The sequence below is a fragment of the Deltaproteobacteria bacterium genome (assembly GCA_016933965.1).
Lineage (GTDB): Bacteria > Desulfobacterota > Syntrophia > Syntrophales > UBA2210 > JAFGTS01.
The window spans coordinates 1-57,671 of the sequence record JAFGTS010000003.1 but is presented as its reverse complement, the minus strand read 5'-3'; the positions used below and the strand labels follow the sequence as shown (position 1 = coordinate 57,671).

The following is a 57,671-nucleotide window of genomic DNA, read 5'->3' as shown; positions in this document are numbered from 1 at the left end:
AACCATAAGATTGCTTCGTCATTTCATTCCCCCAGAACCCTCTCCCCCTCGGCCCTTTTCAGTAACTGCACCTACTCGAGAGAGGACCTTCAATAAAATCCCCCCAACCCCACTTTGTCGCTTTGTCACTTTGTCGCTTTGTCACTTTGTCGCTTTGTCGCTTTGTCGCCCTTAAAACACCTTCCCCGCTCCTCCCTGTGTCAGCTCCTCGCCCAGGGCGAGCCGTACCAGGTTGCTGATCATGTATGGTTCGAGGCCGTTCGCGTGGCAGGGGTTCCGCATCGCCATGGCGCACATGGGACAGAGGAATATCATCGCCTCGGCGCCCGCTTCCCTGGCGTCGTCGATGTTCTTCATCCGCCATTCCCTGATCTCGTCCTTGCTGACGTCGGCCATGGCCCCCTGGGCACCGCCGCAGCAAAGCGCGCCCACGCGGTCGTATTTCCGTTCCACCCGGGTGACCCCGATCAGTTCGAACAGCTCATCCAGTATCGCGTCCTTTTCAAAGGTATACCGCGACGCGCAGGGCTGCTGGTAGGCGATCTTCATGTTCAGGGGCTTTACCTCGCCGGCGTGCTCCTTCACGTAATCGCGCAGGTACTCGAACAGGTGGGTCACCTTGAAGGGAACGTTGATGCCGAGTTCCTTCACCTTGTTGGCCAGGACCACGTAACAGTCGTCGTGGTAGCAGATAATCTCCTTCGCGCCGGTGGCAGCCAGGTTATTGACGAACTTTTGCGCGTTGTCGCTGAGCATGCCCGGTTTCCCCACATGAACCCACCCGACGTAGCAGAAATAATCACCTCCCTGAATGAGCGTCAGCCCGTCGAAAAGCTTTCCCTCGATGACCCCGGGCAGGAAACCCCCTACGGAACAGAGATTGATCGCCGGTTTTTCCGGGTCTCCCTCGATGACCTGCGAGGGAAGCTGATCAGCCATGCTCATCATGGCCAGGGACTGTTCCTTCACATTGAACGTCCCTGTTTCTTCCTGCCGCTGATTGATGAGGTCAAAGGGATTGGCGCCCTCGGGACAGTACATGTTGCAGGCGACACAGGTGATGCATTCCGCCGTGACCGGTGTCGGTTCGCCATCTATCAGCTTCTTGAACTCCGCCTTCGCCTTTTCCTCCGGATAGGCCAGGTACTCGCACTTCATGAGACATTCGCCGCAGAGCGTGCACTTCTCTTCGTAGAACATGGTTCGACCTCCTTTTTCTGATCTGGCTTCACCGGGTTTCATAGCACAGCCCGCCGGCGAAAGAAAACCATTCTCTCGCGGATAGAACATTTTTCCCGGGAGGCGGCAGCAAAGGAAGGATAATTCCCGATTATTTCCCGCCGGTTACAATATTATGTACATAAGAGCCATCCTTATGGTATAGATTGTTCGCTGTCTCCTGATGACGGTTCCGCGTCACCAAAAACGGCCGGTTCGGAACCGTCGGATAGGGGCGAACATACCATATTTCCTCATAGATACCTTTCCCGGGGAGGAGAATCATGAGTCTTTTCGGACCCAACGAACTGATTGAAGACGTTATCAACAAAAACCTTTGTATCGGATGCGGGGCCTGCATCGAGCTGTGTCCCTACTTCAGGTCCTACAAGGGAAGGACTGCCATGCTCTTTCCCTGCACGAAGGAGGAAGGACGCTGCTATGCCTTCTGTCCCAAGATCGAGGTTGATCTGGACAGGCTCTCGGAATTTTTCTTTCAGGCTCCCTACAGCGGTGCTCCTCTGGGACGGTACCGGTCCATCCATACGGCCAAGGCCGGCCCGAAGGCCGATGCCGGCGATTTTCAGGCGGGCGGGACCGTCTCGGCGCTCATCGGCTTCGCTCTTCGCAAGGGGTACTTCGATGCCGCCGTTCTGACCGACAAGGAAGGCATACTGCCGGTGCCGCGCATTATCACGGACCCCGCCGATGTGTCCCGGTGTTCCACCTCGAAATACACGTCGGCACCCACGCTTTCGGCCCTCAACCAGGCCGTCCGGCAGGGATACAAGCACATCGGCGTGGTGGGAACCCCCTGCCAGGTCCTGGCCGTCGCCCAGATGCGCATGAACCCGACGGCGGAACCCGATTTCAGCGACCCCATCGCGCTGACACTGGGGCTCTTCTGTACCTGGTCGGTTTATTACCGCGCCTTCGAGCCCTTCATCGCCGCGCGGGTGGACATATCGCGGGTAATCAAGGTCGATATCCCGCCGCCGCCGGCAGAGGTCATGGAGATCTACACGGCGGAAGAAAAGATCGAGATCGGCCTCGACGAGATCCGTGAGCTCGTCCCCGACACCTGCTCCTACTGCATCGACATGACCTCGGAGTTCGCCGACATATCAGTGGGCGTCCTCGAGGGGCGGACCGACATGAACACCCTCATCGTGCGGACCGAGCGGGGGCAGAAGATCGTCGACGAGGCCGTCGCTGAGGGGTTCCTCGTTCTCGAGGATATGCCCGGAGAAAACCTCGAACATCTTCAATGGGCCGCGGGAAACAAGAAAAAACGGGCCTTCGCAAAGGCCCGGGAAGAGGGCATGATAAACGGCGCAGAGGGCACCCGCTCCTATCTGCGGGTGGACCCGGCGACCGTGTCGGACTGCATCGCCTGAGGGAAGGGGGCAATCATGTCGGAGCTGTTTGACGGAAAGGAAGGAACGCAACACCTGCTCATGGGAAACGAGGCCATCGCCCGAGGTGCTCTCGAAGCGGGCGTCAGGGTCGCCGCCGGCTATCCCGGCACGCCCTCGTCAGAGATCATCGAGTCCCTCGCCCGGGTCGCCGATAAAGCCAACATGTACGTGGAATGGTCCGTGAACGAGAAAGTGGCCATGGAGGTCGCCGCGGCGGGGTCATTCGCCGAGCTCAGGTCCCTCACCGCGATGAAGCAGAACGGGGTCAACGTGGCATCGGACTTCCTCCTGCACCTTGCCGGCTCCGGCACCCGGGGCGGCATGGTGCTGGTCCCCTGCGAGGACCCGGGGGCCCTGTCGAGCATCAACGAAGGCGAATCGCGCTACTTCGCCCGGATGATGGAGCTTCCCCTTCTTGAGCCCGGCGACTTTCAGGAAGTAAAGGACATGGTCAAGTGGGCCTTCGAGCTCTCCGAGGAACTGCGGATGCTCGTCGTCCTGCGCAGCGTCACCCGGCTCTCCCATGCCAGCGGCATGGTCACCTACGGCCCGCTGCCGCCCCGCGAGGCCACGGCCCGGTTCAGGCACGAAGGGTTCGTTCTCGACCCCCAGGAAGGCGTGCTTATCAGCGCCCCTGTCGGATACAAGCATGAGCTGCAACAGGGAAAGATCCGCAAGGCCCGGGAGATGTTCGAGAACAGTCCCTTCAATACCTACACGGGCCCCGAGAAACCGGAGGTCCTGATCATCACGAGCAGCGCCTGTACCCTCTACAGCAAGGAAGCCGTCCACCTGCTCGGCCTGAAGGACCGGGTCGGCATCCTCAAGCTGGGGACCACCTGGCCGCTGCCGGTGAACCTGCTGACCCGCTATCTCTCCCTGACGGATACCATCTTCATCGTCGAGGAAGTGATCCCCTTCATGGAGGAGAACATCAAGGTCATCGCCGCCGAGCGGGCCGCGGAGATCGGCATCAAGAAATTCTACGGAAAGAACGACGGCACGCTGCCCATGGTGGGCGAGCTCAACCCGGACTTCGTCATCGGCGCCCTGTGCAAGATCCTCAATATCGAATACAAGGCACGCCCCGACGAGTACACACAGGCGGCCCAGAACATCCCCTTTACAGGAGAGGCGCCCCACCGGGAGCTGACCTTCTGCCCCGGCTGCCCCCACCGCGCGTCCTTCTGGAGCATTCACAACGCCCTGGAACTGGACGGCCGGAAGGGGTTCGTCTGCGGCGACATCGGCTGTTACGCCATGGCCATGCTCCCCACGGGGTTTTCCGTGGTGAAGACCGTCCACGCCATGGGATCGGGAAGCGGCATCGCCAGCGGTTTCGGGAAACTGGGCCAGTTCCACTTCGACCAGCCCATCGTGGCGGTCTGCGGCGATTCAACCTTCTTTCACACTGCCATCCCGGCCTTGATCAACGCGCGGCATCACAAGGCGGACTTCACCCTGGTGATCCTCGACAACAGCGGCACGGCAATGACCGGATTTCAGCCGCACCCGGGCCTTGACGTCAACGCCCTGGGCGATACGGTTCCCAGTATCGACATCGCCGATGTCTGCCGCTCCATGGGCGCCCGGGTGGAGGTCCGGGACCCCTTCGACCTTGAGGAAACCCGGAAGGTCCTGAACGAGCTCATGGAGGACGAAGAAGGTCTCAAGGTCCTCATCCTCCGCCAGATATGCACGCTCAGCCCGGAAAAGAAGGCAGGCAAGAAGTACGAGATGAGCATCAACGAAGAGATCTGCATAGGCGAGAACTGCGGATGCAACCGGCTGTGCACCCGCATATTCCGCTGTCCCGGCCTGGTCTGGGACACCGAGCGGCAGGTCACGAAGCTCGATGAGGTCATCTGCATCGGCTGCGGAGTCTGCGCCGATATCTGCCCCGCCGGCGCCATACAGAGAAAGGAGGCCGGGATATCATGACAGGAAACGCGCTGCCGAAAGACCCTTATAATGTCATCATCACCGGCGTGGGTGGACAGGGCAACGTCCTGGCCTCGCGGATACTGGCAAACATGCTGGTCCGCAAGGGATACGCCGTCACCATCGGCGAGACCTTCGGGGCATCCCAGCGGGGCGGCTCCGTTATGAGCCACCTGCGGGTTTCCCGGCAGGGCAGCTGGAGCCCCCAGATCCCCAAGGGGAAGGCCGATGTCGTCGTCGCCCTGGAGCCGACGGAGGCGGTCCGGGTCCTGGCCGATTATGGAAATCCCGATATCATGATCGTGAGCAATACCCGGCCGGTCCATTCCGTGGGCGTCATCGCCGGGGACCTGGAATATCCCCCCCTTGAGCAGACGAAGAAAAAGGCCGAGGAACTGTCGGCACGCGCCTGGTTCATCGACGCCACCGACGAGGCGCTCAAGCTGGGGCATCCGATCCTGGGAAACGTGATCATGCTCGGCGCCCTGGCGGGCATGAGCCCCCTGCCCCTCGACATGGAGGACTTCAAGGCGGTCATGCTCACCAGCCTGTCCGCCGACAAGCTCGACATCAACGTACGGGCCTTCACCCTGGGCAGGGAACTGGTATCACACTGAGAGGGGCCGGGGCCGCTACTCCGGCTGTTTCATGTACTGCACGGTCCCGTCGGGAATGACGCAGGCCCGGGCCGTTCCGGGATGATCCGCTTCGAGAATATCAAGGGCCTCCTGCCAGGTCTTGACGACGACGGCATCGTCGGCATAACAGGCCAGGTCCAGCATGGTCCGGTCCGGCTGTGGATTGAGGACGATCAGTTTTTTCATCAGCAGGGAGACAAACCCCGGAGCCCGGGGAGCGTAATGCCGCCCGCCGTATCCCGTACCCCATGAACGCATGACATAGTGAGGGACCTGTCCTTCCGGACAATCACAGATCAGAACACCCGTCCCGGTCGTGTCCGGCTTCAGGACCGCCAGCGTGAAGACGAGGGCGATCGCCGATTCACTGACCCTGCCGTAGGCGTTGCACACGGCGATGTCGTACCCCGTGGCGTGGGGGATGCCGTAATGTTCCTTTGCCACCTCCGCCCCCGCCGCGTGGGTGGCCCGGAAGGGTCCGGCGTAGAGGTGGGTGATCTCGCCGCGCCGGTTGATGAGGCCGTCCACCTTGAAGTGGAGCCCCGCCAGGTCTCCCGCCGCGTCACATTCGGCGCGCATGATATTGTTGTCGAACTTGCCGAGGCCGGTCCTCGCGGCGTCACGGAACATCTGGTTGTGAAACTGATTGATCGTTTCGATGCCGGCGACACCGGGCAGGATGATCTTGGCCCCGCCGCTGAAGCCCACGTGCACATGGGCCGTGACGCTCCCGATACCGATCCGCAGATCGCAGTTCACAAATTCCCGGTTGAACCAGAGCTCCACACCAGTGGGCGTCCGGCCCACGGAGACGGTGTTCTGAAAGGCGTCGTGATTATAGATGGCGTAGTTCTCGACGATGGCATCGCCCAGTTTCTTCCGGGCGCTTATCATGTCGTACGTGCCGTGGGCGCCCAGTGCCCAGATGAACCGGATCTGCTCGTGCTTCAGCCCCGCCCGGTGGAGGATGTCGACGACGGCGGGGGCGATGTCCTTCATGGGCGTCGGCCGTGTCATATCATCAAAGACGATGACGGCCTCCTTCTTCCCCCGGGCCAGCTCTTCCAGGGAGGGACCTTCGATGGGTTCCTCGATCCTCCTTCGGATCTCCTCAGCGCTCAGGCCCGGCGCGTCAAGGCCGGGTGAGGTGAGGGTATCCACTTCCCACCGGTCCGGAAAGGACAGGACCTTTTCCTCGTTCTCGTACCAGAGGCGGGACGGAACCGACACGGTCTTCATTGAATGACCCCCTGACTTTTTTCAGCCGATGACGATAACGATCAGACGCCGCGGCCCGTGCATACCCCTGAAGGGCGTGGCCTGGATGTCGGCGGTCATGCTGGGGCCGGTGATGAAGGAAAACTGGCTCGGCATCTTCCCCGAGTCGCCATACACCCGTTCAACGGCCTCCTCGTAAACACGGACGAAACGGTCCACAGGAACCAGGGCGATATGGAGGATCGGCGCCAGTGACACGAGGCGGGGCTGGTCTTTATCATGAACGAGGCCCAGGGTTCCCGTTTCGGCGATGGCGAAATCGGCGCCGGTGATCCCCGCCTGGGCTTCGGTGAACACGTAATCCTTGAAGGCGTCGCGGTCCGCGAAATCCGCGGCCACCCGCACCTCGACACCCGCTTCCTTCCCCCAGGAAACAAGCTCCAGGGGGCGCAGCACGTCATCGGTGGCGGCTATCACCTTCGTGAGGTTCTCTTCGCGGGCGACAGCGGTCAGCTGTTCCCGTGCCGCGGCACCGCCGGCCACCCGGTGCATCACTCCCGTCTGCATCCAGAGCTGTTCCGAAAAGCGGGCGAGCATCTGATCCCGGTCGAGGGACAGCTCGCGGAGCGGCGGCAGTTCGATCCGTTTTTCAACAGACTTTCTCCGGGCCTGTTTCAATTTTCCCAGGATGATGTCCCGTGATTCCATCGGCATGCTCGACCCCTCATCCGTCCGTTGTTCCCGTCGTGCCGGAGGACTGCTTTCTCAGTTCCTTCCAGCGCTGGTGGAAGGTCCTGGCCGGCATGGCCGGCAGGTCCCGGTTCCTGAACCACCCGTCAAACTGCCCCCACAGCTCCGAGATGACCCCGCCGCGGGCGCTTCGGTTCAGGAAGGGACGGCCGAGCCGCGATGCCAGCCGCCAGAGCGGCGGGTGGGCCATCAGGAACGTGGCGACCGCGTACATGGCCTGCTCCCACCTGCCCGGCCTGACGCCCTTGAACGCCGGGTCTCCCTCAACGTCCTTCGACCGGTAATAGAGAAAGAGCGAAGGATGATCGACGCCGCCCGGGCAGACCGCCCGGCAGGCGCCGCAGAAGGTGCAGGCATTGTACAGATCCCGGGTCCGGTCCAGACCCAGAAGCAGCGGGTTCAAGACCTGACCCATGGGGCCTGAGTAGGCCCAGCCATAGGGATACCCTCCGATGGACGTGTAGACGGGGCAGTTGTTCAGACAGGCGCCGCAGCGGATGCAGCGAAGCGCTTCGCGCGCCTTTTCGTCAAAATAGAAGTTCGAGCGGCCGTTGTCCACGATGACAATGTAGAGTTCCTCGGGACCGTCGATCTCATCCTTCTTCTTCGGACCCGTATCGATGGAAACATAGGCCGACATGTTCTGGCCCGTGCAGTTCCGGCAGAGGACCCGCATGATGTGCATGGCGTCGAGCATCGTGGGCACCACCTTTTCCAGGCTCATGATGGATACCTGTATTTCCGGCGATGACTTCGTCAGGCGGATATTCCCCTCGTTCTCGACATTCATGACCGAGCCCGTTTCGGCAACGGCTATATTGACACCGGCGATGCCCATCTTCAGGTGGTGGAACTTGTCCCGCAGGAACAGCCGCGCCGCGTACCCCAGTTCGACGGGGTCCGTCGTGGGTTCCTGCATGCCCGCCTTTTCCATGAAAAGGTCACAGATCTCTTCGAGAGAGATGTTCACGGCCGGGCCCACAATATGAAAGGGCGGCCGGTTGAGCTGCTGGGCGATGAACTCGCCCAGGTCGGTCTCATAGGGTTCGATCCCCTGTTCGCTAAGGACGTCGTTGATGCCGAGCTCCTCGCTCACCATTGATTTTCCCTTCGTCACGTAGGTGACCCCCCGGTCCCGCGCCAGTTTCAGGATAAAGTCGTTGGCCTCCCCGGCGGTCCGGGCCCAGATGACCTTCGCACCGTGGGCGGTGGCATTACGCTCGAACTCCTCGAGCAGCTCGGGAAGACGGGCCACCACCTCGGCCCGTATGGCCGCGGCGTACTGCTGGGCACCCTCGGGATCGGGAAAACTGGAAAGGGCCGCCTGCCTGAGCGCCGCGAAGAGGGGAGGAAGGAAGGAGAGAAAGGTGCGGGAACTGACGTCGGCGATCTCCTTCTTGACCACCTTTTTGAAATGATGGGTCTTGATCTCCATGGCTCAGCCCGCTCCCCCCGCGAGAAATTCGGCTATGTGCATCGCCCGTTTCCCCGGATGGTTCCTGCTCAGGTAGCCGTTGATGTTCAGGAGGCACCCCGGTTCGCAGAGCACCAGGAGGTCGGCGCCGCTGTTCAGGTAGTTCTGCACCTTGTCCTTCACCAGTTCCTCTGAAATATCGGGATAGGCATTGGCAAACTCGCCGCCGAAACCGCAGCAGCGGTCGGCGTTATTGAGCGGCACGAACTCGGCACCCTGAACGGAACCGATAAGCTTTTTCGGCTGCTCCGACACCCCCAGGCCGCGGAGAACATGGCAGGATTCGTGATAGGTCACTTTCCCGGAAAAGCGCGCGCCCACCGCATCGACCCCGAGAACGTCCACCATGTACTGGGAGAGCTCGTACACCCGGGGGGACAGGGCCTCGGCCCTCCGCAGCCAGCCGGGTTCGTCGCGAAACAGGTCCGGATAGTAATACCTGACCGTGTAGATACAGGAACCGGAGGGACTGACGATGGCCTCATCGTTCTCGAAGGTCTCGATGAAATGCTTCGCCGCCCGCTTTGCTTCCCGGGTAAAGCCCGCGCGGATGGCGGGCTGGCCGCAACAGGTCTGTTCCTCGTGATAGATGGTCCTGACACCGAGGCGTCTCAGCAGACGATGGGTGCACACGCCGATGTCCGGCATGAAGAGATCGACCGTACAGGGAATGAAAAGAGACACTGCAGCCACAGAGAACCTCCTTGGCGGCAAAAGCCCGACGTGGGTTGTTGTCGGAAACGGAGAGAGTGTAGCAAAGGGCGCCGGGAAGTGCAAGTATTTATGGCATGTTGGAAGTCCTCCGGCAGAGATGGAACATCTTGACAGGCACCGGGACCGGGCGTATAGTTTTTTCACTATTCCGGACACACGGCGATATTCTCCGTTCCCGATCGACACTGTTCATAAAATCCCCCTGACCCCCTTTTTCAAAGGGGGAACACATCTGCCAACGGGCCTCGTCCTCCTTTCGTTCTTCCCCTCTTTTTCGTTTTTCCCCTTCCTTTTGTTTTACCCCTCCCTTTCGTAAAGGGAGGCCGGGAGGGATTTAACCTTATTTCCTCCTCCCTTTCGTAAAGGGAGGCGGGGAGGGATTTAACCTTATTTTCTCCTCCCTTTGTCAAAGGGAGGTTGGGCGGGATTTATATACGCAAGAGGGAAGCAAAAACAGACATTCAGGTTCCCTGCATTTTGCGCTGTGTCGCCGGGCTGCTTTCTGAAAATCGCCTGATAAATCAGGCAACTACAAGCAGCGAATGATGACTTCGGAAGAAATGTAGTTCGCCGATTTATCGGCGTTTTCTCCTCCCTTTGGCAAAGGGAGGCCGGGAGGGATTTTAAAGGAGGGAAATATCATGAACCCAACTTCCACAAAAAAGTTTTTCGTGGTTACCCTGATCATGATCCTCGCCATGGCATTCTCCACCGCAGCCGTCGCATCAGAGCGCCGGAACTTCAATACAGAGCAGCGGGCCACTATCTCAGCTGCTATCGATCTGATCGCCAATGTCGGTTTTATCGCGCATGCCGACAATCTCCGACAAATGCTCGACAGCGATATCACCCGTGCCGACGGTTCCACCTCGGGGCTGAAGCAGATACACATGGACACGGACCCGTCGTACACCCCCAAGGGCACCACCACGGCCTACCAGGGCTCCGGGGGCAATGTGACAGGCGCTATCCGGCTCAACGACGACCTCGTCAAAAGCGGCAGCCAGATGGAACTGGCCGCCACGCTCGTCCATGAAAAGACCCATGTCATGCGCCTGGAAAAGGAGAACAACCTGAAGGCCTGGAACATGGGAGCCATCATCGACACCGTCAACGATTACATACGGAGCAACGGGGGCGACAAGGACGCGGCTCGCCAGAGACTGGTGGACGACCTCCAGAACGAAGAGAACAAGGACCCCCAGGATGAGAAAAAGATAGAGCACCTCAATGCGGCCCTGGACCTCCTGGGCGGCGGCCCATACACGAACTGGATCGAGATCGAGGCCTACTACACGGAACTCAAGTTCATCCTCACGGCGGTCCGAAAAGGCTTTGCCGAATACGATGACGTTAAAGCCCTGATAGACGAGGTCATCAGCAACTGCGAAAAGCATGAAGGCGGCATGACAACCGGCATCCGCAGTCACTTCACCGCCATCGACGGTGACAAGACCACCTCCGATGTCGATAAGGTCGACCAGAAGATACAGGTCCTCGACAGCCAGTTGACCGGTATCGACGGGAACATCACCGGGATGGCGACCAACTACACCAACCTGGTGGGAGACCCCGCTCAGACGGATATCGACGCCACCGGCGGCACCCTGTCACTGACACTGCCCGGCAACACCAGCGGTATCCCCGACATCAGCATCACTGTTCCCGCGGGGGCCTTGGCCGCGTCAACGACCTTCAAAATCGACGAGCAGACGGAATACCTCCTGGCCGGCTGGATCTGGATCTACACCCCGGCAAGCGACGGGTTTTTTATACATCCCGATGCACTCATGTTCACCGACGGCACGCCGGCGACGGTCACCCTGCGGTATTACGAGGGGAAAACTGCCTCGCGTCTGGACATCTACCAGCTTTCACCGGATAAACCGAATGACGGCCGGTGGCAGAAGATCGACACGGGACGCACGGTCAATGAAACGAACCGGACCATCTCCGTCACGACAACGCAGCTCGGGGTCTTCGCCGTCCTGGAAGACACTCCCTGGCTGAACGCGTCGCTGACATCGACGGCCTCGTCATCGACCGGAACGGGGCAGATAACGATCGCTGTCTCCACACCGGAGGGTGCGACACTGAATAATGAAACACCCCTGCCGGACACTGATGCAAGCTTGAATGCAGCAGGAAAACCGGCAGACACTCCTTTCCCCCAGGGACTCATCTTTTTCACCGTGGAGGACCTGGCTGACGGAGACAGCATCACCGTCTTCCTCACCTATCCGGGCACGCTCCCCGATGACGCGGTCTTCTACTTCGTCGATGACGACGGCTTCCACCTCCTGGCGGACACGAACATCACCGATGACATGGTGGTCTTCGAGGTCACCGACGGCGGCACCGGCGACAGCGACGGAGAGGCGAACGGCATCATCACCATCCTGGGCGGCCCCGCCGACCCGCCCGAGGGTAACGGCGGCGATGACACAGGTGATGGGGGAGGAAACGGTGGCGGCGGAGGAGGATGCTTCATCCGCATGCTGTTGAACTGAACCACAAATGGTGGGCTATCAGGTCTTATATCTTTTCCCTGAAGCGGTCCCGGCCGGTTACGCGCCTCCGCCGCCCATCACGGTGTAGAGCTTCACCTGGCTGACGAGCTTCGCCAGGTTGAGGGATATCAGCCCCTGCGTCGCGCCGTACAGCGAGCGCTGCGCGTCGAGGACGCTCAGGTAACTGTCGATCCCCTTGGTATACCGCATGTGAGAGAGGCGATATGTTTCGGCAATGGCGTTCACGAGAGAGCGCTGCGCCGATAACTGCTGATCCACGCTGCCGCGCGCGGCAAGGGTGTCCGCCACTTCCCGGAAGGCCGTCTGGATCGCCTTTTCATATTCGGCCAGGACGATCTCCCGTTCGGCCTTGCTGACCCGCAGAGCCGCCCATACGCGTGTATCGAAGATCGGCATCGTGATCTGGGGAACAAAATTCCAGGTGGCGGAACCGGCCCCGAAGAGACCGGAGAGTTCGTTACTTGCGGTTCCCACTGATGTGGTCAGAAAAACGCGGGGTAAAAAGGCGGCGCGAGCCGCACCGATAAAGGCATAGGCCCCCTTGAGCCGATGCTCCGCCGCCATGATATCGGGCCGGTTCAGAAGCACCTCCGAGGACAGGCCCGGCGAAAAATCTTTCAGGGGTTTAACGCTGCTCAGGTCCGGCGGCAGAAGATCTTCCGGCACGGCAGAGCCGGCGAGCAGGTCCAGGGCATTCCGGTCCTGCGCCGTCATCTGCGTGTAGCGCGCGACATCACCCCGAGCCGCATCCACCTGTGTCTGGGCACGACGCAGGTCAAGCTCGGTCACGAGCCCGACCTCGTAGCGCCGCTGGATCAGCGCGTAGGCGCCCCGCTGGGCTTCGAGGGTGCTCATGGCAAGCTTGAGATTCTCCCGGTCCGCCGCAAGGGTCAGATAGGTCCCGGCGACCGCCGATACCAGCGAGAGACGCGCGCTGCGGTGCGCCTGTTCCGTGGCAAGGTATTCCTCAAGCGCCTTGTCCTCCAGACTGCGGATGCGCCCGAAGAAATCTATTTCCCAGGAAGTGATCCCCAGGGTGACGCTGTCCTCTTCAGCTATCATGGACCTTCCGGAGCTTGAGAGATCGGCGGGCACCCGCTCGCGCCACCTGGTCCCGGCCGCGTTCACCGCGGGGAACAGTTCGGCCCGCTGAATGCGATACAGGGCGCGGACCTTCTCCACGTTCAGGGCGGCGAGCCGCAGATCGCGGTTGCCCTCCATGGCCATCTCGATGACCTTCTGCAGCCGGGTGTCGGTGATGAATTCCCGCCACGGCAGCTCCTGGACGGCCGGGACATCGGTCGCGGCCCGGGCGTCTTCGTAGGCGGGGCCGGTCGGCCAGTCGGCGGGGACAGGGGAATCGGGTCTCGTGTATTCCGGGGCCAGCGTGCACCCGCACACAAGGGCGATCAGTATGACCGGGAGAAAAAACAGAGTTCTCTTCATATCATCGATCCTCTGATGGGTTCGCATCATCCGGGATGATTGCTTTGCGCTTTCTGCCCCTGCCGAAGAACTTTTCGATCAGCACATAGAACAGGGGAGAGAAAATGACCACCAGCACGGTAGCCGTCACCATTCCTCCCAGCACGCCCGTGCCGATGGCGTTCTGTGCCCCAGCCCCGGCCCCGGTGGTCAGGGCAAGGGGCAGGACCCCGAAACCGAAGGCGAGGGAGGTCATGATAATGGGACGAAAACGGAGTCTCGCGCCTTCAAGGGTCGCCTCCATGAGCCCCATGCCCTGCTCCAGCCCTCTTTTGGCGAACTGGACGATCAGGATGGCGTTCTTGGTGGTCAGCCCGAGGGTCGTGAGCAGCCCGATCTGGAAATAGACGTCATTGGACAGTCCCCGCGTGCTCGAAGCGATGATGCCGCCGATGACCCCGAGGGGAAGGACCATCAGGATCGAGATGGGAACGGTCCAGCTCTCGTAGAGCGCCGCCAGGCAGAGAAAGATCACGAAGACAGAGAACGCGTACAGGATCGGCGCCTGGGAGCTCGACATGCGCTCCTGGAAGGAGAGCCCGGTCCAGTCGAAACCGATGCCTCTCGGCAGTTTCTCAACGGCCTCTTCCATGGCCTGCATGGCCTCTCCCGAGCTTTTCCCCGGCGCCGGCTCACCCCAGATGTTGATGGAAGGGAACCCGTTGAAACGCGCCAGCCGGGGAGGGCCGGAGACCCAGCGGCCCGAGGCGAACGAGGAGAAGGGCACCATCATGCCCGCCGCGTTGCGAACATATATCTTCTCCAGGTCCCGCGGCAGCATGCGGTAAGGGGCGTCGGCCTGGACATAGACCCGCTTGACACGGCCGCCCTGGATGAAGTCATTGGTATAGGCGCTGCCGAAGGAGGCCGATATCGTCCGGTGGATGGAGGTGATCGGAATTCCCAGGGCGCCTGCCTTTTCCCAGTCCACATCCACGTGGTATTCGGGAACATCCTCCATGCTGTTGGGCCGCACGGAGGTCAGCCGCGGGTCCTGGGCTGCTATGCCCAGCAACTGGTACTGCGCGTCCATCAGCGCCCGGTGTCCGACACCGCTCCGGTCCAGGAGCTCGAAGTCAAATCCCTTGGCAATACCGAGTTCCACGACGGGCGGCGGCGGGAAACAGAACACCAGCGCATTGCGGATACCGGCAAGGGCCCTGGATGCCCGCGCCGCGACGGCCTTGGCCCTCAGGTCATCCCGGTCACGGAGGTCCCAGTCCTTCAGCTTGATGAACACCATGCCGTTGTTCTGTGCCCGTCCGGAAAAACCGATGCCTGAGATGGTCATGGTGGTCGCCACCGCTTCCTTTTCATTTTCATCGAAATACTGCTCGATCTGCTTGGTGACCGCATTGGTCTGTTCAAGCGTGGCGCCCGTCGGCATCAGCACCTGGGCGAGCAGGATCCCCTGGTCCTCATCGGGAAGGTAGGCCGTGGGCATGCGGAGGTAGAGGACCCCCATGGCCGCCACGATCACCACGAAAATGACCAGGTAACGGATCGACCTGGAAAGAGAATGGCCGACCAGTTTTACATACCGATCTCTGAGGCCGAAGAACATTCTATCGAACCACAGGAAAAAGGGCCGGAGGAAAAAGATCGCTTCCTCCGCCGGCTCATGCCCCGCCTGTACCGGCTTGAGGATCGAGGCACACAGGACCGGCGTGAGGATCAGGGCCACCAGGACCGAGAGCAGCATGGCGGAGATGATGGTCACGGAGAACTGGCGGTATATGACACCGGTGGAGCCGGGGAAGAAGGCCATGGGGCCGAAGACCGCCGACAGGACCAGCCCGATGCCGATCAGCGCGCTGGTGATCTGTTCCATGGACTTGGCCGTGGCCTCCCGCGGGGGAAGCCCTTCCTCGCTCATGATGCGCTCCACGTTCTCCACCACAACGATGGCGTCGTCCACCAGAAGGCCGATGGCCAGCACCATGGCGAACATGGTGAGCATATTGATGGAGAAGCCGAAAAGCCCCAGCGTCGCGAAGGTCCCCAGGATGACCACGGGCACCGCGATGGTCGGGATCAGGGTGGCCCGCATGCTGCCCATGAAGAGCCACATGACCAGGAAGACGAGCAGGATGGCCTCGATAAGGGTCTTCACCACTTCATTGATAGCCACCCTGATGAAGGGGGTGGTGTCATGGGGATACACGACCTTCATGCCTTCCGGGAAGAACCGGCTCATCTCGGCCAGTTTGTCCTTGACCGCGTCGGCCGTATCGAGCGCGTTGGCACCCGCGGCCTGGCGGATGGCGATGCCGCCCACGGGTTTCCCTTTGTAAGCGGTCTCGATATCGTAATATTCCGTCCCCAGTTCGGCCCTGCCCACATCGCTGATCCGCACAACGGAGCCGTCCGGATTGATGCGGACGGGAACGTCGGCGAACTCCTCAGGGGTCTTGAGCATGCTCTGAAGGACGATGGAGGCATTGAGGCGCTGGCCTTCCACCGCGGGCCCGCCGCCGAACTGCCCGGCCGAGACCTCAACGTTGTACGCCTTGAGCGCGGCGAGCACATCCTCTATGGTCAAATGGTAATTGACCAGCCGATCGGGATCGAGCCAGACGCGCATGGCGTAACCCGCACCGAAGATCTCCACCTCACCGACGCCGGGCACCCGCGCGATGACACTTTCCAGGTTCGTTTTAGCGAAGTCCCGCAGGTCCTTGCCGTCCATGCTGCCGTCTTCAGAGATCAGGCCCATGACCATCAGGTAGTTCCTGGTGGACTTGCTCACCGTGACGCCCTGGTTCTTGACCACCTCGGGCAGGCTCGAGATAGCGAGCTGGAGCTTGTTCTGCACCTGCGACCAGGCAAGATCGGGGTCGGTCCCCGGTTCAAAGGTCAGCTCTATACGGGAACCTCCTGCCGAATCGCTGGTGGCGGACATGTAGAGCAGATTGTCGAAACCGGTCATCTTCTGCTCGATGATCTGGGTCACGCTGTTTTCAACGGTTACGGCCGAAGCCCCCGGGTAGGTGGAATAAATGGCGATCGACGGCGGGGCGATGGGCGGATACTGGGATATGGGCAGATTATAGATCGCCAGGGCTCCCGCCGCCATGATGATGATGGCGATGACCCAGGCAAAGACCGGACGAGCCAGAAAAAATTTCGACAACATATCGCTTCTCCGTCAGTTCTCTGTTTGCGGAGCGACGCCGGGTCCGGCCTCGGTCCCTTGAGCGGTTGTATCTTCACTGGGTGGAGCAACCCTCACGGGCATCCCCGGCCGTATCCTCTGAATACCCTCGACGATGAGGTGTTCACCGACGGCGAGGCCGGAGGTCACCAGCCACTGGTTGCCGATGGCCCGGTCGATGGTAAGCTGTCGCTGCTCGACCATGCCCTGGGGATTTACGAGCAGTGCGAGCGGGTTACCTTTGGGATCGCGTGACACGGCTTGCTGGGGTATCAGGATGGCCTGCTTGTTCACACCTTCCTGGAGGACCGCCCGGACGAACATGCCGGGCAGAAGGAAATTATCGGGGTTGGGGAAGACGGCCCTCAGGGTAACGGTCCCCGTCGACCGGTCCACCGTCACGTCCTGAAACTGCAGCGTCCCCTCCAGGGGATACTCGGTACCGTCTTCCAGCAGAAGCCTGACCACGTTCTGGTCGGCCCCGTTCTTTTCGAGATATCCTTTCTCCAGGCTGTGCCGCAGTCGCAGCAGCTCGGCTGTGGATTGCGGAACATCGACATAAATGGGATCAAGCTGCTGGATCGTTACCAGCGGTATCGGCTGGTTCATCGTCACCAGGGCACCTTTCGTCACATTGGACCTTCCGGTACGGCCCGATATCGGCGCGGTAACACTGGTATATTCCAGGCTGATGCGTGCCGATTCCGCAGCCGCCTTCCAGTACTGCACTTCCGCCTCCGCCTGCTTGAGGGCGGATTGGATATCGTCGTAATCTTGCTGGCTGACGGCTTTCGATGAGATCAGCTCGCCGTACCGTTCGGCCCGTATCCGCATGGCCGGCAGATTGGCCTCGGCCCGAGCCAGAGAGGCTTTGGCGCTTTCATAGGCCGCCTGAAAGAGATCGGGATCGATCCGGTACAGGAGGTCTCCCGCTTTGACGACGGAGCCTTCCGTGAACAGGCGTTCCTTGATGATGCCGCTCACCTGCGGCCGAACTTCAGCGATCAGGAATGCCGACGTTCGACCCGGCAGCTCGGTGGTCAAAACCACCGCCTCCGTCTTGAGCTCCTGGACAACCACTTCCGGTGGAGGAGGCGCCTGCCCGGCCTGCTGCCCGTTGCCGCAGGCATTCAACACGAAAACAGAGGCAAGTATGAAGAGAAAAAACCATATGCCGACGCTATCGGGTTTTTTACGGAAATGCATTACATTCCTCCCACGGATTTGTTTAATTTTATAGGTGATTTGGAAATGGTTACATTGCCTCATACTCTCTTTTTCTCAATTCCTCAATGATTAAATCGGCACGCTGGCCTGCATTGCCCTGGCCGTAACAGGAATTTTCCAGTCGTTTCAAATATGTGTTTTGTATCACTATCCATACGGGCAGTACCTATTTATTGTTCTATCTTTTCTTCGATCCAGACGGAATGATTTACCAGTCCGAAATCCGCGAGCAGACCGGCCAGTTCGAGACCGAGGGGGCTTTTGCGACGGTCCATCGCTGCAGCCTCCCACTGGATGTGGATACTCAGGTCACTCTCCACCGTCGCGTGTGAAAAGAGCTTGAGGGTCACCGGCCTTTCCCGTCCCGTATTCGCCAGCACATTGCTCAGAATATCGGCTATCACCTCTTTGCCCGGCGTCTCGGCGGTACGGACAGTGATAATTTCCGTCCATTTCATGGTTGTTCTCTCGGCACTGCCTGATGTTTTGAAGACAGATATATGCGCAAAGCATGCCATGCAATATAATGAGTTATATTATTATGTTATGGCAATCGGGGAGCGCGTTCTCACACCATGGCGTAATTATGATGCGATTAATGTTTTACTATGGTGTAATTTTGTCATATGGTCACGCCATGGCGTAACAGAAATATGACGAGATGAAGGGGGTCGACAGATGAACATTGACAGAAACGAATTTTTTAAAGAGACGACCATCCGCATCTGCGGCAGTCTCGATATCCGGGCGGCCCTCGAAAGCAGCTTTCACTATATAAAGGACATTATTCCCGTCACCTCCCTGTCCATGGTGCTCTATGACGCCGAACTGAACATCGCCCACATCATCGCCTCCGTGGGAGATGAATTCGAACGGCGGTTCGGGAAGACCGTCGCCCTTCCCCCCGAGGATGTGAAATTCAGGGCCGCCCGGTGGGCATCAATGCCGCCATTCGAGATCATCAATCGCCCCGACCTCAACCCGGAGCAGAAAAACGTGTTCCAGCAGCTTGGCCTCGATATCAACGTTTCGATGATAAACATCCGCCTGGAACTGGAGGGCAACCGCATCGGGGTCCTGGCATTGATGACCAAGGGGACGGACAGATACACCGCCGAACATGCCGAACTCATGCAGACGCTCAACGAGCCCTTTGCCATTGCCATGGCGAACGCGCTCCGGCACCAGGAGGTGTCCAAGCTCAAGGACATGCTCGCCGATGACAATCAGTACCTTCAGACCCGGCTCAGGGAGATCGCCGGCGAGGAGATCGTGGGCGCCGAATTCGGCCTCAGGGAAGTGATGAAGATGATGCGCCAGGTGGCGCACCTCGACAGCCCCCTCCTTCTGTACGGAGAAACTGGCGTGGGCAAGGAGGTGATCGCCAACGCGATCCACTACTCATCGCCCCGGAGAAAGGGGCCCTTCATCAAGGTGAACTGCGGCGCCATTCCCGAGAGTCTCATGGACAGCGAGCTGTTCGGCCACGAGAAAGGGGCGTTTACCGGCGCCATCGTCCAGAAGCGGGGACGCTTTGAACGGGCCGACAAGGGGACCATCTTTCTCGACGAAGTGGGCGAGCTGCCGCCCCAGGTCCAGATACGGCTCCTCAATGTCCTCCAGAACAAGGAGATCGAGCGCGTGGGCGGAACAAAAACGATCCCCCTCGATATCAGGATCATCTCCGCCACCCACAGAAACCTTGAAGACATGGTCAAGGCCGGTCAGTTCAGGGAAGACCTCTGGTTCCGCCTCAACGTGTTCCCCATCATCATTCCACCTCTGCGACAGCGCAAGGAGGACATCCCGGCGCTGGTGCACCACTTTATAGAGCAGAAGGGCATGGAATTGAGGATGGGAGACCGGCCCGTGCTCGCCCCGGGGGCGCTGGAGCGGCTCAGGGCCTACGACTGGCCCGGCAACGTCCGGGAACTGCAGAACATCGTCGAACGGGCATTGATCAAGAGCAGGGACGGCGTCCTCCGCTTCGACACCCTTGTCACGCCGGCTTACAACGGTAATACCGATCCCGCGGGTGAGGGGGCCGATATCCTCACCCTCGACGAAGTGAACGCGCTGCACATCAAAAAGACCCTGCACATCACCCGTGGAAGGATAAACGGGCCCGGCGGAGCGGCCGACCTGCTCCGTATCCATCCCAACACCCTCAGAAAACGGATGGACAAACTGGGAATACCTTACAAAAAAGGGCGGTGAGCGCCCGGAATCGATGCAATCTCAAATATCATAATCCTTTAATCCGTAATCCCTTGATCCTGCGAAGCGCAGCTTCGTAACTCCATCGTTTTTCACTTTGACGCTCTGTCGCTTTGCCCCTTTGTCGCTTGTGTATTTATCCTTGACATTCATAGATATTTTTTCCACTATAGCCCCGCACACCGGGGGGCGGCAAAATGACATACCTTCGAAATTTTTGATCGAAATGAGGGTGGGTCATACTTTCTCACAATACCCGTTTCAGTAGCACGAAATATTCATAAAAAACAATGGATATAAGCTACTTCCTCAACAAATTCAAGCATCTTCGAACAGACAAAAACCGAAAACGGTGGTCCTCTCTTACCTGTTACCAGGCCCCGCACAAACCATTTCTTCTTTTATCAGTCATGGATCTTATCGAGCAGGGAATCATCGGGAAAAATTTTATCGAGCCTTCGTTTGAGTTGGTCGATACATTCAACCGTTACTGGTCCCGAATCATGCCGCTCGGTTCCACAACAACGATGGCATTACCGTTCTTTTTCTTACAATCTGAAGGATTCTGGCAACTTAATCCGAAACATGGAAGCGAGAGCAAGATACGGCGAGAGTCGAAATCCATGAAGTCGCTCAGAGATATGATTGCCGGGGCAACACTTGATGAACAGCTGTTCCAATTCATGAAAGGCACCAATACACGGACATCTTTGAGAACGATACTGGTAAAAACCTATTTTGCAGAGGAACTACAGCCGATTATCCTGGAACAGATACATATCAATTATGATGCCTATCAGTATAGCAAAGCACTTTTGGAAACACATGAATCAGCCGAAACATTGGAATCAACAGAAACAAATCAGAAAGTCCGCGATCAGGGATTCAGAAAGGCGATTGTCACTCTTTACGATCATAGATGCGCCTTATGCGGCATTCGAATGCTGACCACCGAAGGTCATACTGTTGTCGAAGGCGCGCACATCATTCCCTGGAGCATCAGCCATAATGATCAACCGACGAACGGCATGTCATTATGCCGCCTCTGCCACTGGTCATTTGATGAGGGGTTTGTCAGTGTTAATCAGGATTATCAGGTAGTTGTTTCCCGACAGGTGAGGCTCGATCAAAACCTTCCGGGCCATATCCTCACCCTTTCGGACAGGAACATTTTTACACCGGAGAAAGAACATTTCTGGCCGGCTCAGGAAAACCTGAACTGGCACAGGAAGAAAGTTTATCGGAAATAACGCTGGTTATTCTTACAATTAACAACGCCACTATTTTTTATGGTTTAATATGCATCACTATTCCACACAAGACCTCGACCGTCGCGTCCGCCTTACTGCATTTCATTGGCTTTCTGAACAGGTCAATATTCACGGCGATGTGCTCCCAAGGTCACTGCTGGCCAGGGGATTTGTATTCGAAAATCAAAGAATACCTCTCGTTTCTCCTAAGGGCATTTTCAAGCCGAGAATATTACCTGAATACCCCCTATCGATAACGACAACGACTTCGGGACCTTATGACGATGGGTTCACCCCGGAAGGTCTCCTTTTATACAAATATAGAGGTTCTGACCCCTATCACCGGGACAATGTGGAACTCAGAAATGCCATGCTCCACAATATTCCGATTATCTACTTCCACAGTGTTGTGCCCGGCAAATATCTGGCCGTATGGCCTGTATATATCGTGGAAGATAATCCGAACAGCTTAACATTCACTGTCGCTGTTGATGATTATAAAACGGTAAATCAATATATTCACTCACAGGATGACACCCCCGCAATTTTCGGAGAGGTGTCAGACATCCGAAGAATGTACATTACAACATCGATCAAACAAAGATTGCACCAGCGCGGATTCCGTGAGCGTGTTATTAACGCCTATCGTGAGCAGTGTGCTTTCTGCCGTTTGAAGCACCTCGAGTTGCTCGATGCGGCACATATAATCCCCGATGGCGAACCAGGAGGAGACCCGATTGTAAATAACGGAGTGGCCCTGTGCAAACTGCATCACGCGGCATTTGACAGTTTCATACTTGGAATCAGGCCGGATTATAAAATCGAGGTGAGAGAAGATATTTTAAAAGAAGAAGATGGTCCCATGCTCGTCCATGGGCTTCAAAGCATGCACATGAAAGAAATCATTCTTCCGAAAAGTTCACGCCTGTGGCCCAATCCAGAGCTCCTTGAACGGAGATATGAAAAATTTCGAATGGCAGGTTAGAAATTCAGTGCATCACCATTCCGGCCCTCCCCATTCCTAGCTACAATCCTAAATTGTTGCCCGTGGGAATTATTCACCCATTTCGCGCCCATCCCGGGGCCACAGCTAAGGACGATGAACCATGAACAAGAAAGCCGGGAGATCGCAGCTCATTCTATTTTTAGCGATCTCTTACGCCTATTTGTGGCTCTTGTTCGGAATCAGCAGGTTATTTGACATACCGTTTTCCTACGATCCGGGAGAACCGGGAGGAATTCTTGTCCTCATAGGAGTTCCTGCGTCTCTGTTCGCGGCGAGCCTGGTGACTCTGATAACTGGTGGAAAGGAAGATCTATGTCGGCTGTTCAGGCGTTCGCTGGAATGGCGGTTCGCTCCGGGATGGTACCTGGCATCGCTGCTGACGCCTTTGCTGGTAGCCTTCGCTTGTGGGATCGCAGCGGTCTGGATCAACGGGATCAAAATAGCTGAGGATTGGTTCTCGCCATCCATGCCGCTCGGTTTCATGGCCTTCTTATTGATATACATCGGGCTTGGTGAAGAGATCGGCTGGCGGGGGTTTGCACTGCCGCGGTTTCAACAGAGCTTTGGACCGCTCGGAGGCAGCATTGCCACAGGCGTGTTCTGGGCGCTTTGGCATTTGCCCCTGTTCTTGATGCCCGGATCATCTCAATACGGGCACTCGGTGATCCTTTTCATTTATTTGCTTACTTGTTGGACCATCCCAATGGCGGTATTTGTGGGCAAATCACGCGGCAGTGTGATTCCTGCCATCCTGTTTCATGGATCAGTGAACTTCCTCGCCTTTGCGATCCTGTATCCTTACAAGTATTTTTATCTGTTCTGGGGTATTGCCGCGATCATTGGAGCAGTATTTCTTCCTAGACCACTCCGAATTAAGAAAAATTAAGTATTGTGTCCCCGGAATTTGGAAGCTGACTGAAATGAGCTTTTTATGCCACGCGCTCTTTTATCTTTCGTACCTCGGCTGGTTTCTTCTGAACCTCTTTACCGCTCTTCTGCGTTATATTGTCCACGTCATACACGGGAAAGTTCATCGGGTCACCCCAGAATTGGTCTTCTTTTATCGAAAGGATGTCCACGATCTTATCGTCTCTCCACTGTACGATATCCTGAAAGGATTTTCCCTTGATCGCTTCTTTTACACCTTGGTTTAATTTCTCTTTTACCGGATCACTTATGTGGTTTCTCGTTTCGAGCTCTTCCCAGATCGTCTTGAATGTCGTGTTACCGATACCCTCGATGAAATGAGAGTAGCCGCCCGCTTCTCCCCCGCCGAGATGATACGTCATGTGCGTTCCCATCAGCGCCCAACGTATTCCGGGACCCGCATGGATCGCCTTGTCAACATCTTCAACCGTTGCAACACCCCTGTCGACAAGGTCAATTGCTTCACGCCACAGGGCGGCTGCCAGCCTGTTTCCTATAAATCCTGTAACCTCTTTCCTGACGATGACGGGAACCTTTCCGAGACGTTCCATGAATGAATATGCCGTATCGGTCGTCTCTTGTGAGGTATCCTTGCCTGGTACGATCTCTATAAGCGGTATCAAATGGGGGGGATTCCAGGGATGTGTGATGATACACTTGTCTTTCTGTTTTACGACCTGCTGAATTTCAGACATGCTGAGACCGGAGGTACTGCTGGCGATAATGGCATGTGACGGCGCGTATTTTCCTATTTCACTGAAGATGCTTTTTTTAACATCATAGGTCTCACCCGTGCATTCCTCAATGAAATCAGCATCCCGTACCGCCTCTTCCAGATCGTCGACTATCGTTACGCGTCGAAGGGCGCTTTCTCGCTCGACCTCGGATATCATATGTTTCTTCACAAAAAAGCCGAGGTTTGAATGCACGTTCTCAAGGCCCTTTTCCCTTGTTGATCTCGTCCTCGAATAGGCCGCGACGTCGTATCCCTTTATAGCAAAGAGCGTCACCCACGCGGCTCCGATGACCCCGGTACCGATAACCGCTACTCTTCGTATCTCATTCATCTATTTTATTACCTTCATTGATCCGATAGACCTTTCTATCCGACCAGAGTGACATACGCATTTATCCATAAAGGTCGATCGTGATCTGTTCCGTTACAGCATACGATCAGGCAGCGATCTTGCCGACGGCAGTATCAATCGATCTGCTCTCCGTATCTTTTCGAACCGCCGCCCTCTCCAAGAGGCTCTCACTGTCGAATGCCGGATAGGACATGGGATCCTGCCATAAGGCATCGTCATGTATCATTTTCTCAGCATTCCCCATTCTGTTTTGTCTGGTCTTCATGATCACACTTCCTTTCCTTTCGATATTTAGTAGTTTCACAAGACCTTTTTTCTTCAAAAGTAATCTAATGTACCACCATGCTAGGCACAATCGGCATTGGTCTTTTTATTATGTAAGATGGATAGCCTGATAATACTAAGAGATCACAGTGGCAGGATATAGGACTATACGTAACATCTGCATAGGTATTCGTCCTACTCGATCAGTTTGTTCTTTACTACATAGAACGTTATCTCCGCATTGTTTTTCATCTTCATTTTTTCGAGGATATGTGTCCGATAGGTACTGATCGTCTTTACGCTGAGAAACAACATCTCGGCAATTTCTTTTACTGTCTTCCCCGACCCTAACAGCAGCATGACCTGATATTCACGATCCGAGAGTGAATCGTGGAGCGGTTTCGTGGTGTCCCGATCAAGATAATAGGTAAGCTTTTCCGCGAGCGATTCGCTGACGTATCTCCCGCCATGAACGATCTTTCTTATTGCAGAGATCAGTTCGTTCGGTGCGCTCGCCTTTGTCAGATATCCCGATGCCCCTGCCCGGAAGGCCCGTACCGCATACTGCTCCTCGGGATAGATGCTGAGTATGAGAACGGGAAGCTTTTGATGTTCACTTTTGAGATCCTTCAGCACCTCAAGACCGCTTCTTCCGGGCATTGATATATCAAGCAGTATCAGGTCATAGTCTCGTTTATTTACGAGGGCCATCACCTCCTGCCCGTTACTCGCCTCGTCAGCCACTATCATGTCGTCGGTTTCTGAGATGACCTGCTTGAAGCCCTCTCGAACAATGGGATGATCGTCGGCGATCAGTATCTCTATTTTCTTCATTATTCATCTTTCCTTTCTTTCAGAGGGATATGAACCTTTACCGTGGTGCCCTTCCCCTTTTCACCGGATATTTCGGCTGTCCCTCCCAGGGCGATCGCCCGTTCCCGAATGCCCAGTAAACCGAACGAATCGGTTTTAGTTAACGCTTCTTCTCTTATTCCCTTTCCGTTGTCACGAACGACAAGGTCAATGGTTTTTTTCCTCTTCCTGATCCTCACATGGACCTTCGTCGCTTCTGCATGTCGCAATATATTGGTAAGTGTCTCCTGAAAGATACGAAAGATCGTCGTTGAAAGTTCGGCATCAAGATCAATCTCATCGGGCTCGGTAATAATGGTGCATTCTATAGCTGAACGCTTTCTGAACTCTTCCAGTTGCCACCTGATCGCGTCTATAAGACCCAGGTGATCGAGCATCCCGGGTCGGAGATCCATATAGATCCGTTTCAGCGTGTTCATCGTCATATCAACAAGCTTCACCATTGCATCCGTCTTTTGGACGAGCGCCACCTCGCTATCAGGTATCTTCCTCTGCATCATTATGAGATCGGTATTCAGTGCCGTGAGCAGTTGCCCCAATTCATCGTGAAGCTCTCGCGCAATATTCGTGCGTTCTTTCTCACGAACTGACTGAAGATTGGCGTAAAGATTCCGTAGCTGTTCCCTCGACCGTTCCAGCTCGTTTTTAGCTCTTTCACGCTCGGTAATATCTTCATAGGTAATGACGATATCTTTTTCCTTGAGACTCTCACCTATTCTCGAGGCACTGACCATACATTCGATATCGGTACCGTCCTTCCGCCGGCAGGGAAATTCTGTCAGCACCGTTTTTTGACGCTTCAGTCTCGAATAGAGACCGGCCATCTTTTCGTAATCCTCCTCCGTGCGGTAGAGAATTCTCGTGCTCTTCCCCCTCAGTTCTTCCTCATTCCATCCAAAGACCGACTGGACACCATCGTTGGCAAAGATGATCCGCCTGTCCTTCAGTCCAATGACCGCGTGGGGTATTGCCGCGAGGATCGAGGCCTCGATCGTTTCAAGCTCCTTCTGTTTCTTTCTCGATTCTACCCGCTCCGTAACCTCCATGATATTACCGAGAACGGCCTTCCTCCCTTCGTACTGAGTGGGCCGCACTATTTCCTCTATCCAGTGGATACTCCCATCCTCTGCAATCGACCTGAATTCATAGGACGAATGGCGTCTCCCGGACAGCATCTCCCTTGCATTCGCGATCACCATCTCTCGATCATCCGGGTGCACGAAGTCTATCGAATTTTGGCCAATGATGTCTTCTCTGGCATAACCGAGGAACTTTGAAGCATAATGATTGGCGAACCTGAATTTTCCATCCTGGACGATATAGATGCCTGCACGGACGATATTCTCCAGGGCGCTGTAAAAGCCCTCCTCGATATCCCGATCCCTCAGGACCTCTTCATATTCGGCTATCTTTCGGTGGGCCTCTTTCAGCTCAGCTATCAGCGATTCTTTTTCCCTGTCTATCTTTTCCATTTCTCGCTACAGATCATTTTTCCTTTCATCGCGTTCCAGGCAATCGAGAGAAAACGTTTTTAGATCATCATAAGTACTGCTGGTATTCCGGGGACACAATACTGAATGTCTTCCGGGGACACAATACTTAATTTTTGTCCAGGGGGATCATTAACTGAATAAATACCCTGATTATTCTGCGTGTAGAAAAATTAAGTATTGTGTCCCCGGAATAAAGAAGTTTTGCTACCGTAAGAGTCCTGAACGGCCTGTTCCATGCGATGGATTTCATCATCCGACAGGGAATCAAAGGGGTTTGCACGTTTCCTTTCTGAGATCCGGCAATTGTTCTGCAAGCAGAGCCGGATGAAGAGGTCGATCTGACGGTCCGGCAGGTCCACGATCTCCTGGATAGCCCTTTTGGTCTCATCATAGTTGGTCAAGAACATCAATTCATGGGCAAGTTCTGTATCGATTGTCTGCTCGATGAACTCAAAGAGCGACTCGGCCTGGGGTGTCATATCGATATAGCGGTACCACCTGGCCGTATCATTATGTACGGCCATGCGGCCTTCTTCGTTGAGCGAGTATTCCACCAGGGTCATGAGTGGCCGGGAGAACGCTTCGAGAGAATCGTTATAGTTGGCAACGTTTTTGAGCATTGCCGCAGATATGGGAAACATGATTCCCTCGGGCGTAAACCCTTGCCGGGCAAGTATATTGTGAATCAGGAAGCGGTGGATTCGGCCATTGCCGTCCTCGAACGGGTGCAGAAAAACGAATCCGTAGGCGATGGCGGCGGCGTGAATCACGGCGGATACCTTACCTGCGTCCATGCGATCGTGGGCCGCTGTCAGGCCTTCCATGAGGCCGTTCAGGTCTTCCGGTTTCGGACATACAAAATGGATCTTTTCGTTTTGCCAGGCGATCGTCTCACCGACATAATTCTGGCTCGATCGATAATCAGATTCAGAGAACCGTGCATCAACAATGCGATTTTGCAGTTCGATCAAATTCGTTTTCTTGCAGAAGTCTTTGCTTTCCGCCAGATGAAGAAGCGTTACAAAGCGTTCGGTCCGTTGCGAACCGGGCGTGATGTGTTCGATCTCAAAGGATGATTTCGTCTCCTTGGTGTAGAGGTAGCCGAGCGCCCGTTTTAATAATTCCGGGGAGTATTTAGACACGACTCGCTGACAGCGCCTGGAAAGGTCGGCCGCTTCGAAGTTGCGAAGTAAGGTAGTACGGCGAATCATCGGGCAGAATCTACGATCGCCCGGCAAGTTATCGTTAATCCGCTGACGGCGGATCTGGCGGCTTGGGGTAACCGCATAATATTTATCAGGATCGATAAGATCGATATAGTTTCCGCGTTTCACGTCATCCAGCGGGAGAGTTTTACCTGTCAGGAACTCGTACAGGAACCACAACCGCCTGGCGTACTTACCGGTCGGTTTGGACCGGACATATTCGAGGAGATCTTTCTCGGATGCTTTCATAAAAAGGCTGGTGAGTATCGCGAGATTAGTACCGTCGTACTTGAGCGCAAACTCGAGGTGACCGCCCAGGGTATCCCCCGGCCAGTACTTGGACGGGTAAACTTCTTCGATCAGTCCCTCGTTTGAGTAAATACGGTGGGTTCCAGTGATCGCGACAAAGGATTTGTGCCAGTTCGGGATAACGTCGAGGTCATATTGCTTGACAAGTGCCGCATACCCTGCAAGTTTGTGTATCGATGTGTCCTGCCTGTTTTCAGCCATGGCATCCCCCGGAAAAATGATTACAATGTGAGAATTATAGTTACAATCAATGCAATGTCAAGAAAAATACTTACAAAGGGGGTACACATCATTATTTATTGACCGTGTAAGAAAAATAGTTACAGCCCTCGAAAAAGAATTATAAAACGGCTTCTCGCATAAAATATTGTTACGGCAGGCAAATTAGTCTATTCCGGGGACACGATACTTAATTTTTGTTCAGGGGAATCATTACGTGAACAAATACCCGGATCACCCTGCGTATAGAAAAATTACGTATTGTGTCGCCGGAATACGGATTAACATGTCTTGAAAACTGATGGGCTTTTACGGTATAGAAACCGGTATCTCCCCGGGGGTGCCGTACATCGGTATGGCGTCGTTGCCCTGAAGGCAACGAATATCTCAACTTCCAGCAGCATACAGATGCCGGATCAAGTCCGGCATGACAATTGAAAAATGGACTGGATCTCAGTCAGGTTCGGGACGACAGATGAAAGAGAGGATACATGACGGATTTTTCCTACACCATTGACGACGGCATCGCCCTGCTCACCATGGCGCGCGGAGAGAATCGCTTCAACCCGGATTTCCTGCACAAGCTCAATGACATCCTGGACCGTATCGAGGCCGATGATGATGTCCAGGTGCTCGTGGCGACATCGGCCCACCCGAAGATATTCTGCAACGGGATCGACCTTGAATGGGTGGTCCCCGTGCTCCGGGCCAGGGATACTAAAGCCTTCTATGCCTACCTGGCCGACATGAACGCCCTCATGAAGCGCATTACGCTGTTCCCTATGCCCACCGTCGCGGCCGTCAACGGACACGCCTTCGCCGGCGGTGCCGTTCTGTGCTGCTGTTTCGATTTCCGGTTCATGCGAACGGGCCAGGGGTTTTTCTCGATTCCCGAGGTCGATGTGGGGGTCCCCTTTCTCCCCGGGATGATCGCTGTCCTCAAAAAGGCCATGCCCGTCTCGACGCTTGAGGAACTGCAGTACACGGGCAAACGGATGACCGCCGAGGAAGGCGTGGCCCGCGGTCTCATCCACACGGCCTGTCCCCCGGAGAGCCTCATCGACGAGGCGATGGCCTTTGCACGGACCCTTCGCAAGCGCCGCGACGTCATTGCCGAGATGAAAGACGTCATGTACCGGGACGTAGTGCAGACCATCGACGTGGAGGACCCCAAGAAGATCGCCGCCGGCTGGCACCGGTGGTTCATCAAGTAAGAAAGGCACGTCCGGAATTGCGTGCAAACCAGTGAGATTCCCCGCGGCGGATGCTCGCGGGACACCATGCGTATCAGCAGGAGGTGGATATGGAACTCATCGACAGGCAACGATTCATGGACATGGTCAATGGCGATCGGGAGTTTGCCATCGTGGCCCGGTACTGGAACGCGATCCTGCGCTTCGACGCGGGAGGCGACAAATGCCTGGTCACGATCACCGAGGGAAAGGTCACCGATATCGATCCGGACCCTGACATGATGGAGGACTGGAACTTCGACTTCTTCATCACCGCCCCGGACGATGAATGGGAACAGTTGCTCGACCCCGCTCCGCGGCCTTTTTACCAGGCCCTTCTGCCGGCGGTCATGCTCCACGGGTTCGATCACGGCGGAGATTTTGAGATGTTCTGCGCCTACTACCGGGCCTTTTCCCGCATGATAGAGATCATGCGGCTCTGCCGCCCCGCGGCATCGTGAGAGGAGGGAGACCATGGCACGATTCGACGACATGACCGGACGGTACGTCTATCTCACCATCGACGGCATCGAATACCGGGTGTACTACGAGGAAAACGGCCGCGGCATCCCCCTGCTGCTCCAGCATACGGCGGGTTCCGACGGACGGCTCTGGCGGCATCTCCTCGCCGACCGGGAAGTGGCCCAGGATTTCAGGATGTTCGCCTATGATATTCCCTTTCATGGGAAATCGCTTCCGCCCGACGGCAGCCGGTGGTGGGAGAAGGAATACAAGCTCACTCAGGACTTTCTCATGAAGTTCGTCGTAACCCTGAGCCATGAGCTGGAACTGGAACGTCCTGTTTACATGGGATGCTCCATCGGCGGGCACCTCGCGCCCGACCTCGCCCTGTACTACCCCGACGAGTTCCGGGCCGTCATCGGCATCGAGTCGGCCCATTACACGCCCGGCCTGAACCAGAAATGGCTCGACCATCCGCGGATCAACAGCCGGTTCAACAGCCATATCGCCTACGACATGATGGGACCCGCCTCGCCGGAGGAGCGGAAGCGGGAGACCTGCTGGTGTTACAGCCAGGGGGGGCCGGGAGTCGTGAAGGGTTGCCTCAATTACCACAGCGTGGAGCACAACCTCATAGACCAGGCCGACAGGATCGACACATCGAAAACGGCCGTGTATCTCCTGACGGGGGAATATGACTTCAGCTGCCCGCCCATGATCAGCGAGATGCTCGCCAACGACATCGAGGGGGCGAAGTTCCAGGTCATCGAGGGCATGGGGCATTTCCCCATGAGCGAGGACCCGGTCCGATTCAGGGAATATATTCTGCCGGTGCTGAGAGAGATAAAAGAAACACGTTGAGAACGAGGGGGGGATGACATGAACACGGAATTTCATTTTTACATCACGGGGCTCATCGCCCACGCCGCGGGGTTCTCCACGGACGAGGCGAAGACCATCGCCACGGCCTCTGAATTCGTCGATGAGAATGACATGCTCTTCACGATCGAGGACCGCGAAGGCGGTGACCCCTATGAAGTGTACATCTCGCAGACGATGAACATCCTGAAGCCGAAGCGCAAGCTCATGCGGATCTACCCGATCTTCCATTTTGTTCCCGGCGATCCCCTGTGCGACAGCGCCTGCCGCGGCGATGGCAAGATGCACCGGCTCAACACGACGCCCGACAATGAGAACGCGAACACCCTGATGGACGCGGCATGGAAGGCGCCGGAAGACGTCCGGCTCCACCGGGTCGGCGTGGCGACCCACGCCTACACCGACACCTGGGCCCATCAGAATTTTGTGGGATGGTTCGACTATTTCAACAATATCGGCATCGATCCGAAACCCGACATCGGCCACGCCGACGCCGAGCATCATCCCGACTGGGTGTCACACCGCTGGGAGGACACGCGCCTCGTGGAGGGCATGGTGGACAACAACGAGCGATTCCTGGCCGCCGGCGAAGCGCTGTACGGGAAATACCGTTCCTTCCTGAAAGGGCGGAAGCGCGGGGCGAAACTGTCGTGGAGAAAGCTCCGCGTGAAACTGCTCGACGCCACGGGGCCCTCGCGCTCCGGTTCGGAGAACTGGGGCAGGGAAAAGCGCGTGGAGAACTACAAGGCGCTCGCGCCGTGGCTGGGAGAGTTCGACGAGGACGAGTGGTTCGAGGCGGCCTTTGAGACGGACGTCCGCGGCCTGCCGGACCGCCGGTTCGGGCTTGCGTCCACGTTCTCTCTCATGAAGGACCGCTACCTCTGGCGAGAGGACGTGGAGAGGGAAGATACGGACTGGTTCCGTTTCCAGGAAGCTGTAAAGGCCCACCAGCGGGACGCCCTCGAACTGCTCAGGCCGACCTTTGATAAAATGGGCGTCGACCTGCATCAGCACTGAGGGGGCCTACGGGATAGCCATGTGCGCGATCGAGCTCAATCCACAGTTCCTGAAAGCCCTCGACCTGATGGAGAAAACCGACCGCCCCGTCCTTGTCACCGGCAGGGCGGGGACCGGCAAGTCCACCCTTCTGGACTACTTCCGCGGCACCACGGAGAAACGGGCCGTTTTTCTCGCGCCGACGGGCGTGGCCGCCGTGAACATCCGGGGGCAGACGATCCACTCCTTCTTCGGTTTCAAGCCCGATGTGACCCCGTCGTCGATCAGGAAGACCCGCGACGAAGGGCGGAAGAATCTCTTCCGGAAGCTCCGGACGATCGTCATCGACGAAGTCTCCATGGTGCGGGCGGACCTGCTGGATTGCGTGGAACGCTTCCTGCGGCTCAACGGCCCCGAGGAAGGCAGCCCCTTCGGCGGCGTGCAGATGATCTTCATCGGCGATATGTACCAGCTTCCGCCCGTCGTCACCAGCCGCGAAAAGGAGTTGTTCCGCGAGCACTACAAAAGCCCCTATTTCTTCAGCGCGCGGGCCATGGAAGGCCTTGACATGGCCTTTGTGGAACTGGAGAAGATCTACCGCCAGACCGATGACGCCTTCATCGGCATTCTCAACGCCATCCGGAACCGGACCGTCACCGACGAGGAGCTTGCCGTCCTCAACCGCCGCTGCGATCCCGATTTCGTCGCTCCGGCGCGGGAATTCTATATCCACCTGACCAGCACGAACGATCTCGCCGACAGGGTCAACGAGGAGCACCTGGGAAGGCTCCGCGGCAAAACCCGGTCCTTCGACGGGTTCGTGCAGGGCGATTTCGGCGGGGAGTACCTGCCAACGGCCCATACGTTGCGGCTGAAGAAGAACGCCCAGATCATGATGCTGAACAACGACACCTACGGGCGCTGGATCAACGGGACCATCGGACGGGTGAAGGGGTTTTCAACGAACGAGGATGATGAAGATGTCATTCTTGCAAAACTCGACAACGGACTGGACGTCGAGATCGAACCCTACACCTGGGAGATCTACCGTTTCTTTCTGAAGGGCGGCGAGCTCGCCTCGGAACCCGTCGGCTCGTTCACCCAGTTCCCGCTGCGTCTCGCCTTTGCCGTAACGATCCACAAAAGCCAGGGGAAGACCTTCCACCACGCCGTCATCGACGTGGGCCGGGGCACCTTCGCCCACGGGCAGATGTACGTGGCCCTGTCACGGTGCACGAGCCTTGAGGGCATCGTCCTCAAGCAGCCCGTCCAGAAGCGCCACATCCTGATGGACTGGGAGGTCGTGCGTTTTTTGACGGGCTACCAGTACGCGCAGGCGGAAACCTTGCTGCCCCGGGAAGAGAAGATACGCCGCATCGAGCAGGCCATCGCGCGGGGAACCACCCTTGACATCGTCTACCTCAAATCGAAGGATGAAAAGAGCCGCCGGACGGTGCGGCCCCTTTCCGTCGGCCCCCGCGTCTACAAGGGCCATTCCTTCCTGGCGATGGAAGCATACTGCCTTCAGCGCTGTTCGGACCGGGTCTTCAACGTCGACCGGATACTGGAAATGACGATCAGCACACCATCCTGAACCATTTTGTGAGAAAAAAATTTGACTTTCGGTCCTCCGGCGAGTACCATCCAATGAATTCATTATAAAAATAATCAAAATCTTTCTTATATTGTTCAGGTTTTCAAAGAATCTCAGTTTCAATACATATGTATTATCAAAACATCTCTCCCATTCCGGGAGAGCACATATAGTCTTCGTGTGAGCGGGAATTGTTGGTTTTTTCATCAATAACTCCAGACATATAAAGGAGGAGAGAGATGACGACATTAATCATTGTTCTCGGTTTCGCGATCTATCTGATCCTGTATTTCACCTATGGAAAAAAGCTTGAAAGTGACGTGGTGATGGCCACCGATGTCAATGAAGCCCCGTCAAAGCGGCTCTATGACGGGGTGGACTACATATCGGCCCGCAAGGAGGTGCTCTTCGGCCACCACTTCGCGTCGATCGCCGGCGCGGCGCCGATCATCGGACCGGCGCTGGCAATGTGCTGGGGCTGGGCCCCGGCCCTCCTCTGGGTGTGGTTCGGCAATATCTTCATCGGCGCCGTCCATGACTACCTGGCGCTCATGGCATCGGTCCGCTACGATGGAAAATCCATCCAGTTCGTCGCGACGGACCTCATGGGCAAGAGAACGGGCTATGCCTTCTACTGGATCGTGTTCTTTCTCCTGATCCTGGTCGTGGCCGCCTTCGCCGCCATCGTGGGCCGCATGTTCGTCAGTACGCCGGCAATCGCCTCCGCCTATGTATGGAAGATAGTGGCGGCGCTCATCCTCGGCGTTCTGCTCTACCGGGTCAAGCTGAACTTCGTCGTGGCCACCATTATCGGCATTCTCATGCTGGCCGGCGCCATCTGGCTCGGTACGGTGACGCCCATTCCCGCGACCTACGGGACATGGATGTGGGTGTTCTTCTTCTACATCATCATCGCCGCGGCCATTCCCGTGAACATTCTGCTGCAGCCCCGTGATTACCTGAACTCCTGGCTCCTCTATGCAGGACTGGTCGTAGGATTCATCGCGGCCATCTTCGCCTTCAGGGGATTCGAGGTCCCGGCCTTTTCAAGTTTCTCACCCGTTCTCCTGGGCGGGAAGGCAACGCCCTTCTGGCCGGCGATCCCGCTGGTCATCGCCTGCGGTTCTCTCTCGGGGTTCCATTCACTGGTGGCCTCTGGTACCACGTCAAAGCAGCTCGATAAGGAAACCGACGCCCTCTTCGTCGGATACGGCAGCATGTTCACCGAGGGATTTCTGTCCACGGTCGTTATCGTGTCCATTGCCGGGTTCGGGTACACGGCACTGATGAACGCGGGGGTCACCACGGAAGCCCTCAATCCCGGAAACTGGGGGGCCGCGTTCACCAAAGTTTCGGCGGGTGCGAAGCTCTCGGCGGCGAACCTCTTTGTCCAGTCTTACGCTGATATGGTGAACGCCACGTGGCTGAGCGTGATACCGACGCAGTTCGTCAAGGTCCTCGCCGGCATGTGGGTCGCCTCGTTCGCCATGACGACCCTTGATACGACGAACCGGCTGGCCCGTTACTGCATCTCGGAAATGGTCGCTCCTTTCAAGGAGACCTCGCCGGCATTCTTCAATCTCCTGACCAACCGCTGGATCGCCTCGACCATTCCCGCCGCCATCGGCGTCTACCTGGCCGCCAGCGGCAACTGGCTGATCATCTGGGGATCCTTCGGCGCGGCGAACCAGCTCATCGCCTCCATCGCCCTGATGACCGGCGCGGCCTTCGTTGCGAAAAAGATGAAATCCAGCTTCGCCAGCGCCGCGGTCATCCCGGCCTGGCTGCTGTGGATCACCGTCACCTGCGCCCTGATCTGGTTCATCATCTTTGTCCAGCCCGATGCCATCACGGCAAAACCGGTACCGGGATGGACGGTCATGATCATCCTGGTGATCATGTTCGTCATGAACTTCATCTTCATCTACGACTTTGTGAAGACCAAGGCATACAAGGTAGAATAAGACACGTATGAGAGAACGGCGCGGCCGGCGCTCGCGATTGCGGGCAGCCGGCCGTGCTGATTTGAGGCGGCTTGAATGGTACGTTCGTTCCTGCGATCAGTGTGGCGGTTCCTGTCCGGCATGGGTGCCTTGCACCGCGAAAACGTCGTGGCCCTGACCATCGTTGAGGTGGAGGAGCTGGAGAACATATTCGCCCTCCTGCTCCTCGGTTCATTCGTCGGTCTGCCGTCACCGCCGACCTTCCTGGCCGTGGAACTTCTGCCTTTCATGCAGAAGGAGCTCGAGGTCATGAACCGGCGGGCACGGGACAGCGGTGACATGCTCGCCGAATTGTGCGGCACCCTCGGTATCGATTAATGAAGATCATCTTTTTCACCGGGAAGGGCGGCGTGGGGAAATCCACCATGTCCGCGGCGGCGGCCTGGCAACTGTCGAAAGATCACCGCGTCCTCATCGTCTCGCTGGACCCCGCCCACAACCTGGGCGACGTCTTCAACGTCTCACTGAACGACAGGAAGCGCAAATACACGGATACCCTCTTTCTCCAGGAAGTGGACCTCCAGAAGCTTTCCCGGGACTATCTCAAGCGGGAGATCGACGTTCTCTCGGGGACCTACCGGTACCTGCAGACGCTGAACCTCGACAACTATTTTTCCGTGCTCAAGTACTCGCCCGGCATCGAGGAATACGCGCTCCTGACAAGCATCGAGAATATTATACGGCAGGAAACATCCTTTGATTTCATTGTCTTCGACACGCCGCCCACGGGGCTGACGCTCCGGTTCCTCGCGCTCCCCCGGGTCACGATCACCTGGATCGAGCGGCTCATTCAGATCAGGCGGGCGATCATTGAAAAGCGCTATACTATACACCGTCTCAGGGGCGCCCTGGACACGGAGGAAACGGTCCTTTCCTACCGTGAAGACGACGATGACGCGCTGCGCCGCCTGAAAAAACTGGAAGCGAACTATCAGGGATTGAATAAAATCCTCCAGGGTGATACATGTTCCGTAATTCTCGTCTGCAATCCCGATCTGCTGTCACTGAAGGAATCGCAGCGCCTGATCAGCGGCCTTGACGATCTGAACCTCCCGCTGCGGGCCATCATCGACAACAAGGTGACCGGGGAGAACGGCGAGATGGCGGAATACGTGGAGAAAGAGCTGCAAACCCGGGCGGCCCGGATCCCGGTACAGCAGGTCAGGCTTTCCCGGGAACTGATGGAAAAGAGGAACGACCGTCTCTTCGACATCGAGGAAGACCTGACACATCTCGTCAACCCATAGAACGATGCCATGTTCAAATACGAACTCATCCTGACACAGCCGGTCTTTTTTCTCTTTGTTGCCTTTTCCTTCATGCTTACGGCGGGATACTTCTGGGGAAGGCGGCGGAACCGGAAGATATTTCTCTCGGCATTGCAGGACCTGGTTGACGTGGTCCGGCCCGATGATCAGACATTTACCAATATCGGGGGTGCCATCGGATACCATGCCAACCTCTACGTAAAAAAGAAGGGCGCGCCCTTTTCACGGGTGGATGCCACCATTACCATGCTCCCGCGGCATTCCTGGCTCTACCTGCCGCTCTCAAAGCTGATCCGGAAGTACGACCGCCTGTTCATCACCCTGTACCTGAAGCGAAAACCCCTGGAGGAGCTGCACCTGATCGAAAAGGGGTATAACGGGTTCAGGGGAACAAAGATAAGCAACGCCGACCGATTGCAGAAGGAATCGATCCACTGGGGTGACTACGACTTCTTCCTTTTTTACCAGAGCGCCGCGGGACGCGACGCATTGCTGAGATTCGCTCAGGAATATCCCGATCCGGGCATCATACGGCACATCGCCATCGTACCGGAAGAGAAGAAGGGATTCGTCTTCATGATACCGAAGCCGCCGCTGGTCAAGCAGTTCTTCGCGCCGATCTACCGCTGGATGCCGACACTCGCCGAAAAGTAAAGAACCTCTCGGGAAAACAGCCCCTATGAATTCAGGGTGACATGGAACATTCGTCTTTTCCCATTTTACTGGCGGTCCTGCTCCTGGGGGCATTGATCGGCTTCGGGTACACCCGGGGCAAACGGAACAACCGGAGTATCTATCTCTCGGCGTTCCGGGACCTGGAGAAGCTCTTCAGACCGGACGACCGGACATATACCGCTATCGGCGGCCTCGTGGGACATCACGCGAACTTTCGTTTCGACCGCCGGGAACCGTTCTTTGAGATCGACGCCACCATCACCCTTCTGCCCCGCCACACCCCGCTCTATCTTCCGATATCAAAAATGACCATGAAGAACGATCGGTTGTATGTTACTCTCTACATGCGCTATCCGCCGCCCTGTGAAGGCCATCTCATAGAAAAAGGACACGCGGCCTCCCGGGGTGCCGCCATTACCCATGAACACCGGCTTGACAGAGAAGAGGTCCGGTGGGGGGAGTTGGTGTTCTACCTGTATTACGAGCGGATGAAAATGCGGGAGCTGTTTCTCGCGTTCATGCGGGAGAACCCCGATCCCCGCACCATCCGCCATATCGCCGTCACCGCCGACGAACGGCGTGCATACATATACCTGATACCCGAACGGGGAACCGTCGCCGGGGTGATCGAACCGGTCCACCGGTTCTTCGAATCGGTTTTCACACAATAAGAAAGGGAAGCACGCATGAGAACAGCGATCATCGGTATCGGAGGAGTGGGAGGATTTTACGGAGGGAAGCTTTCCCGATATTACGAGCGATCCCCGGAACACGAGGTCTTCTTTATCGCCAGGGGAACCCATCTTGACACCATACGGAAAGAGGGTTTGACGCTCATCACGCCCAGCGAACGCTTCGTAACGCGCCCGGCCCGTGCGACCGACAGGACCGAAGAACTGGGCTCCCTTGACCTGGTCCTGGTCTGTGTCAAGGAATACGGCCTCGATGAGGCGGCCCGGATGCTGATACCCGCTATTCAGGAAACAACCGTCGTCATTCCCCTGCTGAACGGCGTCGATAACGTGGAGCGCCTCGGGCGGCTGCTGCCGTGGGGAACTCTTCTCAACGGATGCGTGTATATCAGCAGCCACCTTGAAGGGCCGGGGATCGTCAGCCAGAAGGGCGGCTCCGCCAAGCTCTTTTTCGGCCCTGAAGATACCGGGGGTAAAGCATACGGGTACATCGAGGACTTCCTCAGGAACGCCGGCATTGACGCGACCCTCGCGGCTCCCGTCACGACCGAGGTATGGACGAAATTCATCTTCATCGGCCCGGTGGCCGCCGTTACCGCCCTGCACCGGCTGACGCTCGGCGACCTGGAGCGGAGCGAGGAGCACCGGCACCTGCTGGAGGGTATGATGCGTGAAGTGGAGGAGATCGCCCGGGCAAAAGCCATCGCCCTTCCCAGTAACATCGTTCAGGGATCATTGCAGAAAGTGAGCGCGTTCCCGCCGGGGACAAAAACATCCCTGCTGGTCGACAGAGAACAGGGGCGGCCGCTTGAGCTGGAAACGTTCGTCGGATACATCGTGCGGGCGGGGCAGGCGCTGGGGATCGAAACACCTCTTCACGACACCGTCTACGCCGCGTTCACCGATCCGGCAAGGGCCATCCTGTAAGAGGAAGCCGTCCTGCCGTGAACGGCGGGAATGGACGATCGAGAAACAGGAATAAACTTGAGAAAGGAGAGAGCAGCATGAGCGGATCCCCTTCAACCCTTACGGTGCCCCACCGCATTTTGATGGGCCCCGGACCCAGCGATACACCGCCGGAGGTGCTCCGGGCGCTTTCACTGCCGACCCTCGGACATCTCGATCCGGCTTTCCTCGGCATCATGGACGAGGTAAAGGAAATGCTCCGCACCGTCTTTCTCACCGATAACGAGTTCGCCATCCCTATTTCGGGAACGGGGAGCGCGGGCATGGAGACGGCGCTGGTGAACATGATAGAGCCCGGGGACCGGGTCATCGTCTGCGTCAGCGGCGTGTTCGGCCGGCGGATGTGCGACATTGTCGAGCGCTGCGGCGGCGTGCTCAAGCAGATCGAGGTCGAATGGGGAACACCGGTCGACCCGGAGGTGGTCGCGCGGGCTTTCGAGGAATTTTCCGCGCAGGTCCTGTGTATCGTTCACGCCGAAACATCGACGGGCGTCCTCCAGCCCATGGAAGAAATATCAGCGATCACGAAGTCCCACCAGGCGCTCCTGGTGATGGATGCCGTCACCTCCCTGGGCGGCGCGCCGGTCCGGACCGATGAATGGTCCGTCGACGTCTGCTACTCGGGAACGCAGAAATGCCTGAGCTGCCCGCCGGGCCTGGCACCGATCACCTTCAGCTCCCGGGCACTCGACAAGCTCAGGAGCCGGTCCCATCGGGTGCCGTCATGGTATCTCGACATGACGATGGTGGAAAAATACTGGGGGCCGGAACGGGTCTACCACCATACGGCGCCGATCAACATGATATACGCGCTGCGCGAAGCGCTCCGCCTCGCCATCGAAGAAGGTCTCGAGGCCCGGTGGGAGCGGCACCGTGCCCTGCACAGCGAGCTCGTCGCCGGCATCGAGGCCCTGGGTCTGGAGATGCTGGTGGAAAAACCCTATCGCGCACCCATGCTCAACGCCGTCAGGGTCCCCGACGGCGTCGACGAAGCACTCCTGCGACGCCGCCTGCTCGAGGAATACGAGATCGAGATCGGCAGCGGCCTGGGACCATTGAAAGGAAAGATATGGCGCGTCGGTCTCATGGGTTACTCCTGTAAACGGGAGAACGTGTCCCTCTTTCTCGATGCACTGAAAAAACTATTGTGACACGGGACAGACCGGCGACCCGAAATACTGCGGGACAAACGGCTTTATCGGCGGCCGGTGATACCGAAGCCGCGGGGAGGGAACCATGGCGGACAAAAAACGTATACTGTATCATGGGATGAAGCTGTTCACCGGTGTAAGCGATACGCTGGAGGACAACAAGCTTATCGTCACGAGGGGAGACCGTATCGATACGATCACGGATGACGGGGCGATCGACCGCTTCCCCGATTGCACACGGATCGATCTCAAGGGGAAAACCGTTCTCCCCGGATTGATCGACGCCCATATTCACATGACCGTTCCCTTTATCATGAAGGTGACCCTGAAGGGCCTCCTGCAGATGAACCGGCAGGTGGGTATGAACTTCGCCAACTGCGTCAGGTACGGGGTGACCACCGTGCGTGACGTCGCGGCCTTTCCGAAAAAGATCCTGAAATGGCGGGAGCGCATAGATGAAGGCCAGGCGGTGGGTCCCCGGATACTGACGGCCCTGTCGTTCATCACGAGCTCGACGGGGGTCCCTGAAATGGCGCCGACCCTGAACCCCATCGAGTCGATCATCACCGGCGGCCAGTTCGCCGAGCGATTGAGCACGCCGGAAGAGGTCACCACCGTAGCCCATGGTCTCGTTAACGAGGGAGCAGACCTGCTGAAAACGCAGTACTCGGAAAATTCGTTTCTCTTTCACGGAAAACTGCCGAACCTCTCCGACGAGTGCTTCGCGGCTCTCGTGGAGGCCGGCAGGGAACGGCATGTACCCGTTGCCATGCATCACACGGAGCGGGCCGGTTTTCTGAAGGGTATTGAGATGGGTGTCGATACCCTGGAGCACTGTGCAATGGATGAACTGGCGGACGAGGACATCGAGCGGTTCTTTTCAGCGGGCATGGCCGTTATTCCCACTATCAAGGCCTTTGGAGACTATCTCGAAATCCCCGAGATCCTGAACTTTCTTCACAGTGAGGGAGCGAAAGACCTTCTCTCGGAACCTTTTCGACAATCCGTTGAGGGGGTGGAAGTGCTTCTGAAACACCCCTATCCCCCGCCGGATCACCAAAAACAGTTCTATCCCGACGTGGAATTCTTTAAAGCGGGGTATCCCATTGCGATGAAGAACATTGAAAAGATCAAAAAGGCCGGCGGCACCATCGGCGTCGGCACCGACTGCTGCGGCACGGGATTGAGCTTCTTCGGCAGTTACTGGAAAGAACTGCGGCACCTGACCCGGGCCGGTTTTACGAACGCTGAAGCATTGAAAGCGGCCACGGCGGTGAACGCAAAAATTCTCCGCATGGATGACCGCATCGGTACCATCGAGGAGGGGAAATACGCCGATCTCACCGTCGTCGAGGGAGATCCGCTCAAAGACATCCAGGCCGTGCAGCAGGTCGCCATGGTCGTGAAAGGCGGCACCGCTATGCCTGTATCCTCACATTAGATACAGAGAGGAACCACGCGATAAAGAGGTATCGCTCCGGAGCACTGCCTTACAGCACCTTCATCCGCCGCAGGAAGTCATGGAAGCTTTCCCGCTCCGCCCGGTACGCATTGTCGAGGGGCAGGGAATTCCTCTTTTTAATAAGGTCCCTCATCATGTACAGGATATCCTGGTTCACGCTGCAGATGTGACGGGCGATCTCCAGGGCCCGCGGCAGCAGTTGCTCCAGCGGAAGCACCTCGTTCACCAGCCCGCAGCGGAGCGCATCCTGAGCCGACAAGGGCTGACAGGTGAAGGACATCTGCTTCGCCATTCTCTGACCGACAGCCTGTTGCAGAAGCTGGGTCATCCCCCACCCGGGGTGAATGCCGACCTTCGCGTGGGAATCGATAAACCGGGCGTTCTCGGAGGCAATGAGGAAATCCAGGTTCAGGGCCAGTTCAAACCCGCCGGTAATAGTAGCACCGTTGATGGCACCGATCATCGGCTTATTGCAACCGGCAAGAACGTCTGGAAGGTCTTTCCCGTCACCGCGCGGGTCGAGCAGGTTATCCTTGCCGATGACGTCAAGGTCGATACCCGAGCAGAAGGACCTTCCATTCCCGGTCAGTACGGCGACCTTGATGTCGTCTCTTTTAGCAACTTCATCAATGGAATTATACAGTTCCACGAGCAGAGCCTGGCAGATGGCATTATGCCGCTCGGGGCGATTCAGGGTTATCAGGGCTATCGAATCTTCTACTGAGAACAATACGGGCTTTTCCACGGCGAACCTCCTTTTTTCCGTTGTACTGAAAAAACACCACCCCCGGGGCCGTTCAGACCATTAAAACAACCCCGATATGACTCCGTTTTCATCGATGTCGATGCTTTCCGCCGCCGGTTTCGTGAGTAATCCCGGCATACGGAGAATGTCTCCGGTAATAGGTATCAGAAAACCCCCACCGGAAGCAATCTCAATTTCCCGGACGGTCACGATAAAATCCTTCGGCCGGCCGAGCAGTTTCGGATTGTCCGAAAGGAATTATCGATATGATGGAAAAAAATTGACATGGCTCATCGCTTTTTTTTATACTGCACAGGATTTTCAACGATGAACCGGCTCCCTGTGCCACGATAAGGGCGGCACGAGGAGGGAACACGCACGTCGTGTGTTCCATCATGTCTCGTTGAGGGGGATATAATGTCGAAACGGCCTGCCTGGTGGCTCACCTTTCTCGCGAAGGTATGGCCCCTGACATGGATCAGTGCCCGGATGACGCAGTGGCCTCTGATAGGCCCCATTGTGGCGATGGCCTCGCTCCCGCTGTTCACGGGAAAGAACCTCAACATTTCCTACCTCCCCATCAACCAGGAGATCACTGGGACCAGCACCCTCCTGCCCGTGAGGGTCGTGGAGGAATTTATCAGGCGCTCGCCGCATCGGGTCATCCTCAAACGGTGTACCTGCCGTGACGCGCGGCAATGCAAGAATCATCCCATAGATTTCGGCTGCACGCTCCTCGGCGAGGGTACCCGCGAAATAGACCCCCGGATCGTCAACCACGTTTCACGGGAAGAAGCCATCGCCCACCTCCATCGGACCGTTGAAAACGGCCTCGTTCCCATGATCGGCCGGGTGAAGATCGACAACTTCATCTGGGGCGTCCGCGACCGCGGGCAGCTTCTGACCGTCTGCCACTGCTGCCACTGCTGCTGCACCCTTCTCACATCAGGCAGGTACCTGCCCCCGGAAGCGGCCGCGTCAATGGTGCGTCTCAAGGGACTTGAGATCAGCGTGGACCATGAGGCATGCATCCTCTGCGGGCTCTGCGTCGGCGAGTGCCATATGGCCGCCATATCCATCGTTGACGGCCGTATCCATCACGATATGAACAAGTGCATCGGCTGCGGCCTCTGTATCACCAACTGCCCGCAAAAGGCCGTTACCGCCGATATCGAAGATGTCGATGAGGCCGTCAGGGAGCTGACGGAACGCATCGAATCCCTCATCGACGTCGATTAGAGGGAACATGGACCGGCGCGCGGGACAGGGCGGCCGGACGAGCTGGATAGGGAGAGTGAGAGAAATGCTGAAACGCAAGGAATTCTGGTATGTCCTCATGTTCGGCGCCGTGGCGCTCTGGATCATCGTCATCATTTTCGGGCGGCTCCTCTTTGAAAGCCCCGCGGGCCGGGCCCTGCTGCCCGTGGCGCTTCTCGCCCTGCACTGCATTGAAGTGCCCCACGCGCTCCGTGTCGCCGGCAAACGCGGGTTCCCATCGTCACGGGTCATGATCAACACGATCATTTTCGGCTTTACCTGGTGGGTACCGGTATCACGGGGCGTATTCAACCGCTGGGGATAGGGAACCGGAAAAATTCACGGCAGGGGGAACGGCTATGTTCGATTTTCTGAAGTACGGACCGCCGAAAAAAATGGTCCGGGTCATGATCCGGCTTTCCTGGCCGATCATGATCGTGGCGAAACGGTTAAGTTCATACCCCCCGTTCAAATGGATCATCAATCCATTCTTCGCCTACCCCTGGAACGAGGTCACGGCGATCCCGATCCAGGAAACGGTGGTGCCTCCCGACAATCTGGTCCTGCCGCGGCGGGTGGTGGAACGATTCGTTTCCAGCGTGGATGATCTCTTCATCCTGGACGAGTGCATCTGCCGGACGAAGCTGGGGTGCAAAGAGTATCCGGCGGACCTGGGCTGCATGGCCCTGGGACCGTCAATCAAACGCCTTCACCCTTCACACGGGCGGAAAGTGACGCGGGAAGAAGCCATCGAACATGTACGAAAGGCCTCGAAAGCGGGGTTGATCGCCAACGTCGCCCACGTCTGGATCGATCCCGTCGCCTTCGGCCTGACCAATTTCACCCGGCTCATGTTCATCTGCTTCTGCTGCGACTGCTGCTGCCTGTACCGGACGCACATGCAGAAACGGGGTCCCAACCTGGAACGTGCCTACCAGGGGCTGCCCGGCGTTTCCATCACCGTCGACGCCGCAAAATGCACCGGCTGCAATCTCTGTGTCGACCGCTGCTTCGTGGCCGCCATGGAACTGAAGGACGGCGTCGCTTCACCGGGAGAAAGCTGCAAGGGCTGCGGCCGCTGTGTCGAGATCTGTCCCGAGGGGGCACTCACGCTGAGCATCGAGGACGAGGATACGCTTTACCGGCAGCTCATCAGCCGTGTCAGCGAGGTGTCCGACATCTGGGGGGATACAAAAAGGGACACGTGACACCGGAAAAACGCCGCCAGGTCATCCAACCGTATCATCACGCATCCCTGAATGTTCGTTCCATCATGCAGGTACCGATGTGTATCCGGCACCCCGCATTGCCTCGCTTCCTCAGTTCAATGCCGCGGTGGGCACGGTGACGGATACCCGCGTCCCCGCATCCTTCCGTGATTCAACGGCAAGGTGACCACCGAAGAAGCGCAGATGATCATTTATCCTGGTCAGCTCATGTTCCTTTGAATACTGAAGCAGGGAATCCGTATCGGCCGCATCGAAGCCGATGCCGTCCTCTTCGACGCTGACTGTAATGCCTTTGCCGTTCTTCTCAAGGGAAATGAGAACGTTTTTGGCCCGGGAATATTCACAGATCCGGGACAGCAGGATGGAAGCACTGCCGAAAAGAATGAAATTGGTGTCCCTGTCGACCATGATGGGACCGCCGCCGTTCTTGACCTCCACGTGCATGCCGTTCTGCTCCTCGCACCGCTCGGCAAGCCAGTTCAGCCCCGCCTTGATGGTGGGGAAAAAGTAGTTATACAGGGGACCGACACCGTTCGTAATGCTGTGCATATCGGGTGTCAAAATGGTCTCGATACCGGGAATCCTTTTGAGTTTTGCATTTTTTTCCATTTCCGTGACCTCCTTGCGGGTCTCTGTGCAGCCTTACCCGTCGAATGCACTGTGGCGGAAAAAACGTTTTTTATCCATCGGGGAAACCCTGATTCATGGAAAGGAATTCCCTGAAAATCACCTCGGGGGAGCTGACCGCCGCGCCTGTATCTGTGTTTCTTTTGTATTACAAATTACTGGTAATCCGGATCCTTTTCTGATATTAACTCACGTTTATTGCGCCCGCGAAAGGAGTCGTTTTGTGGGAGATACCGCTCAACTCATCATCGACGGCAAGGCCTATGAATTACCCATCGTGACGGGTACCGAGGGCGAACGGGCCATCGATATCACCAATCTCAGGAGAGACACGGGGGTCATTACCCTTGACCCGGGTTTCGCCAATACGGGAAGCTGCGTCAGCAGCATCTCCTACATGAACGGGGAAGATGGCATTCTCCGATACCGGGGTATCCCCATCGAAGAGCTGGCCGCGCAATCGACCTTCGTCGAAACGGCCTACCTTCTCATTTTCGGGGATCTGCCCTCCGAGCGTACCCTGTCCGCCGTTTCCGAAATGCTCAACGAGCATTCCCTCGTCCACGAGGACATGCTGAACTTCTTCCGCCACTATCCACCGAGGACCCATCCCATGGGTATTCTCTCGTCCATGGTGAACGCGTTGCGGGCCTTTTACCCCGAGCTGCGGGAACTGGACCGCGAAGAACAGCTCCGGCTCACCTTCACACGGCTTCTCTCGAAAGTGCGGACCCTTGCCGCCGTATCCTACCGGATATCAAAGGGTGACCGGGTCGTGTACCCCCGGTATGATCTCAAGTACTGCGCGAATTTTCTGAACATGATGTTCGATTCGACGGTCAGGCCCTATGAGATCGATCCCGATGTCGTCAGGGCTCTTGAGGTGTTCTGGATCCTTCACGCGGACCACGAACAGAACTGTTCCACCTCGGCGGTTCGCCTGGTGGGCAGCGCGAACGTGAATCTCTACGCCGCCGTATCCGCGGGGATCAGCGCCCTCTGGGGTCCCCTGCACGGCGGAGCGAATCAGGCCGTCTACGAAATGCTCCAGAAGATACATGACAGCGGAGGTGACATCCAGCCCTTCATCGAACGCGCCAAGACCCGGGAGGATTCCTTCCGGCTGTACGGGTTCGGCCACCGGGTGTACAAGACCCATGACCCCCGGGCGCCGATCCTCGAAAAGGTGGTCGAACGGATACTCGACAAACTGAAGCGCCATGACCCGCTGCTTGATATCGCCCGGAAGCTCAAGGACGTGGTCGAGAAGGACCCTTACTTCATCGATCACCAGCTTTATGTAAATGTCGATTTCTACAGCGGAATTCTTCTGCGGGCGTTGAACATCCCCCTGAACATGTTTCCCGTCATGTTCGCCATCGGCCGCCTGCCCGGCTGGATCGCTCAATGGAAGGAAAGTCACGACGATCCGAACCGTCGCCTCTGCCGGCCGCGGCAGATCTACCAGGGTGAGACGATCCGGCATTACATCCCCAGGGAAGACCGAAACCAGAAGGATTGATAATTCCCGAAAAGGCCGGTTCAAAGCACAAAGGTGGGGTCAGGTCTTGCAATATAACATGGGTCAACGGTAGACTTGATCTTTTTATCACTCCGAAAACAATACAACCCTTGGACCCTCGAAACCTTGAAACCCAGAAACCTCAAAACTGCGAACCCTTTTCTGCAACCAAATGGGAGAAGAATCATAATAAAGCAGCATGAGACTAATTTCAATCAGGTCTCAGGTAACCGAAATCGCTGATCTTCCGCTTCTAACATTTGAAATTAACAGAACTCTGGCATAACATGTGGCGTAGTGTGCTGACTGAAGGGTGAAACAAAACATCATCAACGAAACATCCTACGAAAAGGAGGGGGTAAAATGGCGAAAGCAAAGATCGGAAAAACGGACATCGGCAACGCGAAGAAACTGGGGCTTGATCCGGATCGTTTACGGAAGTTGAAGAAGGTAATCACGGAAGATACTGCAAAAGGTCTCTATGACGGTGCCGTCTTCATCGTCGCCCGACATGGTGAAATTGCCATGTTCGAGGCTGTCGGCCATACAGACCTGGCGAAAAAGCGCAAAGCAAAAAAGGACGACATATTCTTCATCATGTCACTGACCAAGCAAATGACGACCGTCAGGGTCCTGATGGCAATCGAAGAGGGGAAATTCACACTGACAACACCTATCAAAGACGTCATTCCCGAGTTCGGCACCAAGGGTAAGCAGAACATAACCGTCCTGCACATCCTCACCCATATGAGCGGATTAAATACGGAGATCCCCTTTACCCTTCCCGTAGACAAGCTTGGAAATATTGAAGAAGTCGTCAAGGCATTCTGTCTTGAGCGGCTTCTGTATATGCCTGGGACGATCATCACTTACAATCCCGTTACTTCTCTTGCCCTGGTTGCCGCCATGGTCCAACGGCTGGATGAACGGAAACGGCCCTTCCGGACGATCATGAAAGAAGACGTCTTTGAGCCGTTGGGCATGAAAAGCACCGCCCTGGGCCTGCCTGACAAACTGAGGAAGAAGATCGTGCCGATCATTGTCCGCGACCTGACCCCGGGTATTTTCGAACCCTTCCTCATTGAGTCGATGAACTACATCGCTGCTGAAGATACCGAGTTGCCCTCAGGAGGGGTCGTTTCGACCGCTCATGATATCTTTCTCTTCACGGAAATGCTTCGCCAGGGCGGTGAGCTGAACGGAAAACGACTGCTGAGCCCGGAAACCGTCGATCTCGCAACGACAAATCACACCGGCGATCTGCCGAATCATTTGATGGACCATATGCGGGAGATGTACGGATGGCCGGAGATCCCCGCATATCTCGGCCTCACCTTTTTTCTGAGGGGGGAGGGAATGTTTCCAACTCCGTTGGGCTTGAATACCTCGCCCTGGACATATGCCGGTTTAGGTGCCGGTTCAACCATGTTCTGGGTTGATCCGGAAAAAGAGCTCACCTATATATTCCTTTCCGCCGGACTAATGGAGGAGGGAAGGAGCTTCATGCGGCATCAGCGCCTGTCCGACATGGTCGTGGCATCGGTGATCGAATGAACTATTCGACAGGAAAGCGGCGAGCGGTTACGAACTGCGCAGCGAACAAGTATGAAGATAACATCGGCACGGGGTATTATCGTGGGATCTCCCTCGTATTTTCAGTCGGGTCTCTATCAATATGGCGACGTAGCAGACCTCGGCCATCACGTTATCACTTCGTTGTATAATCCTCGAATTGTTCTATTTCCTCCCGACCGGTTATCATCGACTTTATATATGTGAAGATCGTCGGTCCCGTTGTCGCCATGCAGATATGCACGATAATGAACGAGATCATGAGAAAAGCGACGGCCGTATGGACAAGCGCTATCGTCTCCAGGCTCAGCCCGACAAACTTTTTACTCCATACGGGGAAATAATACAGCACACCGCTTATGACCTGCACCAGCAACAGGAACACGAAAAAAAGATACGATACCTGCTGGAGAGGGTTCAGTTTGCGTTCACGGGACTTCTGAAAGGGATGCGGATGCCCTTTGAACATGCCGATGAAGTAATAAAAAGCAACACCCATGATATTAGTGACATTGGGAATGTACTGTTTCCATTCACCGGTCACGAGATGCCAGAAGATCCCGAACACCGTCAGGGTAACGAGTGCCCATCCAAAATAGTCATGGTACATGCAGGCATCTTTGAACCCGACGATGTGACAGGAACCGTGTACCTCAAAACCGGTGATGACCAGTAAAAAAATAAGCAGCATCTGGGTCCAGTGCCAGAGACGTTCGAACACGGTATATAAAAGGATTTCTTTTTTCATGATCGTTCCCTCTTCATCGTAGTGAAATATACACGCAACAGGATATGCGCGATCACGCAGATAAGTGTCAGTATGACCAGGATCCAGCCGGCGGTATCGAGGACGGAAGACGCGTCCCGACCGGGAAGATAAAAACCGCCGAGCTGTGCGAGCCGGCCGTTCCTGCTGTGGCAGGCGTCGCATTGCAGAGACTCTTCCTTCGGCGCTACCATGTGGGTGACCGGCCAGTAGGATTCCGTCTCAACAAACCCGATCTCACCGCTGAAGGGCTTGCCCACCTCAGCCATGCCCGCCGTCGCTGATCTCTTCCAGTCAAAATCCGCCCAGTAGGCACCCATTCCCTTCGGACCGAACAGTTTCGGCACGATCAGGACGCTGGTGACGGGGTCATATATCTGCGTGCCGCGGAGAACCTTGAAGGGGAATATCTTAGCTCCCTCGAGACCATACGCGCCCTCGGGGCTGTTCATCGAGAGCACTTCGGCAGCATCAACGGGGTCGTCGGCACAATGATATGTCATGCCCCCCGTATACCATCGATATTCCGGAACGAACGACTGGTTCCATGCCAGGTCACCCTTCATGGTATGATAACTGACATTGCCGGCCGCATCTTTTTTCACAATAAATTTCTGGTTCTCGTCAAATTTTCCCGCCGTGCTCCAATCCCAGCCGACGAGTGTTGATTTGCCGCCCCTGCCGATCGTCGGAATATGGCAGGCCTGGCAAGAAACAGTGGCGACGTGATCGTTCAGCGTAGCCGAATCCGGATGAGGCGCTGCGCCGTGGCATGTCTCACACCCGATAAGATTTTCCTTATCATGCGGCACGGCATACCGGTGGGCATTCTGCGCCGGATAGACATAGTATCTCCCCGGGATCACGTGATCGACCGTGGTGTGACATGTCGTGCATCGATAGTCCAGCCCCTCGACATCCATATGGACATCGATCGCCTTGGAGGGAGCCACCAGCAGAGAGTTCAGTTCACCGTGTTTGATGCCGTCTCCTCCACCGCCATAGAAATGGCAGGCACCGCATGTTGCTCTGCTTGTTCTGCCCACATGCTGGGCGACAGAAGAAAGATCGGCAGGTTGAAATGTTTTGCCGCCGAACTGTTTCGTTTCATACGCCGGATGGCCGCATCCGGTGGGAAACTTTTTGTACGTCCCCGTCGTGTCATGACAGGCCAGGCAATCGATCCGATCCTGGGCGCTGAAGTCGAATGCCTTGTCCTTCCAACCATAACCTATGTGGCAGCTGGTACACCTGCACCAGTTGGATTGAGGCGTTACTCAGAGATTATTCAAATACCGGGCTTTCCCAAGGCATGTATCGCCTGGTTCATCCGGCACCCACGTCCAGTGAAATGTGTGACGAAGCTGGGAGGCCGCCTCGGTATGGCACGAAAGGCATGCCTGAGTAACTTCCGGCCCGGACGCGAAGACCTTTTGTAACTCCTTGAATTTAGAGTGGTCTGCGGTTGACAAGTTCGTCCGGTCGGGAACAGCCGGTGATGCCTGCGCAATGCTTGCATTAGCGATGATACATGCCGAAACCCAGAGAAACAGCAGCAAACTTACAAGCGAGCAGCACATTCTGATGCTGGTTCTTCCCACCATGATAATCCCTCCTTTTGATCGTGTCCGCCGCATGACGTGAGTGTCACGAATGTGTACCGATAGTATCAGATCTTCCGATTCGGATAACGGTCATGCTCAGCAACTGATATATGTCGATACCTGCATCAAACGCTCATGCTCATATCGAACAGGGAACCGCATGTTCTTTCGTCACGTCCATTGCAGGTTTTTAAAGGGGAAAAGAGAGGGTCACGCACACTGCCGGAACATATCAAACAGCAGTCTCCGGTTGTGTCTGATGATAGAAAGCATAAAAAAAACATATATTATTACGTAACATCATCAAATCCCATTGTCAATGAAAGGGTCGAATTTATTTGATGTATTCAATATACGGACACGGAGGGTGGGGTCAGGTCTTGCAATATAACATGACATGAGTCAACGGTAGACTTGACCCCTTCATTGAGAACATTTCACATCATAATCAAAAACGGCAGAGAGCTTCATGTTCTGGTATAATTAATGCCCATAATGTTGAACAACAGGAGGCAGGAGGTAACGGCATGCTGCGAAAATTAGTCATTGCCATATTGCTTTTCGCTTTAATGATTCCCCTGGTATCTCAGAAGGTCGCCTGTGCCGGGGGAGCTGGTGGTGAACCTTTAATGAGTGATGCGGTAGGCTGGGGTATCGTCGGAGCATTGGTAATTGTTGGTATTTATTACGTTTACACGACGAAACCGGAAGCTTCTTCAGAAAAAGAAACTCCTGAAGATCAGTCAGAAAGCTTTACCCCCGTGAAGACTGATTCGTTAACTATTGTTACTTCTCAGGGGCAATTGATTATTGCAAAATGGTAGATTGTCCCGGCTTACACTTATCTTGACAGACAATGTCAAGTGGGGTCCTGTTTTGATTACCGATTACATATACAAAGGCGCATACAGAACCCCTGAGGCGTTTCAATAAATTACAGGGTGAAGTCAAGAATCCACTTCTTCCTGTAATTATTCGCCAAGCATTTTTTCTATAACGCACGCTTTCATTAGGCAATCAATAAAAAAGGCAGGGCTTATATTGACCCTGCCTTTCCACTCGAAGATCCTTTGTTAAAGATCAATCTCTTTGCCACCAGCATCCCCGGGGTGATCTGCTGCTAATTTTCTGCTCCAGAGCGTACATTTCCTTTTCCAGTTTTCCCATATCTTCAGGTTTTGTATCAGAGTTCCTCAATGCCTCTTGGTAATCGAACCTTTTTGCTTGAAGTTCTTTCCTGAGACTCGACGTTTCATCCAGAAATTTGAGGTATTCTTCACGGTCGCCGTAACGCCAACCCGGTCCCATCATATCGTAATCACGTGACCATCCTTGTGACATCATGCCGGGACCCATATTGCCCCATCCGCGTCCGTAATCGTCATCTGAGTCAAAACCTGAACCGTAATAGGCACAGTGATCATATCGATCTACATCTCTCCATCCGCGCCGATCTGCCTGCACAACAACAGCAACAGAGACGATAAGCAGCGTGATGAGTGTGATTATTAACATTTTCTTTTGCATATCTTTTCTCCTTTCACGTATGTCCTTCCGGAATTTCTCCGGTATCGGCATCCGTTAAGGATAATTTAAACACGATGCCCAGGATATCAATTTTCTAATCTGTAATCCCAAACATGCTATACTGCTACATGATGCATTTCACTAAGTTTTCAAACGAAAGGAGAAAGAATGCCAACTTATAATGTATACGTAAGAGCTAATACTTTGAGTGATGAGAAAAAAAAGAAGGCAGCACAAGCAATAACCAAGTCACACTCTCATTCTACAGGAGCACCTGAGTTCTATGTACAGGTTATTTTTAACGAAGTCCTCGATAGCAATCGTTTTGTAAGCGGACATCTATGTAACAGACATATGTGGATACGCGGAGATGTCAGAATTGGCAGGAATGCAGAACAGCGTAAGCGGTGGATGCTGGAAATGATTAAGGATGTGAGCGAGTCCATTGACTGGGATATAAATGCAATCTGGATTGATTTATGCGGTATTGAGCCAGACAGCATATTGAAATATGGACAGGTTTTCCCACCCGCTGGGCAGGAGCAGGAGTGGTTGGAAAATCTTCCTGATGGAGCAAAAGAAATTATAAGAGCCCTTATTGATGGCAAGGGATAGCGATATAAAATGTCATTTTCATTGGCAGTCGTTGTGTCATGAACCTTGGAACCAGAGGAACCCTCCAGGTACCATAATAATGCGTGATGGGGGATATGATGACCTCAGTAATACGGCAATTCGAAGGACTTGCAGGAACAAGGAGCTTCCTGTATCAAATAGTCTCTTTCAATTTTACAAAAAGTCCTGCTACCAGGTGTCAATAAAACGGGACGGGATCTCTCCCTTCATTCTTCCACCAGGCACTGAGATCAGTCCTTTTATTATCCATTGCCGCGTATCGGCCGGATCGATGACCGAATCGATCTCAAAGAAAGAGGCCACGTTCATAGCTTTGCCTATGTCATATCCCGTCTTGACCAATTGATCGAACAGCTTTTTTCTTTCCTCGGGATCCGCGATCGCTTCGAGCTCTCTCTTGAAGCCTGCCTTGACGGCTCCCTCAATTCCCATCCCCCCGAACTCACCTGACGGCCAGGACGCGGTAAAAACGCTTTCGTGAAAACTGCCTTTGGCCATCGCCATCGCCCCAAGGCCATATCCTCTTCGCAGGACGACCGTAAAATACGGCACATGTGCCTGCGCGCCGGCCACGAACATCCGGCACACACGGCGTACCTGCGCTCGTGTTTCTATCTCCGGCCCGACCATGAACCCCGGTGTATCGCAGAGGGACAGGACCGGAAGCCCGTGTGCATTGCACAGCCGGACCAGGCGCGCCGCCTTCTCCGCACCTTCAGCTTCTATCGCTCCCGCGGCATGCCTGCAGTCGTTCGCGATCAACCCGAAAGGCCTTCCTTCGATCCGTATCAACCCTGTTACCATGCTCTGACCATACAAGGGGCGCAGCTCGAGGAAGGAGTCCATATCTGCCAGGGTCTTGATGACCTTCCGCACATCATAGACACGCCTCCTGTTTTCCGGGATCATATCCCGAAGCGCATACTGATCTGCCGCCTGCCATTCGGAAAGGGAACCCTGAAAATATGACAGATATTTTCTGGCCGCCGCAACGGTCTCCTCTTCGCATTCAACAACGATGTCGACCACGCCGTTACCGGCCTGAATATCCATCGGCCCGACCTCTTCCGGCTTGAAGACGCCGAGGCCGCCGCCTTCGATCATGACCGGACCGCCCATACCGATGTTTGAATCTCCGGTTGCAATGATCACGTCACAGCATCCGGCCAGGACCGCATTCCCCGCAAAGCACGGTCCGGACACTATGCCGACCACGGGGACACGCCCGCTCAGCCGGGCAAACTCATAGAACGTCGAATAATCCAGCCCGGAAACAACAACACTCATCGCGTCAACGTCACCCGGTCTTCCGCCGCCGCCCGTCGCGAAGAGGATGACGGGGATCCCCAATTCGTGCGCCAGCTTCAGCATACGATCCTTCTTTTTATGATTGAAAAACCCCTGGGTGCCGGCCAGAACCGAGTAATCGTACGCCATCACCATGCAGCGGGCCTTATCATGACCGAACATATCGCCGTTAACGGAACCAATCCCGGTGATCAGGCCGTCTGCCGGGGTCTTTTTGATCAGATCATCAGTGGATCTTCTCAAGCGCTGGGCGGCGATCGCCAGGGCTCCATATTCGATGAAACTATCGGGATCGCAAAGGTCCAGCACATTCGCGCGAGCCGTTCTCCGGTTTTTTTCCCGCAGGCGCTTTACCGCTTCGGGACGGCGTTCGTCCGATCCGAAAGCATGCCGCTCGATGACGTCGGCAAGATCGGAGCGTATCCCATCCGATTTTCTTTCTTTGTCCGCCGTCCGCACCACCTTTTCCGTCTTTCTGCCGTTACCGGTTGGCTTCATCTTTCACCGTCCTTTCAAGTTTCTGAGTCAACACCGCACGCAGTGAAACCCTGCCGACACATTTTATATCAAAGGCGGGGGCAGGCCCCGCAATATACCATGACATGGGTCAAAGGCAGACCTGACCCCTTTATTCTGGACGCGGAAACATTTCTAATGAAAAGAGTTCACAGAATGAATAGAACTTTCCGAATTGTGCTGTCAATGATTTTAACAATTGATTTCCTGCCATGCTCATCCATGCAAGCCCTCAACGGGAAATAAAATGGCGGATTTCCAACTTGACATATAGTACAATCCAGCGTCAGGAGATGCTCATGAAAGACGATTCCCATGCGGGCCATGTGAAAACGTCGGCGGTCGTGCTGCCTGGAATTATCAGCACGGCGGTGAAGCTGGGTGTTGACATTCAGGACATACTGCGCAAACTCGGGATATCGATCGATCTGGAACATATCACGCGGACGACCATAGGTCTGGATCAGGTCCATGCCATCGTTATGGAGGTGGAGAAGGCCACCGGACATCCAGCGATCGGTCTCTTGAACGGCGAAAATTTCGATTTCGAATATATGCCGCATCTCAAGACCTTCCTGATGTCCTCCTCAACCATTCGGGAGGCCTCTGAGAATACCCAATCACTTCGAAAGCTCATCTCGCCGCTGCTTATCCTGAAACTGCAGGAGACCGGTGATGACGTCAGCATCATGTTACAGCCGGACAGGATGCTTTCCGAGGAGGATGAGCGGCACTATACGGAAATGGTCTTTTCATCCATAAAGACCCTTGTGAACCGCCTCATGAAAAAAACCGTCCCGCCCAAGGCCGTTTATTTCCGTCATGGACGTTCCGAGATCATTCCCCTGTACGTCGACTTCTTCGGCTGCGCTGTTGTCCTGAATGCGCCGGAAAACATCATACGCTACGAACGCGTCATCATGGACCTTCCCCTGCCGGGCGGTTTTCCGGATATCCGCCGGCAGGCCGGAAATATCCTGGACCAGCAGATAGCCGATTCTCCGCTGCATGACGGACCGGCGGAAGAGATAAGACAGCTCCTGGTCAAGAGGAACGACCTGTTGAACGCACCGTTGCGGGAATTGGCCCGGTCTCAGAATATCAGTGCCAGAACCCTGCAACGCCGTCTGGCCGAAAACGGTTACGGATGGTCCGCATTACGGGATCAGATCAGATTTCAACTGGCCGTTCAGGCGTTGAGATCCGGGCAGCTCAGCATTGAGGAGATCAGCGAGAAACTGGGCTTTTCGGACAGGCACAGTTTTACCCGGGCCTTCAAACGCTGGTCCGGCCAATCACCCAGCGTATACCGCAGAAAATATTCTCCGAGATCACCCGATCCGGCGGCCCCGTGAACTGCTTTCACCGTGCTTCACGTGGCGCAAATGGTTCCCTTTTTGGCACCCACTGCTATTGCTGTTTCCGTCTTCATTGGTATGATAGCAAGTTACAGACCTTTAGAAAGGAGGAACCGCCATGGCACTTGGAAAATACGCCGTGGATTATGAAGAACGGGTCAACTATGACCGCTTGAGGAAGGAGCGGCTCCAGAAAGCCACGGCAGAGTTGAATGCGTCCGGAGCCGGAGCGATCATCACCTGGGATGAGGCCAATATCCGTTACTTGACATCTTACTATGTGACCACCCCCATGCGTCCGGCTGAGATACAATGCGCTTTCCTGCCGCGCAATGGCGAGCCGATCCTGTTCGGCGGCGGGACCCCTTCAGAGACAGAACGACGCATGCCGTGGATGAAAGGGCGGGTGAGGCCTTCATTCCCTCCGGTAAAGATCGTGGCAGACAATGAGGACCACATCACTGTCCTGATCGTCGTCGATACTATTGGAAAGCTGCTGGCAGAGTACGGCCTTGAAAAAGAGCCTCTGGCCATTGAAGGAACTGTTTGCAGCATGCTGTTCAGCCGGGCATTCGAAAAAGCAGGAATCAAGACGGTACACGGCAAACCGATCATGGACAAAGCCCGTATGATCAAAACCCGGGATGAGATCGAGCTGATGCGGATCACCTGCGGAAACACTGAATCGGCCTTTGCTGCCATTGTGGATGCCATTCGCCCCGGTATTCGGGAATGTGATCTGGTCGGTATCGGCATCAAAGCCCTTTATGAGGAGGGAGCCGATCATACCGAGGATCTTGTTTGCATGTCCGGATACAACACCAATCCGTATGGCTGGTCCTTTACTGACAAACCCCTGCGTCCCGGGGATCTTGTGTATATCGATGTGGATGGGAATTCTTACCAGGGATACAAATCATGCGTTTACCGGACATTCTGCTGCGGCAAGGCGACCCAGGAACAGAAGGATCTCTATCAGGAGTGCTACGAAATGCTTTACGGAGG

Annotated in this window: 51 protein-coding genes; 30 read left to right on the top strand and 21 right to left on the bottom strand. The window is 56.0% G+C overall.

The window, feature by feature from the left end; all coding sequences use genetic code 11:
* Positions 1-171: 171 nt before the first annotated feature.
* Positions 172-1,200 (bottom strand): (Fe-S)-binding protein, encoded by a 1,029-nt coding sequence (locus tag JXO48_00780; GenBank protein ID MBN2282405.1) that lies wholly within the window; start codon positions 1,198-1,200, stop codon positions 172-174.
* 302 nt (positions 1,201-1,502) lie between these two features.
* Here JXO48_00780 and JXO48_00775 point away from each other — a divergent pair, with 302 nt between their 5' ends.
* Genes JXO48_00775 through JXO48_00765 form a run of 3 tightly spaced genes read left to right on the top strand, consistent with a single transcriptional unit; the run spans position 1,503 to position 5,194 of the window.
* A complete protein-coding gene (locus tag JXO48_00775; GenBank protein MBN2282404.1) occupies positions 1,503-2,615 on the top strand; it encodes a Coenzyme F420 hydrogenase/dehydrogenase, beta subunit C-terminal domain in 1,113 nt (370 codons plus the stop codon).
* Positions 2,616-2,630: 15 nt separating this feature from the next.
* Entirely contained in the window at positions 2,631-4,577 is a 1,947-nt protein-coding gene (locus tag JXO48_00770) for a 4Fe-4S binding protein (GenBank protein MBN2282403.1), read from the top strand.
* A complete protein-coding gene (locus tag JXO48_00765) occupies positions 4,574-5,194 on the top strand; it encodes an indolepyruvate oxidoreductase subunit beta (protein ID MBN2282402.1) in 621 nt (206 codons plus the stop codon). Before JXO48_00770 ends, JXO48_00765 begins: the two co-directional genes overlap by 4 nt.
* Before the next feature lie 15 nt (positions 5,195-5,209).
* Here the strand turns inward: JXO48_00765 and JXO48_00760 are convergent, their stop codons facing one another.
* Genes JXO48_00760 through JXO48_00745 form a run of 4 tightly spaced genes read right to left on the bottom strand, consistent with a single transcriptional unit; the run spans position 5,210 to position 9,305 of the window.
* Entirely contained in the window at positions 5,210-6,454 is a 1,245-nt protein-coding gene (locus JXO48_00760) for a DUF2088 domain-containing protein (protein ID MBN2282401.1), read from the bottom strand.
* Positions 6,455-6,475: 21 nt separating this feature from the next.
* The gene (locus JXO48_00755) at positions 6,476-7,147 is read right to left on the bottom strand and encodes a lactate utilization protein C (GenBank protein MBN2282400.1); all 672 of its coding nucleotides are present in this window, start codon (positions 7,145-7,147) and stop codon (positions 6,476-6,478) included.
* A gap of 10 nt (positions 7,148-7,157) precedes the next feature.
* Positions 7,158-8,618, bottom strand: a complete 1,461-nt coding sequence (locus tag JXO48_00750) for a lactate utilization protein (protein MBN2282399.1) — start codon at positions 8,616-8,618, stop codon at positions 7,158-7,160.
* 3 nt (positions 8,619-8,621) lie between these two features.
* Positions 8,622-9,305: a (Fe-S)-binding protein gene (locus tag JXO48_00745; protein ID MBN2282398.1), complete on the bottom strand. Its 684-nt coding sequence runs from the start codon at positions 9,303-9,305 to the stop codon at positions 8,622-8,624.
* Between the two features lie 707 nt (positions 9,306-10,012).
* On the opposite strand from JXO48_00745, the gene JXO48_00740 reads away from it, so the two are divergent.
* A complete protein-coding gene (locus JXO48_00740) occupies positions 10,013-11,881 on the top strand; it encodes a hypothetical protein (protein ID MBN2282397.1) in 1,869 nt (622 codons plus the stop codon).
* Between the two features lie 57 nt (positions 11,882-11,938).
* On the opposite strand, the gene JXO48_00735 is transcribed toward JXO48_00740, so the two are convergent.
* The 4 genes from JXO48_00735 to JXO48_00720 form a co-directional block, all read right to left on the bottom strand.
* On the bottom strand, positions 11,939-13,348 hold the full coding sequence (locus JXO48_00735) for an efflux transporter outer membrane subunit (protein MBN2282396.1): 1,410 nt from the start codon (positions 13,346-13,348) through the stop codon (positions 11,939-11,941).
* A 1-nt stretch (position 13,349) separates the two neighbouring features.
* The gene (locus tag JXO48_00730; protein ID MBN2282395.1) at positions 13,350-16,520 is read right to left on the bottom strand and encodes an efflux RND transporter permease subunit; all 3,171 of its coding nucleotides are present in this window, start codon (positions 16,518-16,520) and stop codon (positions 13,350-13,352) included.
* Positions 16,521-16,535: 15 nt separating this feature from the next.
* On the bottom strand, positions 16,536-17,747 hold the full coding sequence (locus JXO48_00725) for an efflux RND transporter periplasmic adaptor subunit (protein ID MBN2282394.1): 1,212 nt from the start codon (positions 17,745-17,747) through the stop codon (positions 16,536-16,538).
* Between the two features lie 191 nt (positions 17,748-17,938).
* Positions 17,939-18,226 (bottom strand): hypothetical protein, encoded by a 288-nt coding sequence (locus tag JXO48_00720; protein ID MBN2282393.1) that lies wholly within the window; start codon positions 18,224-18,226, stop codon positions 17,939-17,941.
* Between the two features lie 220 nt (positions 18,227-18,446).
* Between JXO48_00720 and JXO48_00715 the strand changes: the two genes are divergently transcribed.
* The 4 genes from JXO48_00715 (at position 18,447) to JXO48_00700 (ending at position 23,127) form a co-directional block, all read left to right on the top strand.
* Positions 18,447-19,985 carry a sigma 54-interacting transcriptional regulator gene (locus JXO48_00715; protein ID MBN2282392.1) on the top strand — a complete coding sequence of 513 codons (1,539 nt, stop codon included), beginning with the start codon at positions 18,447-18,449 and terminating at the stop codon, positions 19,983-19,985.
* Positions 19,986-20,395: 410 nt separating this feature from the next.
* Positions 20,396-21,235, top strand: a complete 840-nt coding sequence (locus JXO48_00710) for an HNH endonuclease (GenBank protein MBN2282391.1) — start codon at positions 20,396-20,398, stop codon at positions 21,233-21,235.
* 49 nt (positions 21,236-21,284) lie between these two features.
* Positions 21,285-22,220 (top strand): HNH endonuclease, encoded by a 936-nt coding sequence (locus JXO48_00705; protein MBN2282390.1) that lies wholly within the window; start codon positions 21,285-21,287, stop codon positions 22,218-22,220.
* A 121-nt stretch (positions 22,221-22,341) separates the two neighbouring features.
* Positions 22,342-23,127 (top strand): CPBP family intramembrane metalloprotease, encoded by a 786-nt coding sequence (locus JXO48_00700; GenBank protein ID MBN2282389.1) that lies wholly within the window; start codon positions 22,342-22,344, stop codon positions 23,125-23,127.
* Positions 23,128-23,170: 43 nt separating this feature from the next.
* On the opposite strand, the gene JXO48_00695 is transcribed toward JXO48_00700, so the two are convergent.
* From JXO48_00695 to JXO48_00675, 5 genes are all read right to left on the bottom strand, one after another.
* Entirely contained in the window at positions 23,171-24,235 is a 1,065-nt protein-coding gene (locus tag JXO48_00695) for a 3-hydroxyacyl-CoA dehydrogenase family protein (GenBank protein MBN2282388.1), read from the bottom strand.
* Between the two features lie 106 nt (positions 24,236-24,341).
* Positions 24,342-24,521 carry a hypothetical protein gene (locus JXO48_00690; protein ID MBN2282387.1) on the bottom strand — a complete coding sequence of 60 codons (180 nt, stop codon included), beginning with the start codon at positions 24,519-24,521 and terminating at the stop codon, positions 24,342-24,344.
* A gap of 194 nt (positions 24,522-24,715) precedes the next feature.
* On the bottom strand, positions 24,716-25,354 hold the full coding sequence (locus tag JXO48_00685; protein MBN2282386.1) for a response regulator transcription factor: 639 nt from the start codon (positions 25,352-25,354) through the stop codon (positions 24,716-24,718).
* Positions 25,354-26,865, bottom strand: a complete 1,512-nt coding sequence (locus JXO48_00680) for a PAS domain S-box protein (protein MBN2282385.1) — start codon at positions 26,863-26,865, stop codon at positions 25,354-25,356. The genes JXO48_00685 and JXO48_00680 overlap by 1 nt, the downstream gene beginning before the upstream one ends.
* 191 nt (positions 26,866-27,056) lie before the next feature.
* Positions 27,057-28,601, bottom strand: coding sequence for a Fic family protein (locus JXO48_00675; protein MBN2282384.1), 1,545 nt, complete (start codon positions 28,599-28,601; stop codon positions 27,057-27,059).
* Positions 28,602-29,110: 509 nt separating this feature from the next.
* Between JXO48_00675 and JXO48_00670 the strand changes: the two genes are divergently transcribed.
* From JXO48_00670 to JXO48_00610, 13 genes are all read left to right on the top strand, one after another.
* Positions 29,111-29,833 (top strand): enoyl-CoA hydratase/isomerase family protein, encoded by a 723-nt coding sequence (locus tag JXO48_00670; GenBank protein MBN2282383.1) that lies wholly within the window; start codon positions 29,111-29,113, stop codon positions 29,831-29,833.
* A gap of 89 nt (positions 29,834-29,922) precedes the next feature.
* Positions 29,923-30,312, top strand: a complete 390-nt coding sequence (locus JXO48_00665) for a hypothetical protein (GenBank protein ID MBN2282382.1) — start codon at positions 29,923-29,925, stop codon at positions 30,310-30,312.
* A gap of 13 nt (positions 30,313-30,325) precedes the next feature.
* Entirely contained in the window at positions 30,326-31,174 is an 849-nt protein-coding gene (locus tag JXO48_00660; GenBank protein ID MBN2282381.1) for an alpha/beta hydrolase, read from the top strand.
* A gap of 18 nt (positions 31,175-31,192) precedes the next feature.
* Positions 31,193-32,209, top strand: coding sequence for a hypothetical protein (locus JXO48_00655; protein ID MBN2282380.1), 1,017 nt, complete (start codon positions 31,193-31,195; stop codon positions 32,207-32,209).
* 19 nt (positions 32,210-32,228) lie between these two features.
* Complete coding sequence (locus JXO48_00650) at positions 32,229-33,782, top strand: AAA family ATPase (GenBank protein MBN2282379.1); 1,554 nt, start codon at positions 32,229-32,231, stop codon at positions 33,780-33,782.
* 239 nt (positions 33,783-34,021) lie between these two features.
* Positions 34,022-35,746, top strand: coding sequence for a carbon starvation protein A (locus JXO48_00645; protein ID MBN2282378.1), 1,725 nt, complete (start codon positions 34,022-34,024; stop codon positions 35,744-35,746).
* Between the two features lie 75 nt (positions 35,747-35,821).
* Positions 35,822-36,103, top strand: a complete 282-nt coding sequence (locus tag JXO48_00640; protein MBN2282377.1) for a hypothetical protein — start codon at positions 35,822-35,824, stop codon at positions 36,101-36,103.
* Entirely contained in the window at positions 36,103-37,032 is a 930-nt protein-coding gene (locus JXO48_00635; GenBank protein MBN2282376.1) for an ArsA family ATPase, read from the top strand. The genes JXO48_00640 and JXO48_00635 overlap by 1 nt, the downstream gene beginning before the upstream one ends.
* A gap of 9 nt (positions 37,033-37,041) precedes the next feature.
* A complete protein-coding gene (locus tag JXO48_00630) occupies positions 37,042-37,707 on the top strand; it encodes a hypothetical protein (protein MBN2282375.1) in 666 nt (221 codons plus the stop codon).
* Positions 37,708-37,748: 41 nt separating this feature from the next.
* A complete protein-coding gene (locus tag JXO48_00625; protein ID MBN2282374.1) occupies positions 37,749-38,399 on the top strand; it encodes a hypothetical protein in 651 nt (216 codons plus the stop codon).
* A 15-nt stretch (positions 38,400-38,414) separates the two neighbouring features.
* Positions 38,415-39,347 (top strand): 2-dehydropantoate 2-reductase, encoded by a 933-nt coding sequence (locus JXO48_00620; GenBank protein MBN2282373.1) that lies wholly within the window; start codon positions 38,415-38,417, stop codon positions 39,345-39,347.
* Between the two features lie 77 nt (positions 39,348-39,424).
* Complete coding sequence (locus tag JXO48_00615) at positions 39,425-40,537, top strand: alanine--glyoxylate aminotransferase family protein (GenBank protein ID MBN2282372.1); 1,113 nt, start codon at positions 39,425-39,427, stop codon at positions 40,535-40,537.
* A gap of 85 nt (positions 40,538-40,622) precedes the next feature.
* The gene (locus tag JXO48_00610; GenBank protein MBN2282371.1) at positions 40,623-41,978 is read left to right on the top strand and encodes an amidohydrolase family protein; all 1,356 of its coding nucleotides are present in this window, start codon (positions 40,623-40,625) and stop codon (positions 41,976-41,978) included.
* A 49-nt stretch (positions 41,979-42,027) separates the two neighbouring features.
* Here the strand turns inward: JXO48_00610 and JXO48_00605 are convergent, their stop codons facing one another.
* Both JXO48_00605 and JXO48_00600 read right to left on the bottom strand, forming a co-directional pair.
* Positions 42,028-42,744: an enoyl-CoA hydratase/isomerase family protein gene (locus JXO48_00605; protein ID MBN2282370.1), complete on the bottom strand. Its 717-nt coding sequence runs from the start codon at positions 42,742-42,744 to the stop codon at positions 42,028-42,030.
* Between the two features lie 60 nt (positions 42,745-42,804).
* Entirely contained in the window at positions 42,805-42,981 is a 177-nt protein-coding gene (locus tag JXO48_00600) for a formate--tetrahydrofolate ligase (protein MBN2282369.1), read from the bottom strand.
* Between the two features lie 180 nt (positions 42,982-43,161).
* Between JXO48_00600 and JXO48_00595 the strand changes: the two genes are divergently transcribed.
* From JXO48_00595 to JXO48_00585, 3 genes are read left to right on the top strand one after another with little or no spacing between them, the layout of a single operon-like run.
* Entirely contained in the window at positions 43,162-43,983 is an 822-nt protein-coding gene (locus JXO48_00595) for a 4Fe-4S binding protein (protein MBN2282368.1), read from the top strand.
* A gap of 7 nt (positions 43,984-43,990) precedes the next feature.
* On the top strand, positions 43,991-44,326 hold the full coding sequence (locus JXO48_00590; protein ID MBN2282367.1) for a hypothetical protein: 336 nt from the start codon (positions 43,991-43,993) through the stop codon (positions 44,324-44,326).
* Positions 44,327-44,360: 34 nt separating this feature from the next.
* A complete protein-coding gene (locus JXO48_00585; GenBank protein MBN2282366.1) occupies positions 44,361-45,209 on the top strand; it encodes a 4Fe-4S binding protein in 849 nt (282 codons plus the stop codon).
* Positions 45,210-45,320: 111 nt separating this feature from the next.
* Here the strand turns inward: JXO48_00585 and JXO48_00580 are convergent, their stop codons facing one another.
* On the bottom strand, positions 45,321-45,839 hold the full coding sequence (locus JXO48_00580) for a hypothetical protein (protein MBN2282365.1): 519 nt from the start codon (positions 45,837-45,839) through the stop codon (positions 45,321-45,323).
* Positions 45,840-46,080: 241 nt separating this feature from the next.
* Here JXO48_00580 and JXO48_00575 point away from each other — a divergent pair, with 241 nt between their 5' ends.
* Positions 46,081-47,379: a citrate synthase gene (locus tag JXO48_00575; protein ID MBN2282364.1), complete on the top strand. Its 1,299-nt coding sequence runs from the start codon at positions 46,081-46,083 to the stop codon at positions 47,377-47,379.
* Between the two features lie 363 nt (positions 47,380-47,742).
* The gene (locus JXO48_00570; protein MBN2282363.1) at positions 47,743-48,933 is read left to right on the top strand and encodes a beta-lactamase family protein; all 1,191 of its coding nucleotides are present in this window, start codon (positions 47,743-47,745) and stop codon (positions 48,931-48,933) included.
* 154 nt (positions 48,934-49,087) lie between these two features.
* Here the strand turns inward: JXO48_00570 and JXO48_00565 are convergent, their stop codons facing one another.
* Both JXO48_00565 and JXO48_00560 read right to left on the bottom strand, forming a co-directional pair.
* Positions 49,088-49,699, bottom strand: coding sequence for a cytochrome b/b6 domain-containing protein (locus JXO48_00565; GenBank protein MBN2282362.1), 612 nt, complete (start codon positions 49,697-49,699; stop codon positions 49,088-49,090).
* Positions 49,696-50,952, bottom strand: a complete 1,257-nt coding sequence (locus JXO48_00560) for a tetrathionate reductase family octaheme c-type cytochrome (protein ID MBN2282361.1) — start codon at positions 50,950-50,952, stop codon at positions 49,696-49,698. The genes JXO48_00565 and JXO48_00560 overlap by 4 nt, the downstream gene beginning before the upstream one ends.
* A gap of 896 nt (positions 50,953-51,848) precedes the next feature.
* Here JXO48_00560 and JXO48_00555 point away from each other — a divergent pair.
* On the top strand, positions 51,849-52,145 hold the full coding sequence (locus JXO48_00555) for a hypothetical protein (protein MBN2282360.1): 297 nt from the start codon (positions 51,849-51,851) through the stop codon (positions 52,143-52,145).
* Between the two features lie 256 nt (positions 52,146-52,401).
* On the opposite strand, the gene JXO48_00550 is transcribed toward JXO48_00555, so the two are convergent.
* Positions 52,402-52,848, bottom strand: coding sequence for a hypothetical protein (locus JXO48_00550; protein ID MBN2282359.1), 447 nt, complete (start codon positions 52,846-52,848; stop codon positions 52,402-52,404).
* A gap of 168 nt (positions 52,849-53,016) precedes the next feature.
* Between JXO48_00550 and JXO48_00545 the strand changes: the two genes are divergently transcribed.
* Positions 53,017-53,463, top strand: a complete 447-nt coding sequence (locus tag JXO48_00545; GenBank protein MBN2282358.1) for a tautomerase family protein — start codon at positions 53,017-53,019, stop codon at positions 53,461-53,463.
* Positions 53,464-53,652: 189 nt separating this feature from the next.
* Here JXO48_00545 and JXO48_00540 read toward each other — a convergent pair whose 3' ends face one another.
* Entirely contained in the window at positions 53,653-55,290 is a 1,638-nt protein-coding gene (locus JXO48_00540) for a biotin carboxylase (protein ID MBN2282357.1), read from the bottom strand.
* A 317-nt stretch (positions 55,291-55,607) separates the two neighbouring features.
* On the opposite strand from JXO48_00540, the gene JXO48_00535 reads away from it, so the two are divergent.
* Both JXO48_00535 and JXO48_00530 read left to right on the top strand, forming a co-directional pair.
* A complete protein-coding gene (locus tag JXO48_00535) occupies positions 55,608-56,663 on the top strand; it encodes an AraC family transcriptional regulator ligand-binding domain-containing protein (protein MBN2282356.1) in 1,056 nt (351 codons plus the stop codon).
* A gap of 121 nt (positions 56,664-56,784) precedes the next feature.
* Positions 56,785-57,671: aminopeptidase P family protein (locus JXO48_00530; GenBank protein ID MBN2282355.1), on the top strand; the 887-nt coding region annotated here is incomplete at its 3' end.

What these genes read in the sequence shown, in the direction of transcription:
- JXO48_00780 (MBN2282405.1), bottom strand. Translation starts at nt 1,200, where the DNA reads ATGTTCTACGAAGAGAAGTGCACGCTCTGCGGCGAATGTCTCATGAAG.
- JXO48_00610 (MBN2282371.1), top strand. Translation starts at nt 40,623, where the DNA reads ATGGCGGACAAAAAACGTATACTGTATCATGGGATGAAGCTGTTCACC.
- JXO48_00665 (MBN2282382.1), top strand. Translation starts at nt 29,923, where the DNA reads ATGGAACTCATCGACAGGCAACGATTCATGGACATGGTCAATGGCGAT.
- JXO48_00735 (MBN2282396.1), bottom strand. Translation starts at nt 13,348, where the DNA reads ATGAAGAGAACTCTGTTTTTTCTCCCGGTCATACTGATCGCCCTTGTG.
- JXO48_00690 (MBN2282387.1), bottom strand. Translation starts at nt 24,521, where the DNA reads ATGAAGACCAGACAAAACAGAATGGGGAATGCTGAGAAAATGATACAT.
- JXO48_00620 (MBN2282373.1), top strand. Translation starts at nt 38,415, where the DNA reads ATGAGAACAGCGATCATCGGTATCGGAGGAGTGGGAGGATTTTACGGA.
- JXO48_00540 (MBN2282357.1), bottom strand. Translation starts at nt 55,290, where the DNA reads ATGAAGCCAACCGGTAACGGCAGAAAGACGGAAAAGGTGGTGCGGACG.
- JXO48_00615 (MBN2282372.1), top strand. Translation starts at nt 39,425, where the DNA reads ATGAGCGGATCCCCTTCAACCCTTACGGTGCCCCACCGCATTTTGATG.
- JXO48_00705 (MBN2282390.1), top strand. Translation starts at nt 21,285, where the DNA reads ATGCATCACTATTCCACACAAGACCTCGACCGTCGCGTCCGCCTTACT.
- JXO48_00685 (MBN2282386.1), bottom strand. Translation starts at nt 25,354, where the DNA reads ATGAAGAAAATAGAGATACTGATCGCCGACGATCATCCCATTGTTCGA.
- JXO48_00770 (MBN2282403.1), top strand. Translation starts at nt 2,631, where the DNA reads ATGTCGGAGCTGTTTGACGGAAAGGAAGGAACGCAACACCTGCTCATG.
- JXO48_00595 (MBN2282368.1), top strand. Translation starts at nt 43,162, where the DNA reads ATGTCGAAACGGCCTGCCTGGTGGCTCACCTTTCTCGCGAAGGTATGG.
- JXO48_00645 (MBN2282378.1), top strand. Translation starts at nt 34,022, where the DNA reads ATGACGACATTAATCATTGTTCTCGGTTTCGCGATCTATCTGATCCTG.
- JXO48_00640 (MBN2282377.1), top strand. Translation starts at nt 35,822, where the DNA reads ATGGTACGTTCGTTCCTGCGATCAGTGTGGCGGTTCCTGTCCGGCATG.
- JXO48_00555 (MBN2282360.1), top strand. Translation starts at nt 51,849, where the DNA reads ATGCTGCGAAAATTAGTCATTGCCATATTGCTTTTCGCTTTAATGATT.
- JXO48_00755 (MBN2282400.1), bottom strand. Translation starts at nt 7,147, where the DNA reads ATGCCGATGGAATCACGGGACATCATCCTGGGAAAATTGAAACAGGCC.
- JXO48_00565 (MBN2282362.1), bottom strand. Translation starts at nt 49,699, where the DNA reads ATGAAAAAAGAAATCCTTTTATATACCGTGTTCGAACGTCTCTGGCAC.
- JXO48_00625 (MBN2282374.1), top strand. Translation starts at nt 37,749, where the DNA reads ATGGAACATTCGTCTTTTCCCATTTTACTGGCGGTCCTGCTCCTGGGG.
- JXO48_00750 (MBN2282399.1), bottom strand. Translation starts at nt 8,618, where the DNA reads ATGGAGATCAAGACCCATCATTTCAAAAAGGTGGTCAAGAAGGAGATC.
- JXO48_00590 (MBN2282367.1), top strand. Translation starts at nt 43,991, where the DNA reads ATGGACCGGCGCGCGGGACAGGGCGGCCGGACGAGCTGGATAGGGAGA.
- JXO48_00650 (MBN2282379.1), top strand. Translation starts at nt 32,229, where the DNA reads ATGTGCGCGATCGAGCTCAATCCACAGTTCCTGAAAGCCCTCGACCTG.
- JXO48_00580 (MBN2282365.1), bottom strand. Translation starts at nt 45,839, where the DNA reads ATGGAAAAAAATGCAAAACTCAAAAGGATTCCCGGTATCGAGACCATT.
- JXO48_00680 (MBN2282385.1), bottom strand. Translation starts at nt 26,865, where the DNA reads ATGGAAAAGATAGACAGGGAAAAAGAATCGCTGATAGCTGAGCTGAAA.
- JXO48_00670 (MBN2282383.1), top strand. Translation starts at nt 29,111, where the DNA reads ATGACGGATTTTTCCTACACCATTGACGACGGCATCGCCCTGCTCACC.
- JXO48_00760 (MBN2282401.1), bottom strand. Translation starts at nt 6,454, where the DNA reads ATGAAGACCGTGTCGGTTCCGTCCCGCCTCTGGTACGAGAACGAGGAA.
- JXO48_00725 (MBN2282394.1), bottom strand. Translation starts at nt 17,747, where the DNA reads ATGCATTTCCGTAAAAAACCCGATAGCGTCGGCATATGGTTTTTTCTC.
- JXO48_00535 (MBN2282356.1), top strand. Translation starts at nt 55,608, where the DNA reads ATGAAAGACGATTCCCATGCGGGCCATGTGAAAACGTCGGCGGTCGTG.
- JXO48_00570 (MBN2282363.1), top strand. Translation starts at nt 47,743, where the DNA reads ATGGCGAAAGCAAAGATCGGAAAAACGGACATCGGCAACGCGAAGAAA.
- JXO48_00585 (MBN2282366.1), top strand. Translation starts at nt 44,361, where the DNA reads ATGTTCGATTTTCTGAAGTACGGACCGCCGAAAAAAATGGTCCGGGTC.
- JXO48_00775 (MBN2282404.1), top strand. Translation starts at nt 1,503, where the DNA reads ATGAGTCTTTTCGGACCCAACGAACTGATTGAAGACGTTATCAACAAA.
- JXO48_00545 (MBN2282358.1), top strand. Translation starts at nt 53,017, where the DNA reads ATGCCAACTTATAATGTATACGTAAGAGCTAATACTTTGAGTGATGAG.
- JXO48_00630 (MBN2282375.1), top strand. Translation starts at nt 37,042, where the DNA reads ATGTTCAAATACGAACTCATCCTGACACAGCCGGTCTTTTTTCTCTTT.
- JXO48_00675 (MBN2282384.1), bottom strand. Translation starts at nt 28,601, where the DNA reads ATGGCTGAAAACAGGCAGGACACATCGATACACAAACTTGCAGGGTAT.
- JXO48_00550 (MBN2282359.1), bottom strand. Translation starts at nt 52,848, where the DNA reads ATGCAAAAGAAAATGTTAATAATCACACTCATCACGCTGCTTATCGTC.
- JXO48_00765 (MBN2282402.1), top strand. Translation starts at nt 4,574, where the DNA reads ATGACAGGAAACGCGCTGCCGAAAGACCCTTATAATGTCATCATCACC.
- JXO48_00715 (MBN2282392.1), top strand. Translation starts at nt 18,447, where the DNA reads ATGAACATTGACAGAAACGAATTTTTTAAAGAGACGACCATCCGCATC.
- JXO48_00700 (MBN2282389.1), top strand. Translation starts at nt 22,342, where the DNA reads ATGAACAAGAAAGCCGGGAGATCGCAGCTCATTCTATTTTTAGCGATC.
- JXO48_00660 (MBN2282381.1), top strand. Translation starts at nt 30,326, where the DNA reads ATGGCACGATTCGACGACATGACCGGACGGTACGTCTATCTCACCATC.
- JXO48_00695 (MBN2282388.1), bottom strand. Translation starts at nt 24,235, where the DNA reads ATGAATGAGATACGAAGAGTAGCGGTTATCGGTACCGGGGTCATCGGA.
- JXO48_00720 (MBN2282393.1), bottom strand. Translation starts at nt 18,226, where the DNA reads ATGAAATGGACGGAAATTATCACTGTCCGTACCGCCGAGACGCCGGGC.
- JXO48_00740 (MBN2282397.1), top strand. Translation starts at nt 10,013, where the DNA reads ATGAACCCAACTTCCACAAAAAAGTTTTTCGTGGTTACCCTGATCATG.
- JXO48_00745 (MBN2282398.1), bottom strand. Translation starts at nt 9,305, where the DNA reads ATGCCGGACATCGGCGTGTGCACCCATCGTCTGCTGAGACGCCTCGGT.
- JXO48_00635 (MBN2282376.1), top strand. Translation starts at nt 36,103, where the DNA reads ATGAAGATCATCTTTTTCACCGGGAAGGGCGGCGTGGGGAAATCCACC.
- JXO48_00710 (MBN2282391.1), top strand. Translation starts at nt 20,396, where the DNA reads ATGGATCTTATCGAGCAGGGAATCATCGGGAAAAATTTTATCGAGCCT.
- JXO48_00655 (MBN2282380.1), top strand. Translation starts at nt 31,193, where the DNA reads ATGAACACGGAATTTCATTTTTACATCACGGGGCTCATCGCCCACGCC.